Origin of the sequence: Xylophilus sp. GW821-FHT01B05, assembly GCA_038961845.1 — a bacterium.
Classification (GTDB): domain Bacteria; phylum Pseudomonadota; class Gammaproteobacteria; order Burkholderiales; family Burkholderiaceae_C; genus Xylophilus.
In genome coordinates this window covers 2,962,772-3,019,739 of record CP152408.1, presented here as the reverse complement: position 1 = coordinate 3,019,739, position 56,968 = coordinate 2,962,772, and the positions used below count along the sequence as shown (strand labels likewise).

49 protein-coding genes and 2 pseudogenes (2 of these 51 cut by a window edge) are annotated in these 56,968 nt (G+C 63.7%); 29 read left to right on the top strand and 22 right to left on the bottom strand.

Translation table 11 applies throughout. The annotated features are described in order from the left end of the window. The 8 genes from AAFF27_14025 to typA all read left to right on the top strand — a co-directional run. Positions 1-64: the final stretch of a thioredoxin family protein gene (locus AAFF27_14025; GenBank protein XAH21148.1), read on the top strand. The gene continues 314 nt to the left of window position 1, outside the view; 64 of the gene's 378 nt are visible here — the last part of the coding sequence; its start codon lies beyond the left edge, outside the window; the stop codon is at positions 62-64. 144 nt (positions 65-208) lie between these two features. Beyond that, positions 209-790 (top strand): ribosome maturation factor RimP, encoded by a 582-nt coding sequence (gene rimP, locus AAFF27_14020; GenBank protein XAH21147.1) that lies wholly within the window; start codon positions 209-211, stop codon positions 788-790. Between the two features lie 106 nt (positions 791-896). Beyond that, positions 897-2,381: a transcription termination factor NusA gene (gene nusA, locus AAFF27_14015; protein ID XAH21146.1), complete on the top strand. Its 1,485-nt coding sequence runs from the start codon at positions 897-899 to the stop codon at positions 2,379-2,381. A gap of 24 nt (positions 2,382-2,405) precedes the next feature. Then, positions 2,406-5,282, top strand: coding sequence for a translation initiation factor IF-2 (infB, locus tag AAFF27_14010; protein ID XAH21145.1), 2,877 nt, complete (start codon positions 2,406-2,408; stop codon positions 5,280-5,282). Between the two features lie 12 nt (positions 5,283-5,294). Continuing rightward, positions 5,295-5,975 carry a signal peptidase I gene (gene lepB, locus AAFF27_14005; GenBank protein ID XAH21144.1) on the top strand — a complete coding sequence of 227 codons (681 nt, stop codon included), beginning with the start codon at positions 5,295-5,297 and terminating at the stop codon, positions 5,973-5,975. Between the two features lie 7 nt (positions 5,976-5,982). Continuing rightward, on the top strand, positions 5,983-6,354 hold the full coding sequence (gene rbfA / locus AAFF27_14000; protein ID XAH21143.1) for a 30S ribosome-binding factor RbfA: 372 nt from the start codon (positions 5,983-5,985) through the stop codon (positions 6,352-6,354). A 1-nt stretch (position 6,355) separates the two neighbouring features. Further along, on the top strand, positions 6,356-7,354 hold the full coding sequence (gene truB / locus AAFF27_13995; protein XAH21142.1) for a tRNA pseudouridine(55) synthase TruB: 999 nt from the start codon (positions 6,356-6,358) through the stop codon (positions 7,352-7,354). Continuing rightward, positions 7,351-9,177, top strand: a complete 1,827-nt coding sequence (gene typA / locus AAFF27_13990) for a translational GTPase TypA (protein XAH21141.1) — start codon at positions 7,351-7,353, stop codon at positions 9,175-9,177. The genes truB and typA overlap by 4 nt, the downstream gene beginning before the upstream one ends. A gap of 74 nt (positions 9,178-9,251) precedes the next feature. Here the strand turns inward: typA and AAFF27_13985 are convergent, their stop codons facing one another. Continuing rightward, positions 9,252-10,946, bottom strand: a complete 1,695-nt coding sequence (locus tag AAFF27_13985; GenBank protein XAH21140.1) for an ABC transporter ATP-binding protein/permease — start codon at positions 10,944-10,946, stop codon at positions 9,252-9,254. Between the two features lie 75 nt (positions 10,947-11,021). After that, positions 11,022-12,578: a TerC family protein gene (locus AAFF27_13980; GenBank protein XAH21139.1), complete on the bottom strand. Its 1,557-nt coding sequence runs from the start codon at positions 12,576-12,578 to the stop codon at positions 11,022-11,024. Between the two features lie 201 nt (positions 12,579-12,779). Between AAFF27_13980 and AAFF27_13975 the strand changes: the two genes are divergently transcribed. Continuing rightward, on the top strand, positions 12,780-13,685 hold the full coding sequence (locus tag AAFF27_13975; GenBank protein ID XAH21138.1) for a DMT family transporter: 906 nt from the start codon (positions 12,780-12,782) through the stop codon (positions 13,683-13,685). Positions 13,686-13,714: 29 nt separating this feature from the next. Further along, complete coding sequence (locus AAFF27_13970) at positions 13,715-14,791, top strand: enoyl-CoA hydratase/isomerase family protein (GenBank protein XAH21137.1); 1,077 nt, start codon at positions 13,715-13,717, stop codon at positions 14,789-14,791. On the opposite strand, the gene smpB is transcribed toward AAFF27_13970, so the two are convergent. Beyond that, positions 14,792-15,268, bottom strand: a complete 477-nt coding sequence (gene smpB / locus AAFF27_13965) for an SsrA-binding protein SmpB (protein ID XAH21136.1) — start codon at positions 15,266-15,268, stop codon at positions 14,792-14,794. Positions 15,269-15,362: 94 nt separating this feature from the next. Between smpB and AAFF27_13960 the strand changes: the two genes are divergently transcribed. Further along, entirely contained in the window at positions 15,363-15,809 is a 447-nt protein-coding gene (locus AAFF27_13960) for a type II toxin-antitoxin system RatA family toxin (protein ID XAH21135.1), read from the top strand. Continuing rightward, on the top strand, positions 15,796-16,125 hold the full coding sequence (locus AAFF27_13955; protein XAH21134.1) for an RnfH family protein: 330 nt from the start codon (positions 15,796-15,798) through the stop codon (positions 16,123-16,125). The genes AAFF27_13960 and AAFF27_13955 overlap by 14 nt, the downstream gene beginning before the upstream one ends. Positions 16,126-16,131: 6 nt before the next feature. Here AAFF27_13955 and AAFF27_13950 read toward each other — a convergent pair whose 3' ends face one another. After that, complete coding sequence (locus AAFF27_13950; GenBank protein ID XAH21133.1) at positions 16,132-16,641, bottom strand: DUF4124 domain-containing protein; 510 nt, start codon at positions 16,639-16,641, stop codon at positions 16,132-16,134. Positions 16,642-16,717: 76 nt separating this feature from the next. Between AAFF27_13950 and guaB the strand changes: the two genes are divergently transcribed. From guaB to AAFF27_13935, 3 genes and pseudogenes are all read left to right on the top strand, one after another. Beyond that, complete coding sequence (guaB, locus tag AAFF27_13945) at positions 16,718-18,187, top strand: IMP dehydrogenase (protein XAH21132.1); 1,470 nt, start codon at positions 16,718-16,720, stop codon at positions 18,185-18,187. A 104-nt stretch (positions 18,188-18,291) separates the two neighbouring features. Next, on the top strand, positions 18,292-19,905 hold the full coding sequence (gene guaA / locus AAFF27_13940; GenBank protein XAH21131.1) for a glutamine-hydrolyzing GMP synthase: 1,614 nt from the start codon (positions 18,292-18,294) through the stop codon (positions 19,903-19,905). Between the two features lie 493 nt (positions 19,906-20,398). Next, positions 20,399-21,224 (top strand): annotated as a pseudogene (locus tag AAFF27_13935) (DUF932 domain-containing protein). 90 nt (positions 21,225-21,314) lie between these two features. On the opposite strand, the gene AAFF27_13930 reads toward AAFF27_13935, so the two are convergent. From AAFF27_13930 to AAFF27_13900, 7 genes are all read right to left on the bottom strand, one after another. Next, positions 21,315-22,163, bottom strand: a complete 849-nt coding sequence (locus AAFF27_13930) for an SDR family NAD(P)-dependent oxidoreductase (GenBank protein XAH21130.1) — start codon at positions 22,161-22,163, stop codon at positions 21,315-21,317. Positions 22,164-22,228: 65 nt separating this feature from the next. Then, positions 22,229-23,146: an oxidoreductase gene (locus tag AAFF27_13925; GenBank protein XAH21129.1), complete on the bottom strand. Its 918-nt coding sequence runs from the start codon at positions 23,144-23,146 to the stop codon at positions 22,229-22,231. A 155-nt stretch (positions 23,147-23,301) separates the two neighbouring features. Continuing rightward, positions 23,302-24,120: an SDR family oxidoreductase gene (locus AAFF27_13920; GenBank protein ID XAH21128.1), complete on the bottom strand. Its 819-nt coding sequence runs from the start codon at positions 24,118-24,120 to the stop codon at positions 23,302-23,304. Further along, complete coding sequence (locus AAFF27_13915) at positions 24,117-25,184, bottom strand: hypothetical protein (GenBank protein XAH21127.1); 1,068 nt, start codon at positions 25,182-25,184, stop codon at positions 24,117-24,119. The genes AAFF27_13920 and AAFF27_13915 overlap by 4 nt, the downstream gene beginning before the upstream one ends. A gap of 134 nt (positions 25,185-25,318) precedes the next feature. Continuing rightward, the gene (locus AAFF27_13910; GenBank protein XAH21126.1) at positions 25,319-25,888 is read right to left on the bottom strand and encodes a TetR/AcrR family transcriptional regulator; all 570 of its coding nucleotides are present in this window, start codon (positions 25,886-25,888) and stop codon (positions 25,319-25,321) included. A 441-nt stretch (positions 25,889-26,329) separates the two neighbouring features. Continuing rightward, entirely contained in the window at positions 26,330-28,021 is a 1,692-nt protein-coding gene (locus AAFF27_13905; protein ID XAH21125.1) for an AMP-binding protein, read from the bottom strand. Between the two features lie 15 nt (positions 28,022-28,036). Continuing rightward, the gene (locus tag AAFF27_13900; GenBank protein ID XAH21124.1) at positions 28,037-28,627 is read right to left on the bottom strand and encodes a 2-hydroxychromene-2-carboxylate isomerase; all 591 of its coding nucleotides are present in this window, start codon (positions 28,625-28,627) and stop codon (positions 28,037-28,039) included. A 159-nt stretch (positions 28,628-28,786) separates the two neighbouring features. Between AAFF27_13900 and AAFF27_13895 the strand changes: the two genes are divergently transcribed. Both AAFF27_13895 and AAFF27_13890 read left to right on the top strand, forming a co-directional pair. Further along, positions 28,787-29,527, top strand: coding sequence for an SDR family oxidoreductase (locus AAFF27_13895; protein ID XAH21123.1), 741 nt, complete (start codon positions 28,787-28,789; stop codon positions 29,525-29,527). Between the two features lie 7 nt (positions 29,528-29,534). Continuing rightward, positions 29,535-30,521, top strand: a complete 987-nt coding sequence (locus AAFF27_13890) for a nitronate monooxygenase family protein (protein ID XAH21122.1) — start codon at positions 29,535-29,537, stop codon at positions 30,519-30,521. 596 nt (positions 30,522-31,117) lie between these two features. Here the strand turns inward: AAFF27_13890 and AAFF27_13885 are convergent. From AAFF27_13885 to AAFF27_13870, 4 genes are all read right to left on the bottom strand, one after another. Beyond that, positions 31,118-32,743 carry a 3-(methylthio)propionyl-CoA ligase gene (locus AAFF27_13885; GenBank protein XAH21121.1) on the bottom strand — a complete coding sequence of 542 codons (1,626 nt, stop codon included), beginning with the start codon at positions 32,741-32,743 and terminating at the stop codon, positions 31,118-31,120. A gap of 191 nt (positions 32,744-32,934) precedes the next feature. Then, entirely contained in the window at positions 32,935-34,455 is a 1,521-nt protein-coding gene (locus tag AAFF27_13880) for an AMP-binding protein (GenBank protein XAH21120.1), read from the bottom strand. Between the two features lie 10 nt (positions 34,456-34,465). After that, the gene (locus tag AAFF27_13875; protein XAH21119.1) at positions 34,466-36,244 is read right to left on the bottom strand and encodes an acyl-CoA dehydrogenase C-terminal domain-containing protein; all 1,779 of its coding nucleotides are present in this window, start codon (positions 36,242-36,244) and stop codon (positions 34,466-34,468) included. A gap of 16 nt (positions 36,245-36,260) precedes the next feature. Then, on the bottom strand, positions 36,261-37,445 hold the full coding sequence (locus AAFF27_13870) for an acetyl-CoA C-acyltransferase (GenBank protein ID XAH21118.1): 1,185 nt from the start codon (positions 37,443-37,445) through the stop codon (positions 36,261-36,263). Positions 37,446-37,750: 305 nt separating this feature from the next. Between AAFF27_13870 and AAFF27_13865 the strand changes: the two genes are divergently transcribed. After that, positions 37,751-38,341 (top strand): TetR/AcrR family transcriptional regulator, encoded by a 591-nt coding sequence (locus AAFF27_13865; protein XAH21117.1) that lies wholly within the window; start codon positions 37,751-37,753, stop codon positions 38,339-38,341. A 48-nt stretch (positions 38,342-38,389) separates the two neighbouring features. Beyond that, positions 38,390-38,863 carry a MarR family winged helix-turn-helix transcriptional regulator gene (locus AAFF27_13860; protein XAH21116.1) on the top strand — a complete coding sequence of 158 codons (474 nt, stop codon included), beginning with the start codon at positions 38,390-38,392 and terminating at the stop codon, positions 38,861-38,863. Between the two features lie 140 nt (positions 38,864-39,003). Here AAFF27_13860 and AAFF27_13855 read toward each other — a convergent pair whose 3' ends face one another. Next, positions 39,004-39,354, bottom strand: coding sequence for a hypothetical protein (locus tag AAFF27_13855; GenBank protein ID XAH21115.1), 351 nt, complete (start codon positions 39,352-39,354; stop codon positions 39,004-39,006). Positions 39,355-39,651: 297 nt separating this feature from the next. Between AAFF27_13855 and AAFF27_13850 the strand changes: the two are divergent. The 3 genes and pseudogenes from AAFF27_13850 to AAFF27_13840 all read left to right on the top strand — a co-directional run bounded on the left by AAFF27_13850 (position 39,652) and on the right by AAFF27_13840 (position 42,112). After that, positions 39,652-39,811, top strand: a pseudogene (locus AAFF27_13850) (IS5/IS1182 family transposase). Positions 39,812-40,092: 281 nt separating this feature from the next. Continuing rightward, on the top strand, positions 40,093-40,503 hold the full coding sequence (locus tag AAFF27_13845) for a helix-turn-helix domain-containing protein (protein ID XAH21114.1): 411 nt from the start codon (positions 40,093-40,095) through the stop codon (positions 40,501-40,503). A gap of 541 nt (positions 40,504-41,044) precedes the next feature. After that, positions 41,045-42,112 carry an alkene reductase gene (locus AAFF27_13840; GenBank protein XAH21113.1) on the top strand — a complete coding sequence of 356 codons (1,068 nt, stop codon included), beginning with the start codon at positions 41,045-41,047 and terminating at the stop codon, positions 42,110-42,112. Positions 42,113-42,416: 304 nt separating this feature from the next. On the opposite strand, the gene AAFF27_13835 is transcribed toward AAFF27_13840, so the two are convergent. After that, positions 42,417-43,367, bottom strand: a complete 951-nt coding sequence (locus AAFF27_13835) for an IS5 family transposase (GenBank protein ID XAH21112.1) — start codon at positions 43,365-43,367, stop codon at positions 42,417-42,419. A 287-nt stretch (positions 43,368-43,654) separates the two neighbouring features. Between AAFF27_13835 and AAFF27_13830 the strand changes: the two genes are divergently transcribed. Next, positions 43,655-45,082, top strand: coding sequence for an aldehyde dehydrogenase family protein (locus AAFF27_13830; GenBank protein XAH21111.1), 1,428 nt, complete (start codon positions 43,655-43,657; stop codon positions 45,080-45,082). Positions 45,083-45,333: 251 nt separating this feature from the next. Here AAFF27_13830 and AAFF27_13825 read toward each other — a convergent pair whose 3' ends face one another. Beyond that, positions 45,334-45,528: a hypothetical protein gene (locus AAFF27_13825; GenBank protein XAH21110.1), complete on the bottom strand. Its 195-nt coding sequence runs from the start codon at positions 45,526-45,528 to the stop codon at positions 45,334-45,336. A gap of 190 nt (positions 45,529-45,718) precedes the next feature. On the opposite strand from AAFF27_13825, the gene AAFF27_13820 reads away from it, so the two are divergent. From AAFF27_13820 to AAFF27_13805, 4 genes are read left to right on the top strand one after another with little or no spacing between them, the layout of a single operon-like run. Continuing rightward, positions 45,719-46,774, top strand: a complete 1,056-nt coding sequence (locus AAFF27_13820; protein XAH21109.1) for an ABC transporter substrate-binding protein — start codon at positions 45,719-45,721, stop codon at positions 46,772-46,774. A gap of 10 nt (positions 46,775-46,784) precedes the next feature. Beyond that, positions 46,785-47,570: an ABC transporter ATP-binding protein gene (locus AAFF27_13815; GenBank protein ID XAH21108.1), complete on the top strand. Its 786-nt coding sequence runs from the start codon at positions 46,785-46,787 to the stop codon at positions 47,568-47,570. Continuing rightward, a complete protein-coding gene (locus tag AAFF27_13810) occupies positions 47,567-48,376 on the top strand; it encodes an ABC transporter permease (protein ID XAH21107.1) in 810 nt (269 codons plus the stop codon). Before AAFF27_13815 ends, AAFF27_13810 begins: the two co-directional genes overlap by 4 nt. After that, positions 48,373-49,140, top strand: coding sequence for an ABC transporter permease (locus tag AAFF27_13805; GenBank protein ID XAH21106.1), 768 nt, complete (start codon positions 48,373-48,375; stop codon positions 49,138-49,140). Before AAFF27_13810 ends, AAFF27_13805 begins: the two co-directional genes overlap by 4 nt. A gap of 126 nt (positions 49,141-49,266) precedes the next feature. Here AAFF27_13805 and AAFF27_13800 read toward each other — a convergent pair whose 3' ends face one another. The 4 genes from AAFF27_13800 to AAFF27_13785 all read right to left on the bottom strand — a co-directional run bounded on the left by AAFF27_13800 (position 49,267) and on the right by AAFF27_13785 (position 54,988). Further along, positions 49,267-50,073 (bottom strand): oxidoreductase, encoded by an 807-nt coding sequence (locus AAFF27_13800; GenBank protein XAH21105.1) that lies wholly within the window; start codon positions 50,071-50,073, stop codon positions 49,267-49,269. 41 nt (positions 50,074-50,114) lie between these two features. Further along, positions 50,115-53,183, bottom strand: a complete 3,069-nt coding sequence (locus tag AAFF27_13795; protein XAH21104.1) for an efflux RND transporter permease subunit — start codon at positions 53,181-53,183, stop codon at positions 50,115-50,117. After that, positions 53,180-54,292 (bottom strand): efflux RND transporter periplasmic adaptor subunit, encoded by a 1,113-nt coding sequence (locus AAFF27_13790; protein XAH21103.1) that lies wholly within the window; start codon positions 54,290-54,292, stop codon positions 53,180-53,182. The genes AAFF27_13795 and AAFF27_13790 overlap by 4 nt, the downstream gene beginning before the upstream one ends. A gap of 78 nt (positions 54,293-54,370) precedes the next feature. Next, positions 54,371-54,988: a TetR/AcrR family transcriptional regulator gene (locus tag AAFF27_13785; protein ID XAH21102.1), complete on the bottom strand. Its 618-nt coding sequence runs from the start codon at positions 54,986-54,988 to the stop codon at positions 54,371-54,373. Between the two features lie 87 nt (positions 54,989-55,075). Here AAFF27_13785 and AAFF27_13780 point away from each other — a divergent pair, with 87 nt between their 5' ends. Beyond that, positions 55,076-56,536 (top strand): TolC family protein, encoded by a 1,461-nt coding sequence (locus AAFF27_13780; protein XAH26239.1) that lies wholly within the window; start codon positions 55,076-55,078, stop codon positions 56,534-56,536. Between the two features lie 51 nt (positions 56,537-56,587). After that, a protein-coding gene (locus AAFF27_13775) for an ArgE/DapE family deacylase (protein XAH21101.1) crosses the window boundary here: on the top strand, positions 56,588-56,968 show its start. Its footprint extends 957 nt past the window's final position; the window shows 381 of its 1,338 coding nt (coding positions 1-381); the start codon lies at positions 56,588-56,590; its stop codon lies off the right edge, out of view.

Here is a 56,968-nt window from a genome sequence, read left to right as displayed (position 1 = left end):
ATGGATGCGCATACAGGCTGCGATTCCTGCTGCCACCTTGCCAGAAGGGCCGATCGCAGAGTAGAATACGCACTTCACGACCAAACGGGCGGGTACTTACCGCCCGTTTTTTTTGGTCGATCGTTTTTCGATCCGGATACGCTTTGTCGCGCGGTGCATGCAGCGACAGGCCAGCCGGATTTTGCTTTTGGGCGGCAGCAGAATCAACGTGGCATTGCAGCAGATCGTCGAACAAATCGTGAGCGGCTTGGGTTATGACCTTGTGGAGATTGAACGCTCCGCAGGCGGGCTGCTGCGCATCACCATCGATCTGCCATGGACTGCGCCAGTCGAGGGCTCCGCGCCCGAGCAGTTCGTCACGGTGGAGGACTGCGAGAAGGTGACGCGCCAGCTGCAGTTTGCGCTGGAAGTGGACGGCGCCGAATACAAGCGGCTTGAGGTGTCCTCGCCCGGTATCGATCGCCCACTGCGGCATGCGCAGGACTTTGAGCGCTTCGTGGGCGAGGTGATCGACCTGACGCTGAAAGCGCCCATGGGTGCAGCCGCCGCAGGCCAGGTCAGCGCCAATCGCAAGAAGTTTCGTGGCCGGCTCGAGCGCGTTGAAGGCGCGGGCTGGCAGATCGTCTGGAGCGACGAGCCCGAGGCCAAGCCCGGCCAGCGGGTGAGCAGCAAGAGAGTGCCGGCGCCCTTGCAGGCGCTGGGCTTCACGTTGGACGAATTGCGGGAAGCCCGGCTGGCCCCGCTCATCGATTTCAAAGGACGCAAGCCACGCGGCAGTTCGCCAGCGTGAGTACGGATCCTTGCTTGTTTTTAAAATTTCACGCATTAATAAATGCGGCGGGCCGAAGTCCTGGGGACTGGCTGCCGGCGACTGTTCAGGATAGGAGTGTTGTGGCATGAATCGCGAATTGCTGATGCTGGTGGAAGCCATCTCGCGCGAAAAGAACGTGGAGCGTGACGTCGTCTTCGGCGCCGTCGAATCCGCGCTGGCGCAGGCGACCAAGAAGCTCTACCCCGGTGATGTGGACATCCGTGTCGCCATCGATCGGGACAGCGGTGTCTACGAGACCTTCCGCCGTTGGCACGTCGTTCCGGACGAAGCCGGCCTGCAACTGCCGGACCAGGAAATCCTGTTGTTCGAAGCCAAGGAAGACGTGCCCGACATCGAGGTCGACGAGTACATCGAGGAACCGGTGGATTCGGTGCCTATCGGCCGCATTGGCGCCATGGCTGCCAAACAGGTGATCCTGCAGAAGATCCGTGACGCTGAGCGCGAAATGCTGCTCAACGACTTCATGTCGCGCGGCGACAAGATCTTCACCGGCACCGTCAAGCGCATGGACAAGGGCGACATCATTGTCGAGTCCGGCCGCGTCGAAGGCCGCCTGCGCCGCAGCGAGATGATCTCAAAAGAGAACCTGCGCAACGGCGACCGCGTGCGCGCCATGATCATGGAAGTGGACCTGACGCTGCGCGGCGCGCCCATCATCCTGTCGCGTTCGGCACCTGAGTTCATGATCGAGCTGTTCCGCCAGGAAGTGCCCGAGATCGAGCAAGGCCTGCTCGAGATCAAGTCCTGCGCCCGTGATTCCGGCAGCCGCGCCAAGATCGCTGTGCTCTCGCACGACAAGCGTGTCGACCCGATCGGCACCTGCGTCGGCGTGCGTGGTACGCGTGTCAATGCGGTGACCAACGAGCTGGCTGGCGAGCGCGTCGATATCGTGCTCTGGAGCGAAGACCCGGCGCAGTTCGTGATCGGCGCGCTGGCTCCGGCCAATGTCTCTTCCATCGTCGTGGACGAAGAAAAGCACGCCATGGACGTGGTGGTTGACGAGGAAAACCTCGCCATCGCCATTGGCCGCGGCGGTCAGAACGTGCGCCTGGCGTCCGACCTGACTGGCTGGAAGATCAACATCATGGACGCCGCCGAGTCGGCCCAGAAACAGGCGAACGAGGCTGACACCAGCCGCCGCCTGTTCATGGAAAAGCTCGACGTCGACGAAGAGATCGCCGACATCCTGATTGCCGAGGGCTTCAACAGCCTGGAGGAGGTGGCCTACGTGCCGCTGCAAGAGATGCTCGAGATCGAGAGCTTCGATGAAGACACGGTCAATGAACTGCGGACACGCGCCAAGGATGCGCTGCTGACCATGGAAATTGCCCGCGAAGAGAGCGTTGACGGTGTGTCGCAGGATCTGCGTGACATGGCCGGACTGACGCCAGAACTTATCGCCAAGCTGGCTGCTGCGGACGTCCATACCCGTGACGACCTGGCCGATCTGGCGATCGATGAACTCACTGATATCACCGGCCAGTCTGCCGATGAAGCCAAAGAACTGATCTTGAAGGCTCGCGAACACTGGTTCGCGGGTCAAGAGTAAAGATCATGGAGGCCCGTACAGAATATGTCCAGCACCACCGTAGCCGAGTTCGCATCCGAACTCAAGAAGTCCACTGAAACCCTGCTCGACCAGTTGAAGTCCGCCGGCGTGCACAAGTCTGCATCGTCGGACGTGCTCACCGATGGGGACAAGCAGAAGCTTCTGGGGTACCTGCAGGCCAGCCATGGCACTGTTGCCGCCGACCGCCGCAAGATCACGCTGACCAAGAAGTCCACCAGCGAGATCAAGCAGGCCGACGCCAGCGGCAAGGCTCGCACCATCCAGGTGGAGGTGCGCAAGAAGCGCACCTTCATCAAGCGCGATGAATCCGGCGACTCCTCGGGCGACGGCGACGTCGAAACCGCCGTCCTGGAAGATGTGCCGGAACAAGTCCAGTCGCAAGACTCCTCGGATGCCGACCTGCATCGCCGCGAGGAAGAAGCGCGCCGCCAGGCCGACGAAATCCGCAGCGAGGAAACCGAGCTGGCCGAGAAGCGTCGCGAGCGTGAAGCCCGCGAGCGCCGCGAACGCGAAGCCGAAGAGCGCGCTGCTGCCTACGCTGCCCAGGAAGAGGCCAAGAAGGCCCAGGCGTCTGCCGTAAAGGCAGAGGCCACCAAGGAACAAGCCGAAATGGCCGCTGCTCGTGCCCAGGCGCAAGCAGAAGCCCGCGAAAAGGCCGAGGCCGAGTCGCGTGCCCGTGCTGCCGAAGAGGCCGCACGTGCAACCGACCTGGAAACGCGCCGCCGCAAGGCCGAGGCTGAAGCTGCTGCCATTCGCTCGATGATGGCCACGCCCAAGAAGGTGTTGGTCGCCAAGAAGCCCGAAGAGCCGAAGCCGGCTGTCACTGCTGCCAAGCCTGGCGATGCCAAGGCTGGTGTCAAGGGCACGCTGCACAAGCCTGCAGCTGGTACCGGTACGCGTCCTGGTGCGCCTGCCGCGCCGGGTGCTGGCAAGGAAGTCAAGTCCGCCAAGCTGTCCTCCAGCTGGGCCGGCGATCCTGCCAAGAAGAAGGAAATCAAGACCCGCGGCGACAGCTCCGGCGGTGTCGGCCGCAACAACTGGCGCGGAGGCCCGCGTGGCCGCCGTGGCAATGACCGCGGTGGTGACCGTGGCGACTACGGCCAGCAGGTCCAGGTCGAGCAGCGCATCATCGAAGTGCACGTGCCTGAAACCATCACCGTGGCCGAACTGGCGCACAAGATGGCGATCAAGGCGTCCGAGGTCATCAAGGCGCTGATGAAGATGGGCCAAATGGTCACCATCAACCAGCCGCTGGATCAGGACACCGCGATGATCGTGGTGGAAGAACTCGGCCACAAGGCTGTGGTGGCTGCACTGGACGACCCGGAAGCGTTCACGTTCGAAGAAGTGTCCATGCAGGATGCCGAGAGCCTGCCGCGTGCGCCAGTGGTTACCGTCATGGGCCACGTGGACCACGGCAAGACCTCGCTGCTGGATTACATCCGTCGTGCCAAGGTGGCGTCGGGCGAAGCCGGCGGCATCACGCAGCACATCGGTGCCTACCACGTGGAAACCGAGCGTGGCATGGTGTCGTTCCTCGATACCCCGGGTCACGAGGCGTTCACCGCCATGCGTGCCCGTGGTGCCCAGGCAACCGACATCGTGATCCTGGTGGTGGCGGCCGATGACGGCGTCATGCCGCAGACCAAGGAAGCCATCAAGCATGCGAAGGCGGCGGGCGTGCCCATCGTCGTTGCGGTCAACAAGATCGACAAGCCTGATGCCAACCCGGAACGGGTGAAGCAAGAGCTGGTGGTCGAGGAAGTCGTGCCTGAAGAGTACGGCGGCAACTCGCCCTTCGTCAGCGTGTCGGCCAAGACCGGCCAGGGCATCGACGATCTGCTGGAGCAGGTGTTGCTGCAGGCGGAAGTGCTGGAACTCAAGGCGCCGGTGAATGCCGCTGCCAAGGGCCTGGTCATCGAAGCCCAACTGGACAAGGGCCGCGGCCCGGTGGCGACCGTGCTGGTGCAGTCCGGTACGCTCAAGACTGGCGACATCGTGCTGGCAGGTTCTACCTACGGCCGTGTGCGCGCCATGCTGGACGAGAACGGCAAGCCGACCAAGACCGCAGGTCCGTCGATTCCGGTCGAAATCCAGGGCCTGACGGAAGTGCCGCAAGCAGGCGACGAGTTCATGGTGCTGCCCGACGAACGTCGGGCCCGCGAAATCGCGACCTACCGTGCCGGCAAGTTCCGCAATACCAAGCTGGCCAAGATGCAGGCGGCGAAGCTGGAGAACATGTTCTCCGACATCTCCGCAGGCGAAGTCAAGACGCTGCCGATCATCATCAAGGCCGACGTGCAAGGTTCGCAGGAAGCGCTGGGGCAGTCGCTGCTCAAGCTCTCCACCGACGAAGTGCGCGTACAACTGGTGTATGCCGGCGTGGGCGGTATCAGCGAGTCGGACATCAACCTGGCGATTGCCTCCAAGGCTGTCGTGATCGGCTTCAATGTGCGCGCCGACTCCGGTGCACGCAAGGCAGCCGAGAGCAGCGGCGTGGACATCCATTACTACAACATCATTTACGACGCCGTGGATGAGTTGAAGGCGGCGATGTCCGGCATGCTGGCTCCCGAGCAGCGCGAGGAAGTCATCGGCACGGCGGAAATCCGCACGGTGTTCGTGGCCTCCAAGATCGGCACGGTGGCGGGTTCGTACATCACCTCGGGCCATGTCACCCGCAGCGCGCGTTTCCGCCTGCTGCGCGAAAACGTGGTCATCTACACCGGCGAGATCGAGTCGATCAAGCGCTTGAAGGACGATGTGCGCGAAGTCAAGGAAGGCTTCGAGTGCGGTATCAAGCTCAAGAACTACAACGACATCAAGGAAGGCGATCAGCTCGAAGTCTTCGAGATCAAGGAAATCGCGCGTACGCTGTAAATGGAGCGAATGATGGCTTCTATCGCAAAGCTGTGGTGTCAGAACAAAGGCTTCATGCTCTTCGTCGGGCTGATGCTGGTGTTCCGGTCGGCGGTCGCCGACTGGAACTATGTTCCCTCGTCCTCCATGAACCCAACGCTCTTCGCGGGCGACCGGGTCTTGCTGGACAAGCGCGCCTACAGCCTGCGACTGCCATTCACGCTACATGAAATTGCGCGCTGGGATTCCCCGCATGCGGGGGATGTCATCACCTTTGATTCGCCAGAAGATGGCACCAACCTCATCAAGCGCGTGGTCGCTGTTGGTGGCGACACCATCTCGATGTGGAACAACACCCTGACCGTCAACGGCCAGCCTGTGGCCCGCCAGCTGGAACAAGAGGCCCGTCTGGTGCCCTCCGAGTACGGCCTGCTGCAAGAGCAGATTTGGCGCGAGCACCTGGGCGGCAAGGACATCGAGGTTGCGCGCCTGCCCGAGCAGAACCGGCTGACCGCATTTGCCCCGGTGCAGGTGCCGGCCGGCCATGTCATGGTGATGGGTGACAACCGCGACAACAGCCGCGACTCCCGCTACATCGGCTTCATCGACGTGCACCGTGTCACGGGCCGTGCGCTGCGTGTGGTGGCGTCGTTCGACCCAGATCGTTTTTATTTGCCCCGCGCCGACCGCTGGTGGCTACCCCTGCACCTCTGACCCCTACATGCCAAAGAGAAAAGCCGCTGCCCCCAATCGCAGCTTCAAGGTTGCCGACCAGATCCAGCGTGATCTGACGGAGCTGATCGCGCGCGAGTTGAAGGACCCGCGCGTGGGCATGGTCACGATCCAGGCGGTCGAGGTCACGCCCGACTACGCGCATGCCAAGGTGTTTTTCACTGTGCTGGTGGGCAACCCGACGGAGTGCGAAGTGGCGCTGAACCAGGCCGCCGGCTTCCTGCGCAATGGCTTGTTCAAACGCCTGCACATCCATACCGTGCCGACGCTGCACTTTCTGTTCGACCGCACCACCGAGCGTGCGTCGGACATGAATGCGCTCATCGCCCAAGCGGTGGCTTCCCGGGCAAAGGACGACTGACATGCACGCGCCACGCACGAGGGTGCAGCGGCGCCCCGTGCATGGGGTGTTGTTGCTCGACAAGCCGCTGGGTCTCTCCAGTAATGACGCACTGCAGAAGGCCAAATGGCTGCTGCGGGCGGAGAAGGCCGGCCATACCGGCACGCTAGATCCATTGGCCAGCGGTGTGCTGCCTCTGTGTTTTGGCGCAGCCACCAAGTTCAGCCAGTTGCAGCTCGACGCCATCAAGACCTATGCCGCCACGGTGAGGCTTGGGGCGCGTACCACCACGGGTGACGCAGAAGGCGATCTGCTGGACGAGCGGGCGGTGGATGCCGAGTCTGTGCGGGCACAACTGGCGGAGGTGGTGCAGCGCTTTACCGGTCCGATCCAGCAGGTGCCGCCCATGCACAGTGCGCTCAAGAAGGACGGCCGTGCGTTATACGAGTACGCCCGTGAAGGCATTGAAATCGAGCGGGCGCCGCGCGCCGTCGAGATTTATGAGCTAAAAGCGGCTCTAGCCCAGGATGGGCAAGGGCATGTAGCTATAGAAATAATAGTAAAGTGCAGCAAGGGCACTTATATTCGCACGCTGGGTGAAGACATTGGCGAGGCGCTGGGTTGCGGTGGCCATCTGACTGCGCTGCGGCGCATCGCCACCGGCCATTTCGGGCTGGGCCAGGCGGTGACGCTGGCGGCACTGGAGGCCATGGATGAAGCCGGGCGCGAAGCTTGCCTGCTGCCCGTGGCGTCGCTGCTGCCCGATCACACGCGCGTCACGCTGGCGGGCGAGGATGTCACCCGCTTCCTGTCTGGCGTGCGCCGGCGAGGCAGTTGGGCCAACCTGCCGCAGGTGGCCGTATTTGGCGCGCAGCCGCCCGCGCTGCTGGGAACGGCCACTACCCATGGCGGCGAACTGATACCGGGGCGGCTGTTGAGCCCCATCGAAATTCAACAGATTCTGGAAAGTACGCCACACGCCGCGAACACGGCCCAAGGCATCGAGGAAGCAACCGTATGAGCACCAAGCAAATCCGCAACATCGCGATCATCGCCCACGTTGACCATGGCAAGACCACCATGGTTGACCAACTGCTGCGCCAGTCCGGCACCTTCGCCGACCACGAAAAAGTGGTCGACACGGTGATGGACAACAACGCGATTGAAAAAGAACGTGGCATCACGATTCTGGCCAAGAACTGCGCCGTGAGCTGGGAAGGCACCCACATCAACATCGTCGACACCCCTGGTCACGCGGACTTCGGCGGCGAAGTGGAGCGTGCTCTGTCCATGGTGGACAGCGTGGTGCTGCTGATCGATGCGCAAGAGGGCCCCATGCCCCAGACGCGTTTCGTGACCAAGAAAGCGCTGGCCCTGGGCCTGCGCCCCATCCTGGTCGTGAACAAGGTGGACAAGCCCGGCGCCAACCCCGACAAGGTGGTGAACGCCGCGTTCGACCTGTTCGACAAGCTGGGCGCTACCGACGAGCAGCTCGACTTCCCCGTGGTGTATGCCTCGGGCATCAACGGCTGGTCGTCGCTGGAAGAAGGCGCTCCTGGGGAGCAGTGGGGTCCCGACATGTCGGCCCTGTTCAACACCATCTTGAAGCATGTTCCCCCGAACTCGGGTGACCCGGCCGCTCCGCTGCAACTGCAGATCTCGGCGCTGGACTTTTCCAGCTTCGTGGGCCGCATCGGCGTGGGCCGCATCAGCCAGGGCACCATCAAGCCCATGATGGACGTGGTCGTCATGGAAGGCCCGGATGGCAAGGCCGTCAAGGGCCGCGTCAACCAGGTGCTGACCTTCCAGGGCCTGGATCGCATGCAGACGCCACTGGCTGGCCCTGGCGACATCGTGCTGATCAACGGCATTGAAAACATCGGCATCGGCGTGACCGTGACCGACCCTGCCAGCCCCTCGCCGCTGCCCATGCTCAAGGTGGACGAGCCCACGCTGACCATGAACTTCTGCGTGAACACCAGCCCCCTGGCCGGCCGCGAAGGCAAGTTCGTGACCAGCCGCCAGATCTGGGACCGCCTGCAAAAGGAACTGCAGCACAACGTGGCCCTGCGCGTGAAGGAAACCGACGAAGAAGGCATCTTCGAAGTCATGGGCCGCGGCGAGCTGCACCTGACCATCCTGCTGGAAAACATGCGCCGCGAAGGCTATGAGCTGGCAGTGTCCAAGCCGCGCGTGGTCATGAAAGAAGTGAACGGCGAAAAGTACGAGCCTATCGAGCTGGTGACCGCCGACATCGAAGAACTTCACCAGGGCGGCGTGATGCAGGCCCTGGGCGAGCGCAAGGGCGAACTGGTCAACATGGAGCCGGACGGCCGTGGCCGTGTGCGCCTGGAGTACCGCATTCCGGCACGTGGCCTGATCGGTTTCACCAACGAATTCCTGAACCTGACGCGCGGCTCTGGCCTGATCAGCAACATCTTCGACAGCTACGAGCCGCACAAGGGCGACATCGGCGGCCGCAAGAACGGCGTGCTGATCTCGATGGACGCTGGTGAAATCTTCACCTACGCGCTGGGCAAGCTGGATGACCGCGGCCGCATGTTCGTGCGCGCCAACGACCCGGTGTACGAAGGCATGATCGTCGGCATCCACAGCCGGGATAACGATCTGGTCGTGAACGCCACGCGTACCAAGCAGCTGACCAACTTCCGCGTGTCCGGCAAGGAAGACGCGATCAAGATCACGCCGCCGATCGAATGCACGCTGGAATACGGCGTGGAGTTCATCGAGGACGACGAGCTGGTGGAAATCACGCCCAAGTCCATCCGCCTGCGCAAGCGCTACCTGACCGAGAGCGAGCGCAAGCGCGCCGGCCGCGACTAAGCGGTTCGCATCCTTCTCCGAGGCACACGCCAGTGTGCTTCGCCTACGCCCCTGCGTTTACGCCGGGGCGTAGTTCATTGGGGCGTTGCTTTGTCTGTAGGCGCCAGATCCACCGTATGCGGGTGGAAGGCCTGCAGCGCTTCGCGGTGGGCGACGCTGATCAGCGTGACCTCGGGCAGGCGGCCCAGCAGCAGCGTGTAGAGCGTGTGCTCGGCCGCGGGGTCGAGTGCGCTGGTGGCTTCATCCAGCACCAACAGCTCGGGCCGCTGCAACAGCACGCGGGCGAAGGCCAGGCGCTGCTGCTCGCCGGGCGAGAGCCGGTTGCTCCAATGCGCTTCCTCGTCCAGCGAGCCGCTAAGGGACGCAAGGCCGACGGCGCTCAGCACCTCTTCATAAGCGGCATCGTCATGGTCGGCTGTGGCGCCGGGGTAGGCGAGGGCGGAGCGCAGGCTGCCCAGTGGCAGGTAGCTGCGCTGCGGCACGAACAGCACGTGCGCCGACGGCCGCACGATGGTGCCGCTGCCAAAGTGCCACAGCCCCGACAGCGCCCGCAGCAGCGTGCTCTTGCCCGCGCCCGAGGGCCCGCGCACCAGCCAGTGCTCACCGCGTGCAATGCGCAGGTCCGGCACCCGCGCCAAGGGCTGGCCATTGGGCAGCGTGAGCTGCAGCCCGCGTGTTTCCACCACGCCGCCATCGTCAAGGTGCAGCTCGATGGCGCCAGCCTCGGCCGGCGGGGCGTCCAGCAGGTCGCGGAACTCGCGCAGCCGGTTGACGGTGGCGCGCCATTCGGCCAGCGTGGCATAGCTGTTGATGAACCAGGACATGGAGTCGCTCACCGTGCCAAAGGCGCGGCCGACCTGCATCAGCACGCCAAAGGTGAAGGCGCCGGCAAAGTAGCGCGGTGCCGCGAGTGCGATGGGCAGCACCACGGCGATCTGGCCGTAGAGTGAATTCACCAGCGTCAGCCGCTTGGTGTAGCGCATCACCAGTTGCCAGTTGTCGCGGATGTGCCCGAACAGGGTCGTCGCATGCGCGGCTTCGGCGCGTGCGCCGTCGTAGAGCGCAATCGATTCGGCGTTCTCCCGCAGGCGTACCAGGCCAAAGCGGAAGTTGGCCTCGACCCGTTGCTGCTGGTAGTTGACGCGGACCAGTGGATGGCCAAATTTCTGCATGAAAAAGGAGCCCAGCAGCGCATAGGCGGCCGCAGCCCAGACCATGTAGCCCGGGATGCTGATGGCGTGCCCGCCGACGTGGGCCAGCAGCGGCCCCGCCAGCGACCAGAGGATGACGATGAAGGAAACCAGCGTGACCAGTGTGGAGAGCAGGTCCAGCGACAGCGCCAGGGTGGTGGTGGCCAGCGCCTGCAGGTCATCGGAGATCCGCTGGTCGGGGTTGTCGGCCAGGCGGTCGCGCTCGATGCGGTAGAAGGCGTGGCCGTCGAGCCAGCGGCGCAGGTAGTCTGTGGTGAGCCAGCGGCGCCAGCGAAAGCCCAGCATCTGCTTGAAGTACAGCGAGTACACGGCCAGCACGATGTAGGTCAGTGCCAGGCCGGTGAAGGTCAGCAGCAGCGGCCCGAAATGCGCCGTGTCCTTGCTCTCCAGTGCGTTGTAGAACTGGGCGCTCCAGCTGTTGATGCGCACGTCTATGTAGACGATGGCCATGTTCATGGCCACGATCAGGGCAAGCAGGCCGCGCGCCGGCCAGCGCTCTTGCGAGGCCCAGAAGGGGCGGATCAGCGACCAGGCAGAGCTTTTCTTGGTGAGGGTCACAGGGCACTCCAGAAGGCGTGAAACGGATGTTTCCGCAATGTCCTTGGGAGTGTGCCCGCCGCCGGGGCCTGAAACTTAGGCAGGACTTAGCGTTGGGGCGTCGTCATTGTTCAGCCGCCGCACATCCACGCGGGCGATGCGCCGGCCGTCCATCGCCAGCACCTCGAAGCGCAGGCCGCAGTCTTCCACCACCTGGCCCGCCGTAGGCAGCCGGCCCAGGCGCACCAGCAGGAAGCCGGCCAGGGTGTTGTAGTCGTCCGCGTCGCTGACCAGGGTGTCGACTTCGGTCGCCCGCTCCAGGGCGTGCAGGCCGGCCAGGCCGTCCACGATCCAGTGGCCGCCGCCCTGTGGCTCGATCTCTGGGCGCTCGCCTTCGTCGGGGAACTCACCGGCAATCGCCTCCAGCACGTCGATGGGCGTGACCAGGCCAAGGATGGTGCCGTACTCGTCGCTGGCCAGCGCGATCTGCCCGCGTGAATGGCGCAGCATCTCGATCAGTCGGATCACGCCAATGGAGGCCGGCACGATCAAGGGCTTGCGTACGCTGCCCGCCTCGTCGATGTGGCCGAGCGTGAGCAGGTCGGCCAGCAGATCGCGGGCACGGGCCACGCCCAGCAATTGGTCCAGGTTGCCGCGCGCGACCGGGAACAGGCCATGCGCCGCATCGATCAACTGGGCGCGCAAGACCTCGGGGCTGTCGTTCAGGTTGATCCACTGGATGTCGGCACGCGGCGTCATGATCGAGTGGATGGAGCGCTCGGCCAGCGACAGCACGCTGCTGACCATGTTGCGCTCTTCGGCGCCAAAGGTGGGGGCCGCGACCGGCGCTGCAGCCTCGTCCGCAGCCGGGCCGTGCCGGCCACCGAGCATGCGCAGGATCGAGTCGGCGGTGCGCTCGCGCAGCGGTATGCGCGACTGCTGGCGCACCAGGTTGCGGCGCGCCCACTGGTTGAAGAACTCGATCATGATCGAGAAGCCAATGGCCGCGTACAGGTAGCCCTTGGGCAGGTGAAAGCCCAGGCCCTCGGCCACCAGGCTCAGGCCGATCATCAGCAGAAAGCTCAGGCACAGCACGACCACGGTCGGGTGCGCGTTGACGAAGCGCGTCAGCGGCTTGGAGGCCAGCAGCATCACGCCCATGGCGATCACCACCGCGGCCATCATCACGCCCAGGTGGTCGACCATGCCGACGGCGGTGATCACCGAGTCGAGCGAGAACACCGCATCCAGCAGCACGATCTGGGTCACCACCACGCCAAAGGCGGCGTAGCCGCGGCGCGTGTCGGCGCTGTGCTCCAGGCCTTCAAGCCGCTCGTGCAGCTCGCTGGTGGCCTTGAACAGCAGGAACAGGCCACCGGCCAGCAGGATCAGGTCGCGCCCCGAGAAGGCCAGGCGCCAGACCGAGAACAGCGGCGTGGTCAGCGTCACCAGCCAGGAAATCACCGACAGCAGCGCCAGCCGCATCACCAGCGCCAGCGACAGGCCGACCAGGCGGGCCCGGTCGCGTTGGTGCGGCGGCAGCTTGTCGGCCAGGATGGCGATGAACACCAGGTTGTCGATGCCGAGAACGATCTCCAGCACGATCAGCGTGGCCAGGCCGATCCAGATCGACGGGTCGCTCAGCCACTCCATGGCAGGCTCCCCAGTGGGCGGGCCACGAAGGTGAAGGGGCGGCGGTGGCAGGGCACCGCGAGATGCGAAACAGGGGCGGGGGGAGGTTGCATAAGCCAGGGCATCTTACTGAATGGCGCGCCCTGTCCCGCGAGTGGCGCAGCGCCCGCGCGGCGGCAGGCGGCTCATGCAAAATGCGCTTACAACTTCGAGGCATCTTCTATGTCGCGCGCGCCGGGCCTGTCCTTGTCCCTGAATCCTTTTTCGCACAGCCAGGCGGTGCTGGCCATGGTGGGCGTGACGGCCATGTGGTCGATTGCCGGCGTTGTCACGCGCCAGCTGGAGCATGCCCGCAGCTTCGAGGTCACCTTCTGGCGCAGCCTGTTCACGGCCTTGGCGCTGGCGGTTTTTTTGCTGCCTGGGCGCAGCTCCGGCATGGCCTCGCGCATCCGGGCGGGCGGCATGTCGCTGTGGATCTCCGGGTTTTGCTGGAGCGTGATGTTCACCGCCTTCATGGTGGCGCTGACCTTGACCAGCGTGGCCAATGTGCTGGTGGTCATGGCGGCCGGGCCGCTGGTGACGGCCCTGGTCGCGCGTGTCACGGTGGGCCAGCGCCTGGCGCGCCGCACCTGGTGGGCGATTGCCGTGGCCGGCCTTGGCATTGCCTGGATGTACGGCCCGCAACTGGCCAGCGGCAACTGGACGGGCTCGCTGGTGGCCATGTGCGTGCCGCTGGCCGCCGGCGTGAACTGGACCGTGGTCCACCGCAGCCAAGGCAGCGGCCATGAGGTGGACCTGATGCCGGCGGTGCTGGTGGGCGCGGTGCTGTCCACGCTGGCCACCTTGCCGCTGGCCCTGCCTTTTTCTGCAACGCCGCACGACATCGGCTGGCTGGCCTTGCTGGGCCTGGTGCAGCTCGCCGTGCCCTGCCTGCTGGCTGTGCGTTGCGCACGCGTGCTGCACGCCCCGGAGATCGCCCTGCTGGCGCTGCTGGAGGTGATCTTCGGCATCGCCCTGGCCTGGCTGATAGTGGGCGAGGAGCCCGGCACGACCGTGCTGGCCGGCGGCGCGCTGGTCATTGGCGCGCTGCTGGCCAACGAACTGCCACGGCTGCGCCGGCCGGGCTGACCAACCAAAACCAAGGAGCACAAGGACCCATGAGCGAAATTCTTCTCGAAACCCGCGGCAATGCCGGCTTCATCACGCTGAACCGTCCCAAGGCGCTGAACGCGCTGTCTTTGGGCATGGTGCGGGAGCTGACGCAGGCACTGCTGGCCTGGCGCGACGACCCGGCGATCCAGCTGGTCGCCGTGCGCGGCATGGGCAAGGAAGGCCCGTTTGGCGCCTTCTGCGCGGGTGGCGACATCCGCTTCATCCACCGGGTTGGCAGCGAGGGCGATGCGGATCTTGAGGCCTTCTTCACCGAGGAATACCAGCTCAACCACCTGATCCACAGCTACCCCAAGCCCTACATCGCCTTCATGGACGGCATCGTCATGGGCGGCGGCATGGGCATCAGCCAGGGCGCCAGCCTGCGCCTGGTGACTGAGCGCACGAAGATGGCCATGCCCGAGACCGCCATTGGCCTGTTCCCGGACGTGGGCGGCGGCTATTTCCTGAGCCGTTGTCCGGGCCATGCCGGCGAATGGCTGGCGCTGACCGGTGAAACCATAGGCGCGGACGAGGCCATTGCGCTGGGCTTGGCCGACCACTTGCTGCCGTCCGCCGAGCAGCAGGCGCTGTGGGAGTCGCTGGGCGCCACGCCCTTTGCCTCGGCGCAAGAGTTCAAAGAATGGATTTCTTCAAAAAAGATAGCTACTAGCCCAGGTCCCGCCTGGGCTAGGGGCACTTTTGACCAATATTTTGCAGAATCCAGCGTGCCCGCCATCCTGGCCGCGCTGGAGGCCGCCGGCACCGACGACACCCGAGCCACAGCCGCCACGCTGCGCAAGCGCTCGCCGCTGATGCTGCACGTGGTGCTGGAGCAGGTGCGCCGCGCCCGCGCCATGGACCTGGCCGCGGACTTGCGCATGGAGCGCGACCTGGTCTATCACTGCTTCCACCTGCGGCCCGGCCGCAGCGAGACGCTGGAGGGCATACGCGCGCTGGCGGTCGACAAGGACCATGCGCCGCGCTGGGACCCGCCGCGCATCGAAGACGTCACGCCCGAGATGGTGGCGCCGTTCTTCCAAAGCCCCTGGGCGCCGCAGGAGCACCCGCTGCACGCGCTGTGATCAGCGGTTGTGGACCTTCATGGCGCGTTCGACTTCGCGCTTGCCTTCGCGGTCCTTGATGGTGTCGCGCTTGTCGTGCTCGGCCTTGCCCTTGGCCAGCGCGATCTCGCACTTCACCTTGCCCGCCTTCCAGTGCAGGTTGAGCGGCACCAGGGTGTAGCCCTTTTGCTCGATCTTGCCGATCAGGCGCTTGATCTGCTCCTTGTGCAGCAGCAGCTTCTTGGTACGCACCGAGTCCGGGTTGACGTGGGTTGATGCCGACTTGAGCGGGTTGATCTGGCAGCCGATCACGAACAGCTCGCCCTCGCGGATCACCACATAGCCGTCAGTCAGCTGCACCTTGCCTTCGCGCAGCGCCTTCACCTCCCAGCCCTGCAGCACCATGCCCGCCTCATAGCGTTCTTCGAAGAAATAGTTGTACGCGGCCTTCTTGTTGTCGGCGATGCGGGTGGAGGGTTCGGTGGTTTTCTTGGACATGGGATTCAGATAAGGCCGCGGCGGCAGGATGGAAGCCCTCCCTACAATGGGCTGCAGAAGGCGTGCAACAAAGGCGCCGAAAGCTATCGATTCTATGAAAACCGTCCACAAGTCCGTCCTGATCTGGTACAGCGCCGAGGAAATGTTCCAGTTGGTGACCGACGTCGCCCAGTATCCGCAGTTTCTGCCTTGGTGCGACCGCACTGCCGTGCTGTCGCAAGACGCCGAGGGCATGACCGCGCAAGTCGGCATCGCCTTCAGCGGCCTGCACCAGACCTTCACCACCCGCAACACCCACGTGCCGGGGCGCGAGGTCCGCATGGAATTGGTAGACGGCCCCTTCTCCAAGCTGGAAGGCGTCTGGAGCTTCACACCGGTGGGCGAGGGCGGGCAACGCGCTTGCCGGGTCGAATTCGACCTGACCTATGGCTTCTCCAGCACCGCGCTGTCGATGCTGGTCGGCCCGGTGTTCGACCGCATCGCGGGCAGCATGGTCGATGCCTTCGTGGCCCGCGCCGAGAAGGTGTATGGCAATAGCTGAGCCCTTGCAGATAACCGTGGCCATCGCCCAGCCTGACGCCACGGTGCGGGAACTGGCGCTGCAACTGCCGGCCGGCAGCACGTTGGGCCAGGCCTTGCTGGCTGCGGGGCTGTCAGTGGATGAGGCGACCGACGCCGGCATCTGGGGCCGGGCACGCCCGCTGGACGCGCCCTTGCGCGATGGCGATCGGGCCGAGCTGTACCGGCCGCTGCGCGTGGACCCAAAGGTCGCCCGGCGCGAACGCTTCCGCCAGCAAGGAGCCCGCACCACAGGCCTGTTCGCGCGCCAGCGCGAGGGCAGCAAGTCGGGCTACTGAGCTATTTCAGCGGCAGTCGCTGGCGATCACCGACTCCACGCGCTGCTGCTCTGCAGCGCGGGCGTCGTCATCCAGCACCGTTGCCTGGCCTTGGGCGTCCATGCGCACCAGGCCCAGCCCGGCGTTCATGGTGCTCTGCGACTGGCGCGCGCGCAGGCAGTTGTCGGCACGGGTCTGCGCCACCCGGTCTTCCTCGGCCTTGCGTTTGGCGGCCTCGGCCGCATCCGCCTGCTGCTTGCGGGCTTCCAGCTCCGTGTCCTTGCCCGTCGGCTTGGCCGGCGCCGCTGCTGTCGCAGCGGCCAAGGGGGGCACTGCCACTGCGGCTGCGCCGGGACGCTTCAGCACGCGCTGCTCCGGCACGTCTACCGGCGGCGGACGGTCGCTAAACACCTTGCGGCCATCCTTGTCCATCCATTGCCATTGGGCAAAAGCGGTCAGGGGCAGGGTGACGAGCGCGATGGCGGCAAGAGCTGAAAGACGGGCGACATTCATGGCGGCCCAGTGTAGCGGCGCCATGCAGGCGTTTCCAGCCAGCCTGCGGCGGGCAAAGCCTTGCTGGACGCGGGTACAATCCTTTTTTTGGAGCTTTCACATGCGCCTTCTTGGAAAAGCGCTCACCTTCGACGATGTGTTGTTGGTGCCAGCGTTCTCCCAGGTCCTGCCCAAGGACACGTCCCTCGCGACCCGCCTCTCCCGCAACATCACCTTGAATCTGCCGCTTGTGTCCGCCGCCATGGACACCGTGACAGAAGCCCGCTTGGCAATCGCCATTGCGCAAGAAGGTGGTATCGGTATCGTCCACAAGAACCTCACCGCGCAAGAGCAGGCCGCCCAGGTGGCCAAGGTCAAGCGCTATGAGTCCGGCGTGCTGCGCGACCCTGTCGTCATCACACCGACGCACACCGTGTTCCAGGTGCTGCAGATGCAAGAGCAGCTTGGCATCTCTGGCTTCCCGGTGGTCGATGGCGGCCGTGTGGTGGGCATCGTCACCGGGCGCGATCTGCGCTTCGAGACCCGCTATGACGTGCAAGTCAGCGAGATCATGACCCCGCGCGACAAGCTGATCACCGTGCCCGAAGGCGCGACGGCAGCCGAAGCCAAGGCGCTGCTCAACAAGCACAAGCTTGAGCGCCTGCTGATCGTGGGCGACAAAGACCAGTTGCGTGGCCTGATCACCGTCAAGGACATCACCAAGCAGACCAGCTTCCCCAACGCCGCGCGCGATGCGCAAGGCCGTCTGCGCGTAGGCGCAGCGGTTGGCGTGGGCGAGGGCACCGAGGAGCGGGTTGAAGCTCTGGTCAAGGCCGGTGTGGACGCCATCGTCGTCGACACCGCCCACGGCCACAGCAAGGGCGTGATCGACCGCGTGCGCTGGGTCAAGCAAAACTACCCGCAGATCGATGTGATCGGCGGCAACATCGCCACCGGCGCGGCTGCGCTGGCGCTGGTAGAGGCGGGCGCTGATGCGGTCAAGGTCGGTATCGGCCCGGGCTCCATCTGCACTACCCGCATCGTGGCGGGCGTGGGCGTGCCGCAAATCATGGCCATCGACAGCGTGGCCACCGCGCTCAAGGGCACGGGTGTACCGCTGATCGCCGATGGCGGTATCCGCTACTCTGGCGACATCGCCAAGGCGCTGGCCGCAGGTGCCAGCACCGTAATGATGGGCGGCATGTTCGCCGGTACTGAAGAGGCGCCGGGCGAGATCGTGCTGTTCCAGGGCCGTAGCTACAAGAGCTACCGCGGCATGGGCAGCATCGGCGCCATGCAGCAAGGCAGTGCCGACCGCTACTTCCAGGAATCGACCACGGGCAACCCCAATGCTGACAAGCTGGTGCCTGAAGGTATCGAAGGCCGGGTGCCGTACAAGGGCTCGATGGTGTCCATCGTGTTCCAGATGGCCGGCGGCGTGCGCGCAGCCATGGGCTACTGCGGTTGCGCCACCATCCAGGACATGAACGACAAGGCCGAGTTCGTCGAGATCACCGCGGCCGGCATCCGCGAAAGCCACGTGCACGACGTGCAGATCACCAAGGAAGCGCCGAACTACCGCGCCGAATAGCCCGCACGCTGAAGCTCCGCAGGGCCGACACATCACACGGTGTGCCGGCCCCGCTGCTTTCCAGCTCCGCCCCGCCCCTATCTACCGTATCGCCCAGGCCCGTCATGCAACACCAGAAAATCCTCATCCTCGACTTCGGCTCGCAGGTGACCCAGCTCATCGCCCGCCGCGTGCGCGAGGCGCATGTGTTCTGCGAAGTCCACCCCTGCGACGTCACCGACGAGTGGGTGCGCGAGTACGCAGCCGATGGGCAGTTGAAGGGCGTGATCCTCTCCGGCAGCCATGCCAGCGTCTACGAAGACAGCACCGACAAGGCGCCGCAGGCAGTGTTTGAGTTGGGCGTGCCGGTGCTGGGCATCTGCTACGGCATGCAGGCCATGGCGCACCAGTTGGGTGGCAAGGTCGAAGGCGGCCACAAGCGCGAGTTCGGCTTTGCCGAAGTCCGCGCGCATGGCCACACCAGGCTGTTGCAAGACATCCAGGATTTCGCCACCGCCGAAGGGCACGGCATGCTCAACGTCTGGATGAGCCACGGCGACAAGGTTACCGAGCTGCCTCCGGGCTTCAAGCTCATGGCCAGCACGCCGAGTTGCCCGATCGCCGGCATGGCCGACGAAGCACGTAGCTTCTACGCCGTGCAGTTCCACCCCGAGGTCACCCACACCACCCAAGGCGGGGCGCTGCTGCACCGTTTCGTGCTGGACATCTGCGGCACCCAGGCCGACTGGATCATGGGCGACTACATCGAAGAAGCCGTGGCGCATATCCGTGCGCAGGTGGGCGATGAAGAAGTCATTCTTGGCTTGTCGGGCGGTGTCGATTCATCCGTGGCCGCCGCGCTGATCCACCGCGCCATTGGCGACCAACTGACCTGTGTGTTCGTCGATCATGGCCTGTTGCGCCTGAACGAGGGCGACATGGTGATGGACATGTTCGTTGGCAAGCTGCACGCGAAGGTAATCCGTGCTGATGCCAGCGAGTTGTTCCTCGGCAAGCTGGCAGGCGTGACCGACCCGGAAGCCAAGCGCAAGATCATCGGCGGCGAGTTCGTCACGGTGTTCAAGCAAGAGGCTGCCAAGCTCAAGGGCGAGGGTGCCAAGGGCGCCAAGTGGCTGGCCCAGGGCACGATCTACCCAGACGTGATCGAGTCCGGCGGCGCCAAGAGCAAGAAGGCCGTCACCATCAAGAGCCACCACAACGTCGGCGGCCTGCCCGAACAACTGGGCCTGAAGCTGCTGGAGCCGCTGCGCGAGCTGTTCAAGGATGAAGTGCGCGAACTGGGCGTGGCCCTGGGCCTGCCGCCCGAGATGGTCTACCGCCACCCCTTCCCCGGCCCCGGCCTGGGCGTGCGCATCCTGGGCGAGGTGAAGAAAGAGTACGCCGACCTGCTGCGCGCAGCTGACGCCATCTTCATCGAAGAGCTGCGCAACTTCCGCGACGAGCCGACCGGCAAGACCTGGTACGAACTCACCAGTCAGGCTTTCACCGTATTCCTTCCGGTGAAGAGCGTAGGCGTGATGGGCGACGGCCGCACCTACGACTACGTCGTCGCCCTGCGTGCCGTCCAGACCAGCGACTTCATGACCGCCGACTGGGCCGAGCTGCCCTACGCGCTGCTCAAGAAGGTGTCGGGCCGGATCATCAATGAAGTGCGTGGCATCAACCGTGTGACCTACGACGTGTCGAGCAAGCCGCCTGCGACGATTGAGTGGGAATAGTAAATCGGAAAAACCTGTGCGTCTCCGCTTCGCGGGATCGCGCTGCGCCAGGTTCGCTCTTCGCTCATCCCTGACGGGACTGGCATTCGCCAGCCTTCCATATCGCTGACGCCTTCGGCCCGGCCCCTCGAGCCGGGCCTGCGCGCTCCGCTTGCGTGGGGTTCGCGCCAACCGCGGCCGGTTGCCTGTCCAGCCGCCTTTCCTGACTCCATCACCTTGTCCGCGACTGTAGCCTGCGGCCGTGCGCCGTCAAGGCGCGCAGGGCCGTGTCCTCGGCTGCGCCTGCGGGCCGCACCAACCCTGCGCTTGCCTCCTTGACGGCCCCCGGCCGCGCACTCCTGACCGTCGCGGGCGATGAACTCAGGAAAGACGGTGGCAACGAGGCCGGCCCAGGTCTCCGCGCCGACCCCACCGGAGAAGCCGAAAGGCGGGCTCCGAATCTAGGAGTCCGGTGGTGACTTTTTCGACAGCAACCCTTGTCAGGAGAACGACCATGCAACTTGCTTCCCGCTTCGCATCCCGCTCCCCGGTGCTGCGCTCGGAAACATCCCTTGTCGGATGACCAAATCCGCGCTGTAGCCCCGTCCATCTTCGCGGACGCCCCGCACGAAAGCCGCTCGGAACGGTACAGCTACATCCCCACCGCCACCGTGCTGCGCGAGCTTCGCAGCGAAGGCTTCGAGCCTTTCATGGTGACGCAGACCCGCGTGCGGCAGGACGACCGCCGCGACTACACCAAGCACCTGGTCCGGCTACGCCACGCCAGCCAGATCAACGGCCGCGAGGCCAACGAAATCATCCTGCTGAACTCCCATGACGGGACAAGCAGCTATCAGATGCTCGCCGGCATGTTCCGGTTCGTTTGCAAGAACGGGCTGGTATGCGGTGACACCGTGGCCGACGTGCGCGTGCCGCACAAGGGCGACGTAGCCGGACACGTCATCGAAGGCGCTTACGAAGTCTTGCACGGCTTCGACCGGGCGCAGGAATCCCGCGATGCCATGCAGGCCGTCACGCTGGACAGCGGCGAGGCCGAGGTGTTCGCCCGCGCCGCGCTGGCGTTGAAGTACGACGCCCCCGACAAGCCTGCACCCGTCACCGAAACGCAGGTGCTCGCGCCGCGCCGTCTCGACGACGACCGCCGCGACCTGTGGAGCGTGTTCAACCGCACGCAGGAAAACCTCTTGCGCGGCTTGCACGGTCGCAGCGCCAACGGTCGCCGCCAGACCACCCGCCCCGTGCAGGGCATCGACCAAGACCTGCGCCTGAACCGCGCCTTGTGGCTGCTGGCCGATGGCCTGCGCCAGTTGAAAGCTTGAACCCCACAGCGGACGGGGGCACGCAGCAGCCCCTGGATCCCTCGGGCAAGCCCTGTAGCGGAGCGTTGTCGCTCCGCGCCCCCCTTCTTATCAAAGGTCGAGGGCTTGTTTCCTGGGCTGGCCTTGCGCTGCATTGGAGGCATCCTCCCAGGACTCCCAAACGGCCAGACGCTCAGCATAGGCGGCGCGCGCCACCGGCAGCCCTTCGGTACCAAGGAAGAAGCGCAGCGGCGGCTGGTCGGAATCCACGACCTTGAACAGGGACGCCGAGGTCGCGGCAGGATCGCCGAAATTCGTGGTTGCGCCGCCGGCGAACACCTGTGCTCGCGTCTCGGCATAGGCGTCAATGCCCGTGGCGATCTTCAGCGAGGATTGGCCCGAAAAGTCTGTCGCGTACGGGCCGGGCTCCAGGAGCGTGACCTTGATGCCGAACTGCGCGACTTCCTTCGAAAGGCTCTCGTGGAGAGCTTCGAACGCCCACTTGGAGGCGTGATAGAAGCCGGTGATCGGGCCGGCATAGACCCCCGCGATGCTCGAGACGCCGATGATATGGCCGCTGCCTTGGGCGCGCAGAAGCGGAAGGGCTGCCTGGATAACGGTAAGAGGGCCGAAAACATTGGTGTCGAACTCGGCGCGAACCTCGGCCTCGCTCGCTTCCTCGATCGCGCCGACGAGCGCATAGCCGGCATTGTTCAAGACGATATCCAAACGGCCGAAATGCGCGTGCGCCGTCGCGACGACGTCGGCAACCTGATCGCGGTTGGTCACGTCCAGTACCAAAGGCAGGACGGCGTCACCGAACCCATCGGCAAGGGGCGCGATGTCGGCCAGCGATCGCGCTGTTGCGACAACCTTGTCACCTCGCTTAAGCGCGTCTTCTGCCCAGATGCGGCCAAAACCGCGTGAAGCACCCGTAATAAACCAGATTTTTTCAGACATATGATCAATTTTTCTATTTGAAGAGCGGGTGGTAGTTGCGGCGCGACACCGCACCGTGTTTGAAATCAGGCCGCCGGGAGGCCGGGATCGATTCCCGTCATCGTCACCGAGACATCCCACAGCCGCTTCGCGAGTGCTGGATCTTCGGCACGCGGCGCGCGCTTTGCTTCGCCGGCTACGCCGCGGATTCCGGCAAAGCCGGTGGGACCGTAATAGCCTCCGGGCTTCACCTTGCCGGTCGCAGCCAGAAGTGCCGGCCACGCGCCTTTGTCGGCGCTATTGAACAACAGGCCGAAGATTGGGCCCACGATCTGGATCAGCCCCATGTGACGTAAAAGACTTGTGGCGGCGACTCCAGGATGAACGCCGATTGCTGTGACGGGCGACTTCGCCGCGCGCAGGCGACGATCCAGTTCGAAGAAGAACAGTGCGTTCGCCAGCTTGCTGCCGCCGTAGCGTTCGTTCTTGATGTAGCTCTTGTCGGCGTTGAGGTCGTCCCAGTCGATCTTGGCCCTCAGATGCGCGACGCTCGAGGTCACTACTACCCGCGTTCCCGGCGTCTCCGCCAGCTTAGGCAGGAGCAGCGAGGTGAGCGCGAACACGCCGAGATGATTGACGCCGAACTGCGCTTCGAACCCCTGCTTCGTGCGCGTCAGCGGCGGGTTCATGATCCCGGCATTGTTGATGAGCGCATCGATCCGTGGCTCCTTCGCGGCGATCTCGGCTGCGGTGCGAACGCTGTCGAGGTCACCGAGGTCCAGCGGCAACCAGACGAGATCGGCATTCGGCGCGATCCGCTTGATCCGCGCGATGGCATCCTGCGCCCTGGTCTGCTCACGGCAGCCAAGCAGGACGCGCGCGCGCCTGGCGGCAAGCACCCGCGCGATTTCAAAACCCACGCCGGCGTTGGCGCCAGTGACGATGAAGCTTTTTCCCGCCTGTTCGGGGACGTCGGCTTCGGTGAAGCCCTTGCTCTTGGACATTTTCGATCCTTATCGTTGTGTGTGACCGGCCGGGTGGACGGTCACGGTCTGCTGGCTCAGCTGCTTGCCGCCGGCGCGCTGGGCAGCTCGCGTGCTGGTGAGCACGCTGCGCAGCTTGGCGGCCTGCTGGTCGATGGCCTGTGGCCAGGCGTTTCCTACTTGCCTTCCGCGGCCTTGGAGACGTGCGCCCACTGGGCCCACTCGGCCAGGCGCTGCTGGTAGACCTGTGGTGCCATCAGCGTCGGCCCCTCCCCGAAGAACACGCGCAGCGGCGGCTTCTCAGCGTCCACGACCGTGAGGATCGCGGACCCGAAGCCGACCGGCTGCGGAAGTACAACCTGTGCCCGCCGCGCGGCCATGTTCTCGTGCAGCGCCGCGTACGCGGGGTGCGCGGCGGCGACGATGGCAGATGCACCGGACCAGTCGGTGGCGAAGCCACCGGGTTCGACCAGGGTGACCTTGATGCCGAAGCCAGCGACTTCCTGGGAGAGCGCGTCCGTCATCCCTTCCAGTGCCCACTTCGACGCGTGGTAGGCGCCGAGGGTCGGGAACGCGACGATGCCGCCCATGGTCGAGATCTGGATGATGTGGCCCGCGCCCTGCTCGCGCAGGATCGGGAGGACCGCCTGCGTGACATGGAAAACGCCGAATAGGTTCGTCTCCATCTGGTCGCGCAGCTGCTGTTCGGTAATCTCCTCGACCGTTCCGAAGAGCCCGTAGCCTGCGTTGTTGACGACGACGTCGATCCGCCCGAACGTCTCGTGCGCGGACTTCACGGCGGCGAACACCTGGTCGCGGTTGGTGACGTCGAGTTTGATCGGGAGGACGGCGTCACCATACTGCTCGACCAGGTCACTCAGAGTGTCCGTGTTGCGGGCGGTCGCTGCGACTTTATCGCCACGCTCGAGGGCGGCGAGGGCGAACTCGCGGCCAAAGCCCTTCGATGTGCCAGTGATAAACCATACTTTGCTCATGATGTGATCCTCCTATTGGTATGGACGGCCGAAGTCGCTTTCTCTGCTGCTTGCTCTTGGTGCGCCGGGGTGTCAGCGAGGATGGCGCGGAGCTTGGCAGCCTGCTGGTCGATGGCCTGTGGGCCGTTGCCGGTGAGCAGCCGCACGGACGACTCGTAGGCCAGTAGCGGGGCAGCCATGTTCAGGGAGGTCGCGAGTTTGAAGCCGGCTTCCTTGATGGCCTTGTCGACGAAGTAGGAGAGTCGTGTCTTCTTCCCTGGGACGCGTGGGTAGAGGAACCGCAGCGCGAACAACTCGCCGATCGTGGGAACGGTCGAGATGGTGGCGGCGAGGAACGGGTTGTCGCTGACGAGGTAGGGGTGGCCCTGAGCATCGATACGATGACGAGTGGAGGTCACCGCCACGGGCGCGTGGCAGATCAGCGAGATGAGGACGCCGTTCTCCCGGGCTACGTGAAGGGCTTCGCCGAGCCACGGGTTGTCACGGAAGTCGACCATGGGGGCGTGGCCGCCGGGGGTGTGGATGAAGTCGAAGTCGGTGAAAGTGAACGGATCGGCCGGGTCGCGGTGACGCAGGACGAGGTCCTGCAGCGAGTGGAAGGCGCCCTCGGGCAGCTTGTCCAGGCGGCAGATCAGTTCGGCGCGGTACACGGCGAGCTCGGGTTCGCTGTTGGGCAATAGCTCGGAGACCGTGATCCGGCCGATGTGCCGCTCCAGCAACTGGATTTCCTGCTCGCGGCGGGCGACCAGCTCGGGGTGGCGCAGCCGGAAGCGGTTGACGTCGAACGAGCGGCGGCGCTGCTGCATGCGCAGGGGAACGGTAACAATCCCGGTCTTCTCGATGGCCTGCATGGACAGGGCCATGCCATTGATGTCGAGTTGGGGGGCGTTGCTGTCGGGGGTGGCGAAGGTGAACTCGTAGTCGTTCTCGAACTCCTTGAGCACTTGAGCCATCTCGACCAGGAAGAACCCGGTCGAGATCGACTTGACGTCGGCCGGTTCGGCCAGCGGCAGCTGTCGGGCGGACGAGATGATGATCAATGCGCGGCGCTTGGTGGTGGGCATAACTTGTTCCTTTCAGTGCTTCGGCGGGGCGAGGATCAGGCTCCGAACGTCGGCCTCTGTAATCCGGCGGATGACATGATGTTCTCCTGAATGCGTGAGCACATGCTCATTTGAGTGGTAAAAAAGAGAAAGCCTCAGGCCTTGATCCCCCGCCAGAACAGGTCGAAGCCCGCTTCCTTGTACTGCTTGTGGTTCTTCGGATTCGCAGCCGTCGCCTCGATCGCGATATCCGCGAGGCCCATCAGGACATGGTCAATGTAGAAAGGGGCGCGCTTGGGGTCAGCATGGCCGGCCAGGCTTCTTTCGATCACTGTGCGGATCTCGCCGAACAAGGCATTGCAGCGCTGGGTTGTTTGCGCGCTGATGCGGTCCGACACCTTGAGCTGCCGCATGGCCTTGCGCTGAACAGGATTCGCTTTGCCCCAGTCGACCAGACACTCCCACACGCGCTGAACGCGCTCGCGAGGGCCCTTGGTTGCCCCGTAGGAAACGAGCAGCGCCTGCGCCAGCTCGGTCTCGATATCAACCAGGAGCTCGTTCAGCAGATCGTCCTTGGTCGCGAAGTAGGTGAACAGCGTGCCCTCGGCGACACCGGCTGCAGCGGCAATCTTCGCCGTGGGTGCGCCGGTGCCCAAGCTCGAGACGAGTTCGGCGGCGGCGGCCAGGATCGCTTCGCGTTTTTCTTCGCTGAGGGGGCGGGCCATGAGGTATTAATGTCTGAGCACTTGCTCATGAATGTACTCCAGCCAGGACCGCAGGTCAAGGCATAACCACTCAAGGTCCGTCGGCGCGTTGTGCGGAGGAGCCCATTCGGCTCTACGCTCCGTGGTCTCCGTCACTATCAAGCCGCGTCCGCGCTGCCTCCATCGCGAGGCGGTTGCGTTGCGCTCAGCTCGCGAGAGTCCCCCTCGGGCCTTAGCTCGACCAGGCGAACGTCGGTTCTGTAGCTGCCCACTGCGGCAAGGCCAAAGACTGCTTCGAGTCGAAAGTTCGCGTTCGCTCGGCGATCAACCTTGACCGGCGCACTGATCATGATCGGCCGGAGTGAGTTGACGTCCTTCGGGGACTCCAGCTATCGGAAACGCGGCCACATCGGTCCACCACGCCAGTCAAAAAAAGCCGCGTAGACACGTCGATTCAGCGACTCATCCGGCAACTTCAGCTTTGGGTGCCGAGTTCGTGGCGCCGCTGGAAATTGGCCTCAGTTCTTTGCGCAGAATTTTCCCCACTGCTGACTTGGGCAGCGACTCGAGGAACGTGATGTGGCGAGGCACCTTGTATGCGGCAAGGAGCTTGCGGCAATGCGCTTCCAACTCTTCCGCCCTCAGCCCAGGTGCACGGCGGACGACGAAGAGATGAGGGGCCTCTGCCGAGCGCTCGTCGGGCACCCCGACGCATGCGCATTCGAGTACGTCCGGGTGCATGGCGACCACGCCTTCGATTTCGTTCGGGTAGACATTGAAGCCAGAGACCAGGATCATGTCCTTCTTCCTGTCGACGATGTACATCAAACCTTGTGCATCCATGGTGACGATGTCCCCAGTGCGGAACCAGCCATCCGGCGTGAAAGACCTGCGCGTTTCGTCTCCGCGGTTCCAGTAACCCGCGAAAACCTGCGGCCCCTTGATCAGCAACTCACCAGGCGTGCCGAGCGGCACCGGTTCGCCCGTCTCGTCGACGATGAGAACGTCGGTCGACGGCACAGGCGCACCGATGGTGCCGTTGCGCCCCGGCGCATTGAAGGTAACGCTGGGCGACGTTTCGGTAAGCCCATAGGCCTCGGTGATGGGTGGGCCGCCGGCCGCAACCCACTTGGCTGCAACGGCTGTCTGGATCGAGGCGCCGGCGCCGATGACCACGTTGCAACGGGAGAAGTCGATGCCGGACAGCTTGGGCAACGTCACCAAGGCATTGAACATCGTGTTGACGCCTATCAGCATGTCGAAGGGCGCCCGCTCGAGTTCGGCGCAAAGCGCCTGGGCGTCGCGCGGGTTGACCACCAAGCGGTTGTGAGCGCCGCTGGCAAGGGCCGTCAAAGCCATTCCGAGCGGAAAGATGTGATACAGCGGCAACGGCGTTACGATCTGAAAGTTGTCGATGTCAAGTGCCAACCCCAGCCATGACCGCATCTGCAGCGAGCTGGCAAGCACGTTACGGTGTGTCAGGCAAGCGCCCTTGGAAACACCTGTCGTGCCGCCGGTGTACTGCAGAAAAGCCAGGTCGGAGGGGCGCACGTGCTCGCTGGTGAATTCGGCGTCTGGTAGCGCGGCGGTCGCCTCGCGCAAACCGACGACGCGAGGCCCATCGTTCGCAGCTTGCGCATCTGCATTGCCGCCCGTCGCGAACAATGCTTGCTTCACCTGTTGCATCGGCACGGTCATGACATACCGAAGCTGTGTCTGACCGAGGACCTCGGTGACCACACCCATGAATGGCTCGGCAGTCACCAGGGCGGACGCCCCCGAATCGGCCAGTTGGTACGCCAGCTCGCGTGCCGTGTAGAGCGGGTTCATGGTCACCCCTACCATGCCCGCGCGCAGGATGGCGGCCAAAGCCACGGGGTAGACGAGGTTGTTGTGTAGCAGAAGGGCGACCCTGTCACCGCGCTTGAGCCCGGCCGCTTGCAAGGACCGTGCGAGCAGCGCCGACGCATGCTCGACTTGCGCGAAGGTCAGCGATTCTCCGGCGCAGGTGACGGCCGTCCTGGCACTGTGTTTCGTGAATGCGCGTTCGAGCAAGGTGACGAGGGTTTCACTGTCGTCCAGGACGATCTCGCGGGGAAGTCCTGCGGGGTAGGAGGCATGCCAGGGCCGGTGTTCCATGAGTTTTTCCTTCATGCGGTTGGCGGCGGCTCAGGACAGGGCTTCGCGAACGAAGTCCATCCGGTCCTGGCCGAAAAACATCTGGTCGCCGACGAAGAGCGTGGGCGCGCCGAACACACCGCGCTCGACGGCTTCTTGAGTGGTTGCCTTCAGTGCCGCCTTGATTTCGGCATCCTGCGTCAGGCGATCGATCTCCGCGGGGTCAAACCCACCTTCGGTCAGGATGCGGGCCGTGAGTTGCGCATCGTTCAGGTTGAGCGCATCGATCCAGAGCGCCTTGAACACGCAGCCCAGCAATTGCTGTAGTTGCTCGGGGTGCCGCAGTTGAATGCCGGTGACAGCACGCATGAGGAACAGCGTGATGACCGGGAAGTGCGGATTGCCCTGGAAGGGCACGCCATAGCGGCGCGCATGGCGCTCGTAGTCCATCTGCGTATAGCGTCCCTTGACGGGGATGGTGGCCGGAGAGGCGTTGCCGGTGGCCTGGTAGACGCCGCCGAGCAGCATCGGCCGGTATACGAGGTCCGCGCCGTGGCTGGCGCACAGCGCGGGCAGCTGCGTCCACGCCAGGTAGGAAGACGGGCTGCCGACATCGAAGAAAAAATCAACTGACTTGCGCATTCAGAGCTCCTTTAAGTAAACGAACGTTTGATTAATGGAAGCTATGTGATTAATGCACCAGCGTCAACGGGGTTTCACTGGACTTCTTTCTTGATTGACAAACGTAGGTTCACCAACTAACGTGCGATAACTTAACGGGCGTTTTTTAAAGGAGACCGTATGGACCAAACTGCCAACCCTCGCGGTGTGGCTCTCGTCGTTGGCGCGGGTGACGCAACGGGCAGCGCAATCGGCGCGCGCTTTGCCCGCGAGGGCTATGTCGCATGCCTGACACGGCGATCGGCCGACAAACTCGAGCCTGCCGTTGAGCGCATCCGCAAGGCTGGCGGCCAGGCGTTCGGCTATGGCAGCGATGCGCGCAAGGAGGACGACGTGGTCGCCCTGATCGACCAGATCGAGAAGGAGCGTGGCCCCATCGAGGTGATGGCGTTCAACATCGGCGCCAACGTGCCCAGCAGCATCTTGGAGGAGACGGGGCGCAAGTACATGAAGATCTGGGAGATGGCCGCTTTCAGCGCATTCCTGAATGCGCGCGAGGTCGCGCGCAGGATGGTCGCGCGGGGGCGTGGCACGATTCTCTTCACCGGCGCTACGGCGGGAACTCGCGGCGCGGCGAATTTCGCGGCCTTTGCCGGCGCCAAGCATTCCCTGCGCGCACTGGCCCAGAGCATGGCACGCGAGCTCGGCCCGCGCGGCATCCACGTGGCGCACATCGTGGTCGACGGCGCCATCGACACGGAGTTCATCCGCAGCAACTTCCCCGAGCGCTATGCGCTCAAGGAGCAGGACGGCATCCTGAACCCCGAGCACATCGCGGAAAACTACTGGTACCTGCACACCCAGCCTCGAGACGCCTGGACCTTCGAGATGGACCTCCGCCCCTACATGGAAACCTGGTGAAAGACACATGAAAACACGCATCACTGAACTCTTCGGCATCCGCCACCCGATCATTCAGGGCGGCATGCACTACGTCGGCTTCGCGGAGCTGGCCGCCGCCGTATCCAATGCCGGCGGGCTCGGGCTCATCACCGGGCTGACGCAGAGGACGCCCGAACTGCTGGCCAAGGAAATCGCCCGCTGCCGCGAGATGACGGACCAACCCTTCGGCGTGAACCTCACGTTCCTGCCGACCCTGTCTTCGCCGCCATACCCCGAGTACATCGCTGCGATTGCGGAGGGCGGCGTTCGCATCGTCGAGACCGCGGGGCGCAGTCCCGAGGCCTACATGCCCGCGCTCAAGAAGGCCGGCATCAAGGTCATCCACAAGTGCACCTCCGTGCGACACGCGCTCAAGGCCGAAGCGATCGGCTGCGACGCCGTGAGCGTGGACGGTTTCGAGTGCGGCGGCCACCCGGGCGAGGACGACCTGCCGAACATGATCCTGCTGCCGCGCGCGGCCGAGGAGCTGAAGATCCCGTTCGTCGCCTCCGGTGGCATGGCCGATGCGCGCAGCCTGGTGGCGGCGCTGGCGCTGGGCGCGGAGGGCATGAACATGGGCACGCGCTTCGTGGCCACGCAGGAAGCGCCGATCCACCAGAACGTGAAGGACGCCATCGTGGCGGCCACCGAGCTCGATACGCGGCTCGTAATGCGCGGCCTGCGCAACACCGAACGCGTGCTGACCAATTCATCTGTGGAGCAGTTGATCAGGATCGAGAAGGAAAAGGGCGCCGACCTCAAGTTCGAAGACATCATCGATCAAGTGGCCGGGGTCTACCCGCGCGTGATGCTCGAAGGCGAAATGGATGCGGGCGCCTGGAGCTGCGGCATGGTGGTCGGCCTGATCCGCGATATTCCGACGGTGCAGGAGCTGATCGATCGCATCATGGGTGAAGCGGAGCGATTGATCACAGAGCGGCTCACCAGATTCCTTCGCCCCGTTGCGGCTTAGTATGCGGACATCGGCCGGCTCCCATTGCCAAGGGCGCCGGCCTGCCGCATTTGCCTAGCGACTTTGGCAACTTCGGTGCATTCGAATGAGATACTCCCATCCGATCTTTGTAATCGGTGCTGCAGGTCAACGATGCGCCCAACCGCCTTCACGGACGCGTGTTTCTGGCGGTTTGCCATTCCGACGATCACCACCCAGAACGCACTGATGCTGCCGTTCGAAGAACGGTAAGACATCGCCGATCGCGGCCGGTGACGTGGCGCGGTGCGTGACCGAGGTCTTGTCGAACCCGGAATCCCACATTGGAAAGGTCTACGCACTTACTGGCCCGCCTTCAAGGAGCCTTCGCGAGATCGCCGAAGACTACGCCAGAGTCCTGGGGCGTCCGATCACCTACATAGACATTCCACTGGAACCGTGGGTGGAGCGGATTCGGTCCATGGGCGCCTCTGCGTATTTGGTCGAGCACTTGCTTCGGTGGAGGACTTCGTGCGAAAGCACAAGAGCGATTTCATGAAGGCCCCCGAACAGTAGCGGCGAGTGAGATTGAAGGCCCTACTGCGGGGTGGCGCAGGGCCTTCACCACTTCCGACGCATCAGGCAGTCGGCAGAACATAGTCCTTCAGCATCTCTCGCAGCTTTGTCTTGAGGATCTTCCCAGTTGCTCCCAGTGGGATTGTGTCGACGAACACCACGTCATCCGGAACCTGCCATTTCTCAGTCGTGCCTTTGTACAACTGCAGCAACTCCTCGCGCGTGACGTCCGATCGGGGCCGTCTCACCACAACGATGATTGGGCGCTCGTCCCATTTTGGGTGGGGCACTCCGACGCAGGCAACCATTTGGACGTCGGGGTGAGACATGGCGATGTTCTCCACCGCGATGGAACTGATCCATTCGCCACCAGACTTGATGATGTCCTTGGTTCGGTCGGTAATTTGCATGAAGCCATCTGGATCGATTGTTGCGACGTCTCCAGTGCGAAACCAGTCGCCATCTAGCGGACTGCTACCCTCACCCTTGAAATATTCGCGCAGGACCCAGTAGCCCTTGACCTGAAGGTCGCCGAACGTCCGACCGTCCCAAGGAACTTCCTCGCCGGCCGGCCCGACGATGCGCATGTCGATACCAAATCCTACCCGGCCTTGTTTCAAGCGCAGGGTGCGCTGCTCTTCGAGAGTAAGTTTCGAATGCTTAGACTTGGGTGCATAGGCTGTTCCCAGGGGGCTGGTTTCTGTCATGCCCCAGACCTGCATGACTTCCGCGCCTCGTTCTTCGAAGCCCTTGATCATGCCGGAATTCACCGCCGCGCCACCGACCATGAGCTTGCGCAGAGTTGAGAAGCTCAGGTCCTCCGATTGCACGTGTGCGAGGAGCATTTGCCAGACGGTAGGCACTCCAGCCGCGCAAGTAACGCCTTCACTTTCGATGAGTTCGTAGATCGATTTTCCATCCATGGCTGGACCGGGAAATACGAGCTTGCACCCGGTGAGCATCGCCGAGTATGGAATTCCCCAGGCGTTGACATGAAACATCGGGACTACGGGTAGGACGGCGCCACTCGCAGACAGATTCATGCCGTCGGGCAGTGGTATCGCGAACGCGTGCAAAAGCGTGGACCGGTGACTGTAGAGCACGCCTTTGGGGTTGCCGGTCGTTCCGCTCGTGTAGCACATGCTGGATGCCGTGTTCTCGTCGAACGTCGGCCACTGATACTCGTTCGAATGCTCATTGATCCAATCCTCATAGCTGATGAGGTTTGGGATGCCGGTATCGCTTGGAAGCCGATCGGCATCGCACAACGCGACGTACTTCCTGATGGTCTTGCAATCGGCATGAACAGCTTGTATGAGCGGCAAGAAAGTCAGATCGAAGCACAGCACCTGATCCTCCGCATGATTGGCAATCCATGCAACCTGATTTGGCGGTAGGCGCGGATTGATCGTGTGCAGTACGCGGCCCGATCCCGATACACCGATGTACAGTTCCAGGTGGCGATAGCCGTTCCACGCCAGAGTTGCAACGCGATCCGAAAACTTCAGGTCCATTGAGTCAAGTGCCTGTGCCAGTTGCCTGGAACGCCGTGCCACGTCGCGCCAAGTGCACTTGTGAATATCGCCTTCTACTCGGCGAGAGACGATCTCGCTGTCGCCGTGATGCCGTTCGGCGGACAAAATGAGCGACGAGATCAGCAGTGGATGCGTTTGCATCAGTCCCAGCATGGTTGTCTCCTAAATTGTTCTGAATTGCCGACCGTTCATGAAGAGCCTTCTTTTCGACGCGATAGAACTTGTTCGAAAATACTCTTCATCGCCAGGCACGGCGGTTGGCGTTGTCCTCAGTGCTCCTTGAAAACCGGCAACGCTGATTCGCTCGGAAAATCAAATGTCGATCTCTGAGTTCACAATGGACCTCAGGTCAAATAACGATCGCGCAACAGTTTTTTGTACAACTTGCCGGTCGCATGGCGAGGAAAATCGAACTCGAAATCGATGCTCCTCGGCACCTTGATCGGCCCCAGTAATTCGAGGCAGCGGGCCTTCAGCGCATCGGCGATCGCCGGGGCCGCGAAGTCCGGATGCGCCGGCTGGATGACTGCCTTGACCTCTTCGCCGTACTCGTCGTTCGGCACCCCGAAGACCGCGACATCGGCAACACGGGGATCCTGCAGCAGCACCTCCTCGATCTCTTGCGGGTAGATGTTGACGCCGCCCGAGATGATGACGAAGTCCTTGCGGTCCGTCAGGTAGAGGTAGCCTTCGCGATCGAGATGGCCGATGTCGCCGAAGGAGCGCCAGCCCTGCGGACTCGTCGCCGCGTGGGTCTTGGCGGGGTCGTTCCAGTACTCGAATTGCGCATCGCTCTCGAAGTAGACGTTCCCGGTTTCGCCCGGCGACAGTTCGCGGCCGGCGTCATCCAGGATGTGGAGGATGCCGTCGGTTGCGCGCCCGACCGAGCCCTTGTGATTGAGCCATTCGCGCGAGGTAATGGCCGTGGCGCCGATGCCTTCGGTGCCCGAGTAATACTCATGCAGGACCGGACCCCACCAGTCGATCATCGCCTGCTTGACGTGGACCGGGCAGGGCGCCGCGCCGTGCACGGCATGGGCCATGGGGGCGGTGCTGTAGCGGGTGCGTACCTCCGCTTCGAGGCGCAGCAGGCGGTGGAACATGGTCGGCACCCAGAGCGAATGGGTGCATCCGAACTGTGCGATGGCGGCGAGCGCGCGCTCGGCATCGAACTTCGCCATCACGATGCTGGTCGCGCCTGCATGGATGGCCGCCGAGAGGAACCGGTTGGGCGCACTGTGATACAGCGGCGACGTCGACAGGTAGACCGAGGAGGCGTCGAGTGCGAACGATCGCGCCACCGCGGTGTTGCGGTTGTCGACTGCATCGAAGGCGCCCTCGAAGGGCGGCTTGCGCACACCCTTGGGACGGCCGGTCGTGCCCGACGAATACAACATCTCGCGTCCTGGTGCGAGCACGGGCGGCAGTCCGTTCGGCGCCGCCAGAAAACGCGTTTCCCAGGATTCGAGGGTCGGATCCGCAAAGCCGATGCCGATGCGCCGTGCACCACCGAGGTCCAGCGACGAAGCCGCCTCGGCGTTCATGCAGGCCGACGACACGACGGCGACCGATGCACCAGAGTCCTTGACGATGTACTCGAAGTCCGCGGCCGACAGCCGCGTCGAAGCGAGCACGTAGTACAGCCCGATGCGCTGCGCGCCGAGCGCGAGAAAGAGCAGGTCGGGCGAGTTCTCGATGCACAGGACGATGCAGTCGTTGCGCTCCAGGCCGAGCCGCAGCAAGGCGTTGGCCGCGCGGTTCGCTTCGCGCTCGAGCTGCGAAAAGCTGAACGCCTCGCTGGATTCGAGAAAGTGCACCGCCACCTTGCCGGGCGTGGCGGCTGCGAAGCGGCTCAGGTGGTACATGCCGCCCCTGTCAGAACAGCTCGACGGTCGGCTCCATCAATGCCGACGAACCAGCCCTGATCTCGCCGCAAAGGCCCGACGCCTGCGGCAGCAGTCGCTGGAAGTAGAAGCGGGCCGTGGCAATCTTCGATGCATAAATTGGGTCGGTCGATTCCGCATTCCTGAACGCCACCTCGGCCATCCGCGCCCAGGTCCAGGCGAGGGCCAGGTGCCCGACCAGCCGCAGGTAGGGCGCGGCCGCGGCGCCTGCGGCATGCGGGTCGTGCGCCGACGTGGCCACCAGCTCGCCGGTGAGCTGCCTGATGTCGGCGACTAGCGCGGCGAGCGGCTCCGCGAACTCACGCATCGCCTCGCGCGGGCTGCAGGTTTCGGCGAACGTGCCGGCCATGTCCAGGAAGGTGCCCATCTGCCGCCCCTGGTCGACCAACACCTTGCGACCGAGCAGGTCCATGGCCTGCACGCCGTTCGTGCCCTCATACAAGCCCACGATGCGTACGTCGCGCAGGTGCTGCTCCACGCCATTTTCGCGGATGTAGCCGTGCCCGCCGAACACCTGCATGGCGAGCAGTGTGCATTCCACCGCAAGGTCGCTGGACATTGCTTTCACGAGCGGGGTCAAAAGGCCCAGCAGTTCGGCCGTCTCGTTGCGCTTGGCCGGGTCGGGATGAAGACGCTGCAGATCGCTTAGTTGCGCGGTCCAAAGCGCCAATGCACGCGCGCCTTCGATGTTCGCCTTCTGCGTGAGCAGCATGCGGCGCACGTCGGCGTGCTCGATGATCGGGTCCGCCGCTTCGCCGGACAATCTGGCCCCGCTGGCGCGGCCCTGCAGGCGTTCCTTCGCGTAGTCCAGGGCCTTTTGGTAGGCCGCTTCCATCAGGCCGATCGCGATCATGCCGACCAGCACACGCATGTGGTTCATCTGCACGAACATGCCCGCCAGCCCCTTGTTGGGCGCGCCCAGCAGCCAGCCGGTCGCACCGTCGAAATTGATGGTGCAGGTCGAGTTGCCGTGGATGCCCAGCTTGTGCTCGATGGAGCCGCAGACCACCGCATTGCGCGCGCCGGCGGCGCCGTTCGCATCGGGCAGGAACTTGGGAACGATGAAAAGCGAGATGCCCTTGACGCCGGGCGGCGCGTCGGCCATGCGCGCGAGCACCAAGTGCATGATGTTCCCGGTCAGGTCCTGCTCGCCGCCCGAGATGAAGATCTTGCTGCCGGTAATGCTGTAGCTGCCGTCGGCCTGCGCCACGGCGCGCGTGCGCATCAGGCCCAGGTCGGTGCCGGCATTGGGCTCGGTCAGGCACATGGTGCCGGCCCACTCGCCCGAAGCGATCTTCGGGAGGTAGAGCGCTTTTTGTTCTTCCGATCCGTTGGCTGCCACGTTGACGTACGTGGCATGCGACATACCGGGGTAAGACGACCACGCCATGTTGGCACCGCCGAAGACTTCGTAGACCGCGTTGGCCACGACGGAAGGAAAGCCTTGGCCGCCGAACTCGGGGCTGCACGCCAGGCCGGCCCAGCCGTTCTTGGTGAACTCGTCGTACGCCTTCTTGAAGCCGGGCGGGGTCTGCACCATGCCGGGCGAGGGCATGCTGCACCCGTGCTCGTCGCCGGCCGCGTTGAGCGGCGCAATCACCTCGGATGCGAACTGGCCGGCGGCGGTGAGCACCTGGTCGATGGTTTCGGCGTCGGGCTCCGGCTGGCCGCAGGCCTCCAGCATGGCCGGTACCTGGAGCAGCTCGTGCAATACGAATTGAATGTCCCGCATGGGGGCCTGATAGGTCACCGTGATGCTCCTTGTCTCAAGCTACTTCAAACAGGCCCGCGGCACCCATGCCGCCGCCGATGCACATCGTCACGACGACGAAGCGCGCGCCGCGCCGCTTGCCTTCGATCAGCGCATGTCCCACCAGCCGCGAGCCGGTCATGCCGTAGGGGTGGCCGATCGTGATGCCGCCACCGTTGACGTTCAGCTTCTCCGGATCGATGCCGAGGCGGTCGCGCGAGTACAGCACCTGGCAAGCAAAGGCCTCGTTCAGTTCCCAGAGGCCGATGTCGCTCACCTTGAGCCCGTGGGTCTTCAGCAGCTTGGGCACTGCCAGGACCGGGCCGATGCCCATTTCTTCCGGTGCGAGCCCGGCCACCGCGATGCCGCGGTACGTGCCCAGCGCCTTGAGCCCGCGGCGCTCGGCGACCGCGCGCTCCACCAGCACGCAGGCCGATGCGCCATCCGACAGCTGGCTTGAATTGCCCGCGGTGATGACGCCGCCTTCGATCACCGGCTTGAGACTAGCAAGGCCTTCGAGCGTGGTGTCGGGGCGGTTGCCTTCATCGCGGTCCAGCGTGACGTCGCGGTAGCTGATCGCACCCGTCTGCTTGTCGGCAACAGCCATGCGCGCCGTGATCGGCACGATCTCGTCATCGAACAGATGGCGCTCCTGCGCCAGCGCGGTGCGGCGCTGCGCTTCTGCGGAATAGGTGTCCTGCGCCTCGCGCGAAATGCCGTACTTCTTTGCGACGATCTCGGCCGTGTGGAGCATCGGGATGTAGGCGTGCTGCACCCGTGCGACGAGCAGGGGGTCGGCCTCTTCACCCACCCACTTGACGAACGGGTTTTGCACGGCGGAGATGTTCTCCTGGCCCCCGCCCACGGTCACGTCCATGCCGTCGACGATGATCTGCTTGGCCGCCGTCGCGATGGCCATCAGTCCCGAGGCGCATTGCCGGTCCATGGTCTGGCCCGGCACCGACTGCGGCAGTCCCGCCGCGAGCGCCGCAAGGCGTCCGATGTTCATGCCCGCGGTGCCGGCGGCCATCGCGCTGCCGATGACCACATCCTCCACCTCGCCGGGATCGACGCCCGCCCGCTGCACGGCGTGCTGGATCGCATGGCCCATCAGCGTGGGCGACTTGATGTTGTTCAACGCGCCGCGAAACGCGCGGCCGATGCCCGTGCGTGCGGTGGAAACGACGACGGCTTCTCTCATGGTTCAGACTCCAGGGGGTTCGTTAAAAAGGTTGGCGTAGCGGCTCGCCACAACCCTGCGGTTTACCTTGCACGATCAACTGGGTCAGTTGAGTCATCGGATGATCCGCTTGATTTTGAATAACGATCGTTTGGTAAACGTTGGTGAACTATAGATTTGCAATGACGGCAACGTCAACACGCTGGAGAGGGTTTGCAGCAGGGAGAAACCCTCACCCAGGCGTCGATGGACTGATAAAAGTGAGATCGTTTACCAAACGATCGGAATGCTATGATGCGTGCCTCCACGTTCTGTAGAGGCCATTCATGCGCTATCCGGCAAACCACAAAGAGGAAACCCGCAAGAAACTGCTCGCGAATGCCCGTGCCATCACCAAGAAGGGCGGCTTCGGTACTACCGGAGTCGATGAACTGATGGCGAGCATTGGCCTGAGCGGGGGGGCCTTTTACGGCCATTTCCCTTCCAAGGAGGCACTGTTCGCCGAGCTCCTCGAGCACGAGATCTCGAATAGCACCGACATGTTGGCCGGGGACCGCGATTCGCCGCCCGACCATGTCGCCAAGCGCCTGCGCAGCTACCTGAGTTCGTACCATGCGCTGCACCCCGAAACCGGGTGCGTCCTGCCGGCCCTCGGACCCGAGATCGCTCGGGGAGGACCCGAAGTGCGTGCGGCCGTCGAGGAGGGGCTGAAGCGCCTGCAGAAGAGTTGGAGCTCGCGCATCGGCGATCCGGACGCGGCCTGGGCGCTGCTGGCTCAGTGTGTCGGCGCGCTGGTCCTGTCCCGTGCCGTCGAGTCCGAGCGCACCCGCAAGGAGATCCTGGCCTCCAGCCGCCGCTTCATTGACCAGACGCACGCATTGGACGAGACCCCCGCAAAGCCGTCCAAAGCATCCTGACAGCCGACGCCGATGTTGTCTCGGCGCGCCACTCCTGCAAATGCGCTGATGCAAACGCTTTCTGCACCGCAGGTAAGCGCGGTGGCTGCTGCGGGCCTTCAGCGGTCAGCCTGTACCGACACAAAGGCGCACCAGTTCGCTCGCCTGATCAGGCAGCACTATGACGCGGAGCTCAGCAAGGTTGGTCTCAGAATCACGCAGTACCGGCTGTTGACGGAAATCCTGGCACATGGCCCGGTGCGCCCCTGCGATCTGGCGGAGACGATGTCGCTCTCTCCATCAACGCTGACACGCACTCTCAAGCCCCTCATCTCGCTAGGTTGGGTGGGTCTTGGACCGGGTACTGACGGGCGCACTCGGAGCGTGCGTATCACCGCCGCAGGCCGCGGCAAGTGTGCCGAGGGCATGCCTCACTGGAGCGTGGCTCAAGCCAAAGTGCACCAGTTGATTGGGAGCCGAAATGCCAGCGCATTGCATGCGCTCATCGGGGAGTGCTTGGTGCGCATTTCAGCAGTGGAATGAATGACATCAAGCCATGTTCCGGGTTTGCGACGTGGGGAGAAGGGGATGGCGAGGGTGCGCTTGATTTGACCACTGAAGAAGGTTTCGGCCACTATTTGAAAGCGGCCGACTAGCGCTCTGTGATCAGCGTCGCCGTTGCCTTAGACGAGCGCAATCAGGTCGAACTCGCTGCGTTCCATGCGCTCGACCAATCGCTGGACGCTCGCCGCTTTCGATCCCTTGCCGGCAAAGGCGTTCAGGACGTTGCTGTCCAGGCCGGCAGAGCCCACGCTGATTGGGGTCGCGCTGGTCAGCTTCTTGACCCAGCCCGCGCAGTTCAGGCCGCTTTTGCCGCCGAGCTCCGGAAATTCCGGCTCCCAGAAACGCCGCCGCGAGCAATGCAGCACGTCCACGCCAGCTTCCACGAGCGGCCGCAGCCAATTCGTCATTTCCTTGCAGGTGAGAGCGAGATGCACGGTGAGATCCTGCTGCTTCCACTGGCTGACGCGCATGATGATCGGAGGGCCAGGACCCAAACTGATGACACTGGCCACGCTGGGACTGCGACCCTCGCTGCACGCAGTAGCGCGCAAGATGGCCGAGCGCCTATGGCCGCGCTGTACGCCAAGGTCAAGCGCACAGAGCCAGCTGCAGTGCGGGGCAGCGCCGAGCGGCTGGCGCCGTTAGCCGCGTGCCTGGCCGGGCGCGAGTGAGCCTGCCGGGCTGGCAACTGCGGTGTTTGACGGCACCCCCCAGCCTGCCAGTGCAAAACGGCTCGCCCCCCTGCACGGCTTTCGCGGCGCAGCGGCCAGTGGAGATGCCTGCCCAGTGAGTGGCCCAAGTGGCAGACGGTATATGCCTACTTTGCCAAGTGGAAAAAACCTGACGAGCACGGTATCAGCGTGCTGGAGCAGGCTTAAAAATCAGATTGGCGCGGCCCGTATGAAACTGGGGCGCAACGCTTGCAGCGCGCGACACGGATTATCCCAACATCGCGCTCCGCTCACCGGTTCGACATCGGGCAGAGCCCGAAATACCCTCAGGAACGAACAGACGCGTCATCGGCGCTATCGCGATTCGGGTTGTCAACTCAAATGACCGGATGGCGAAGGGACGAAACAAGCGGCTTGTATTGAGAGAGGGATGAATAGGCATTCGGTAGTGTCTGATGGACATTCTAGGTATATCTAGTAAACTTGACGTCAATCAGGCGCCCTGGGGCTGCCTAGGTACTTAAGAAGGAAAACGCCATGCTTGAAATCGAACCGCTCTGCTTCTCGTCCGACTGCCCAAGCCGGGCCTTGTTCGACCAGATCGCTGATAAGTGGTCGATGATGGTGCTGGCAGTGCTCGATGACGGTCCGCAACGCTTCAACGCGATTCGTCGTCGCCTGCAAGGCGTCACCCAAAAAGCGCTCACCCAATGCCTGCGACGGCTCGAGCGCAACGGCCTGGTATCGAGAGAGGTTATCTCGCTTTCGCCGGTCGCGGTGCAGTATCAAATCACGCCGCTGGGCCGCACATTGCAACAACCTTTTCGTGCGCTGCACGAATGGACGCTCGTGAAGCTGCCGGAGGTCGATGCTGCCCGGCAGACGTTCGATGCCGCTGCAAGCGAAGCGACAAGTCCGCAGGGAAGGCTGATCCACTCGATTGCATAAACGTGCCGTCGGCCGATCGTGCATTGGTAGTCCGATGTCTGAGGGCCAAACGACGGATGCCTATGGAGCGGCGTCACCTGGTACGCAGATGGAAACTTTTCGTCCGGGGCGGTAGGCGGGCTGGCGCCTTTCGTACGCGGGCAGTCAACCTCGATGCCTACTTCGACCAGATCTGCACTTTGATTGCTCAGGCTCGTTCGACTAGGGGCGCAGAGTGCCGCTGCTGCTCTTACGCGCGAGGCCACGATCAACGGCTCGACAGCCCATGCGCCGAGGACTTTTCCCTGGCAGTAGGTTTCCTAAAACCTACTAGGGCGACAAAAAGTGCCTAATAGACACTAGGTTTATTTTATATACCATCAGGACGGTCCTCACTCTTTGAGGCGCGCGGTCCAAGCCGCAACCGTCGTTCGTCACTCCTGCCAGCAAATTGCAACCCGCCGATCGTTCGTCCGATGGGAAGCCCTTCGTTGGTCAAGCCGCGACTGACTAATCGTCGAGCGCGGGCGGACATTCAATAAAATTCAGTATCTGAGAAAATATGGAAAACCTAGAGCTGTTAAACCTCTTGAGCAATAAAGAGCTCACCTTCAAGAATCGGATATTCATGGCGCCAATGACCCGAGGTCGATCCAAGGATCAGGTGGCCAACGAACTAACTGCAACGTATTACGCGCAGCGCGCATCGGCGGGTCTTATTTTCACGGAAGGCACCCAGATCAGCGCCCAGGCGGTCGGGTGGACGAATACCCCAGGAATCCATACTCCCGAGCAAATTGCGGGGTGGAAGAAGGTAACCCAGGCTGTTCATGAAGCTGGCGGCCTCATTTTCGCCCAGCTCTGGCATACCGGGAGAGCATCTCACCCCGACTTTCATGGTGGAGAACTACCGGTTGCGCCATCGGCAGTCCCTTTCAATAGCCAGGCGTTCACGCCGGAAGGTATCAAGCCCTCCGTGACCCCACGCGAGCTGACTCTTGATGAAATCAAGTCCACTATCGCAGACTATGAAAAGGCTGCGCAGGCTGCAAAAGATGCGGGTTTTGATGGCGTCGAGGTTCACGGTGCCAATGGTTACCTGCCTGCGCAGTTTCTGGAAGACGGTTCAAACAAGCGAACCGACGAATATGGTGGCACGGTTGAGAAGCGGGCGCGGTTTCTGCTTGAGGCCACTGATGCTGCGATAAAGGTCTTTGGATCGGCCCGTGTCTCGGTCAGGCTGTCGCCGCGCATTCCGTACAATGACATGGGCGACTCCAATCTCGAGCAGACCTACATGTACGCGGTGGAAGCGCTGGAAAAGAAAAACGTTGGCATTCTGCATTTCATGGAATCGGCGATCCTGCCGGAAGGCGCTAAACCTCTTGCGCCCGGGGCTCGCAAGCGATTCTCAGGGATTTTCGTGTTGAATGTCGGCTATGACCGGAAGTCTGCGGAACAGGTGCTGCAGACCGGCTTGGCCGATGCAGTCACATTTGGCACGCTGTTTATCAGTAATCCTGACCTGCCCGAACGCTTCCGCCAGGACGCTCCGCTGGCAACTCCGGATGCTTCTACGTACTACAGCGGTGCCGAAGAAGGCTATACAGACTACCCGCCGTTGGCCTAGTCCATCGTAATTGAAGCGGAATTGCGTGAAGTTCTGGTCTTGAACTGAATCGCCTCGCTTCGTCATGCGCCGTGCCCGGTGGGCACGGCGTTTTTATTTGGATGGATTTCGGCGCCGCGCGGCTTGACCTAAGGATGTCCTGCAAAACACGATTTGCAATGTGGCATCCCCTACGCGTGATCTCAATCGTGGATTCCAGGGGCGCATGCCCCTCTCAGAAGGGTCTGCCGCCTGCTTTCCGGTGCGTTCAGGGCCTTTTTGACCCTCCCCCGCGCCACACAGGCGCACCGATCCCCTCAATCCTTCACCCCATCAGCCGGTAGCGCGCCATCCACAGGTTGGACAGGGCGAACAGCGTGTGCAACTGCTGCGTGTTTTTCTTCAGCCCCCGGTAGCGCACCTTGGTGTAGGCGAACTGGCGCTTGATGACCCGGAACGGGTGTTCCACCTTGGCGCGGATGCCGGCCTTGAGCTTTTCGAGCTGGTGGACCAGTACATCGGATACCTTGTCTTTGCTCAGCTTCTTGCGCTTGCCTGGCTTCATGGCGATGTGCCAGGTGACGCTGTCCTTGGCATCCGGGCGCTTGCCGATCCCCTGGTAGCCAGCGTCCCCGAAGGCGTCTGTTTCCTGTCCGTGCAGCAGGCTGTTGCCTTCGGTGACGTCGCCCACGTGGCCGGAGCTGCCGCGCACGGTGTGGACCAGGCCAGAGTCTGCATCTACCCCGATGTGGGCCTTCATACCGAAGTGCCACTGATTTCCCTTCTTGCTCGAGTGCATCTCGGGGTCGCGTGCTTTGTCTTTGTTCTTGGTGGAGCTGGGGGCTGGGATCAGCGTGGCGTCGACGGCCGTGCCTTCCTTGAGCAACAGGCCTTTGCTCTCCAGCAGGGTGTTGACGGTGATCAGGATCTGTTCGGCCAGCTTGTGGCGCTCCAGCCGGTGGCGAAAGCGCAGGATGGTGCTTTCATCGGGCAGGCGACCATGGGCGTCCAGGCCCGCGAACTCTCGGTACAGGGGGATATCGAAGAGGGCCTCTTCCATCGCCTGGTCCGACAGGCTGAACCATTGCTGGATGAAGTGCAGCCGCAGCATGGTCTCCAAGGCAAAGGGCGGGCGGCCTGTGCGTCCTTCGCTGTAGTACGGGGCGATGAGATCGACCAAGGACGCCCACGGCACCACCTGGTCCATCTCCTGCAGGAACACCTGCTTGCGGGTCTTCTTCGTGCTCAGGTTCAGGTCCAGGCCGGCTTGCTTCATGGGCGCCGAGCATGCCTGAACAAACGGGCGCATCCAGATGCGCGGGGGAGTTTTGCAGGATGTCCCTAACGGCCAGTCAGGCACTGCGCCACGCAACACCGGCTGGCGGCCTTCCAGACCCAACGCGACCTGTTCGGGAATGGATGACATGCCCTGGACGATCACCCGGACGACGCTGCGCGCATGCCCAGTATCCCTTGGCCTACCAGCGCTACCGAAAGTGCCTGATTGACGCCAGGTGTAAAAAATATACTAATGATTCCCTCAACTAATGATGGAGTTTTTTCATGCGCAGCAATCTTCAGTTTTATATCGGTGGATCCTGGGTACAGCCCGCTAGCGACACCGTGCTCGACGTCATCAACCCTGCGGACGAGTCCGTGGTCGGGAAGGTCGCGCTAGGCGACGCCAGCGATGTCGACAAGGCCGTATCTGCCGCGCGCCAGGCGTTTGAGACTTATTCTTCAACGTCCGTCGAGGAGCGCATCGCGCTTTTCGATCGGATCATCGCAGCCTATGAGAAGCGAGCAGGCGACCTCGCTACCGCGGTGACGGACGAAATGGGCGCACCGCAATGGATGTCTGAGCAATTGCAGGTGACCGTTGGCCTTGCCCACTTCCAGATCGCACGTGCATCCCTGACGACCTATCGTTTCGATGAGCCTTTGGGCACAAGCGAAGTCGTGCGCGAAGCGGTCGGCGTATGCGCCCTGATCACACCGTGGAACTGGCCGTTGATGTTGATTGCCGCCAAGGTAGCCCCTGCGTTGGCCGCTGGATGCACCATGGTGTTGAAGCCCTCCGAGATCGCGCCCTTCTCAGGCACGATCATCGCCGAGATCCTGCACGACGCCGGGGTACCCAAAGGGGTGTTTAATCTTGTTCATGGCAACGGCCCGGTCGTCGGCAATGCACTCACGAGCCATCCCGACGTCGACCTCGTGTCCTTTACTGGCTCGACGGCCGCAGGGATCCAGGTCGCACGTAGCGCCGCCGGCACTGTCAAGCGGGTGCATCAGGAACTGGGCGGCAAATCGCCCAACATCATCCTGCGCAGCGCCGATCTTGCATCGGCTGTCGAGGGCGGTGTGGCGCAGATCATGCTCAACAGTGGTCAGTCCTGCAACGCGCCATCGCGGATGCTGGTTCACGTCGATCAGGTCGCAGAAGCGATTGGCTATGCTCGCGCGGCCGCCGAAACTTGGTCCGTTGGACATCCTTCATCCAATGCGAAGATGGGGCCGGTGGCCTCCGAGGCGCAGTGGAACAAGATCCAGGGTCTGATCCAGACCGGCCTTGATGAGGGGGCCACGCTCGTGGCCGGCGGACTTGGCCGCCCGGAGGGGCTCGAGACCGGTTTCTACGTCCGACCGACGGTCTTCGCCGATGTGCGCAACGACATGACCATCGCACGCGAGGAAATCTTCGGCCCAGTGTTGGTCATCATTGCCTATTCCGACGAAGAGGAAGCCGTGAAGATCGCCAACGACACGACCTACGGACTTGCCGCCTATGTACAGGGCGAGCGGGGCGAGGCCGAAGCGACGGCGCGACGCCTGCGTGCCGGTCAGGTGCTGTTGAATAATGCAAATTTGGATCTGGCCGCGCCTTTCGGCGGATACAAGCAGTCAGGCAATGGTCGAGAATGGGGGCCGATGGCCATTGGTGATTTCCTGGAGATTAAGGCCATCATCGGTTTCCGCGAGGCGGCCTGAGATCTGACCTCCGCTTGGGGTAGGTGCAGCCCGGGGCCGGTGATTTGGCCCCGGGCGGCACTCTGCAAGGAATGGTCCGTCTGGCAGATGTCACCGCTGCTGAAACGCCACGATGTTCTCGCTCAACCATGCACCGACCGATCGCGGTGCCTTGCCAGTCAGGTCGGTAAAAGTCGCAGGACATCTGCCACCAGCTCGCTGACTCCTGAGCCGATCAATACCTCGCGGTGATCGTCAGGGGTTCGATTCTGTTAAACGATCGTTTTTCCAAGAAGCCGCGAGAGCTCGTCAGCAAGCTCCGTCATGCTCATCGTCGCCGGACCAGTCAGATGGTTGGCGCGCCGGGAGCCCGTATGGGCAGCATCGAGTAGTGCAATGTGCGCCGCTTCGGCGACATCACGCGTGTCGATCAACCCATACCGATCACAACCTAGTTCGTTAACCATGCGGGTTTAGGCGGCGTGTTGATGATGGAGTGAGGAGCTTCAGCACCGCGGGCTGTAGTGGGGCGCCCATCGCCCGTGGTGACGATCAGGTCGATTCGGTAAAGTAGTCGATGCCATGCAGCCGCTTGTGCCGGCCGCGTTGCATCCTGGTGCCACACCCCCACTACTTCGTTTCGAAAGGTCGCTCCCCATGAAGCATCTTCTACTCGCCGCGTTGGCGGCTGTCTGTGCGCTGGGGGGCACGGTGGCACAGGCTCAGACCAAGGTGCGTCTGGGCTTTCCGGCACCCTGGGGCGTGACGCCGCTGGCCTACGGCGTGCAGTTGGGCTTCTTCAAGGAGGAGGGGCTCGCGCCAGAATTCGTATCCGTCCAGGGCTCCAGCGTTCTCATTCCCCAGGTGGCCAACAAGTCCATCGACTATGGCTTTGCCAACCCGGATCTGCCCGTCATTGCGCTGGAGAAAGCCGAGGCCTATCCGGTTCGCTTTGTCTACAACTACTACAGCAGCCAGCCCTTTGAGTTTGTGGTGCCGGCGGCCAGCCCGATCCAGTCGCTGGCCGATCTCAAGGGCAAGAAGCTGGGGGTCGGCTCGCTCGGGTTCGGCAATATCCCGATGAGCCGGGTGATGCTCAAGGACGCGGGGCTGACCTGGATGCAGGATGTGCAGGTGGTTCCGGTGGGGCTGGGCCCGGCGGCCTGGAGCCGGTTCAAGTCGGGGGATGTCGATGCCCTGAACCTGTTCGCCCAGCAGCACGAGCTGATGATCCAGTCGGGTATTCCCATCCGCCGGCTGCCGCTGCCGGAGAAATTTCGCACGCTCTTTGCCAACGGCATCATCACCCACCAGGACACGATCCAGTCTTCGCCAAGGCAGGTCGAATCCCTTGGGCGAGCAGTCGCCAAGTCGTTCTACGCCTGCGCTCAGAACGCGCCAGCCTGCGCCAAGGCCGCATGGGCGCTGAACCTTGTGCCCAGGCCAGCACCTGAGAAAGAGGTGGACTGGATCACGCAGAACGTAGCCGTCGTCAAGTCAGACATGGCCACGGCGGTGGGTGGGCAGAAGAACGACCGCTGGGGTGAATACGATCCGGCCGCCTGGCACCGCCTGCTGCAGTTCATGAAGGAGGGCGGGCAGATTCAGCGCGATGATCTGCCGCTGGAGCAGCTCTATACCTCCCGCTTCGTTGATGCCTACAACACCTGGGACAGGGCCGCGGTGAAGGCCAAGGCGCTGGCACAGCAGTGAGCTTGGCATCATGAGGGCTGGCCCAGTGGAGCAAGGGCTGGTGGTGGACCGCGTTGACCTGGTCTACGCGACAAGCCGCGGCGCATTGACGGCACTGCAGGACCTGAGCCTTTCGGTTGGCCCGCAGGAGTTCGTGTCGGTGCTGGGGCCTTCGGGCTGTGGCAAGTCGAGCCTGCTCAAGCTGGCCTCGGGCCTGCTGGCGCCCACGGCAGGGCATGTCCGGCTCTCGGGGGTGCCTGTGCTCAAGCCTCGTTCTGACGTGGGCATCGTCTTCCAGCAAGCCACGCTGCTGCCCTGGAAGACGGTGCTGGACAACGTGCTGGTGCCGATACGGGCCATGAAGCTGCCGGTGCCTGCCTACCGGCAGCGGGCCGAGGAACTGCTGGCCTTGGCGGGGCTTGCCAAGTTCATGCACCACTATCCGCGCGAGCTGTCCGGCGGAATGCAGCAGCGGGTGGCCCTGGCGCGCGGGCTGATTCACGACCCCAAGCTGCTGCTGATGGATGAGCCTTTCTCCGCGCTGGATGCGATGACGCGCGAATACATGATGGACGAGCTGCAGCGCATCTGGCTGGAAACCCGCAAGGCGGTGCTGTTCATCACGCACTCGATTCCAGAGGCGGTGTATTTGTCCGACCGGATCATCGTCATGAGCGGCCGCCCGGGCCGCGTGGTGGAGCAGATAGACGTGGGCATGGCGCGGCCCCGTACCCAGGCAGACCTGGGCAGCCCGCGCTTCATCGACCTGTGCAAACACCTGCGCGATCGCTTCCGGGCTGCCGGGATGCAGGCATGACACCGGGCATGCGCCAGGCGTACTGGCGCGATGCGCTGCCGCCGCTTGCAAGCACTGCCGGCCTGCTGCTGCTCTGGTCGGTCGTTGTGCGGGTTGCCGGGCTGCCATCGCACCTGCTGCCGTCGCCGGAGTCGGTGCTGGCGCGCCTGTGGCGCGGGCTGGTGGCTAGCGGCGACATGTGGCCCCATCTGTGGAGCACCTTGGCCTCGGCGCTGATGGGCTATGGCGTGGGGTGCATGGGAGGGCTGACACTGGCCATCCTGCTGGCCGAGTTCCGGGTGCTGGAGCGAACGCTCCATGCCCTGGTGCTGGCGCTGCAGTCGGTGCCCAAGGTGGCGCTTGCGCCGCTCGTGCTGCTGTGGGCGGGTTTTGGCACCCGCAGCGTGGTGTTGCTGGTGGCCTTGATCTGCTTCTTCCCGGTGTTTGCCAATGCCTTCATCGGCCTGAAGGCCGTGAGTGGCGATCTGCGCGGCTTGTTCGCCGTGGTGCATGCGGGGCGGCTGCACCGCTTGCGGCACCTGGACCTGCCTGCTGCGGCCGGGCCTATTCTCACCGGTCTGCAGACGGCGGTGGGTTTTGCCTTGATCGGCTGCGTGGTGACGGAATTCCTGCTGGGCACGCAAGGCCTGGGCTTTCTCATAGAGAACAGCGCCAACAGCCTGGATACCGCCACCGCCGTGGCGGCCATGGTGGCGCTTGGCGTCATGGGCGCAGCGCTGGCCATGCTGGTGCGCCAGTTGCGCCGGCGCTGGATCTTCTGGGACCGCGGCGATGCCGCACAGACGCAAGAGGGGCCGGCGGCATGAAGTGGCGCCAGCGCTTCGACGCCTTGTTGCCCGTCCTGGGCATTGCCGGCTTCATTGCTGCATGGGCGGTGCTTGTGCGGCTGGGCCAGATCGATGCGTCTGTCCTGCCCGGGCCGCTTGATGTGCTGCGGGCGCTGCATGTGGGGCTTTTCCAGGGGGCGCTTTGGGGCGACGCGCTCTTCACCTTGGCGGCATCGCTGGCCGGCTTGGCCATAGGCTGCGGCCTGGGTTTGGCGGGCGGTATCTGGATTGGCGACAGCGCAACGGCGCACCGCTTCCTGTACCCGGTGGCCATGGGCGTGCAGGCGATGCCCATGGTGGCGCTGGCGCCGCTGCTGATAGCGATCTTCGGGCTGGGGGCCGAGTCGAAGATCGCGATGGTGGCCATCAGTTGCACGGCGCCGGTATTCGTCGGCACGGTGGCGGGCATGGGGGCGGCCAACCCTGATCTGCTGAGCCTCTATCGTGTCTGCGGCGCAGGGCGCTGGCGAACGCTGGTCGACGTCAAGCTGCCGGGGGCGCTGGACTACATCTTCGGCGGCCTGCAGGTCGCGGTGGCGCTGGCCTTTGTCAGCTGCGTCGTGGCGGAATTCATCGCATCGGAGCGCGGCCTGGGCCACCTGATCAAGTCGCTGTCCAGCCAGCTGGACATGTCCGCGATGTTTGCCGCCATCGCCATGCTGGCCATCATGGGCGGGGGCTGTGGCGCACTGTTGCGCGTGCTGCATCGGCGCGTCGTGCATTGGGCGCAGCCCCACGACTGAGCATGTAGGTGCTCAGTCGCCAATCTTGCGCACCCGCTTCCATTCGGATCTTTCAAAGACCTTGAAAGAGATGGCACTCAGAGCCGATGTCTCTGAGTTGGCCGACTACTTGGGAGAGGAATGGACTCAGGCCAGCCCAAATGTTTTTCTCAGGCCTTTCTCGACCGGGCCGGCAGGCATGAAGCGGCGCAGTTTGGCCAAAAGAGAGGCCTCTCCTTTGGGCGTACGGCGCATCTTCCAGGCTCCCAAAGCGGCATCCACAATCGTGTCGGCTACGCCATCGGGCTCAGGTGCCTTTTGGACGTTTTTCTGGATAGCCTGGGAGACGACACCGAACTCCCGGCTGTAGTCGGGGATTTTGGAAGCTGTTTGCGGCGCATTGAGGTCCAGGTTGGTCTTGGTAAACGATGGCTCGACAAGTGCTACGCGGACTCCGAATTGGCGCACTTCGTGATCCAGGGTCTCGGAAAGGCCTTCGACGGCATGCTTGGATGCCGAATAGAGCGCCATGTACGGCGCAGGCAAAAAGCCCAGCACAGAACTGATATTGACAATGCGGCCAGAACGTTGCTTGCGCATGTGTGGCAACACCGCTTGGATCGTGCGCAAGAGGCCGAAGAGGTTGGCATCGAATAGCGTCCGGGCTTCGGTCATGGACGTTTCTTCCGCCGCGCCGATTAAGGTCACGCCCGCACTGTTGACCAGTACATCGATGCGCTTGGCTTGGGCAATGATGCTTTCGATTCCACGTTGAACAGATTCTTCGTCGCGGATATCCATCTCGACGAGTGCAACACCGGGTATTGCCTGCGCCTTGTCCTTGTTGCGCACGGTGCCGAACACCTGGCACCCTCGCTTGGAAAATTTCAGTGCGGTGGCACGCCCGATGCCCGATGACACGCCAGTAATGACGACAACTTTAGAGTTCGACATGGCAGTTCTTTTTTGTGTGTTGAATTGGCAAGAAGGGACGATCAGCTTTGCGAATGAATTGGCCTGATCTTGAACCAGATCGAATACATGGCGGGCAAGAAGACGAGCGTCAGAACCGTTCCAGCGAGGGTGCCGCCGATCAGGGTGTAGGCCAGCGTTCCCCAAAACACCGAGTGGGTGAGCGGGATGAAGGCCAGGATCGCGGCCAGGGCGGTCAGGATGACCGGGCGGGCGCGTTGCACCGTGGCTTCGACCACCGCGTGGAACGGGTCGAGTCCTTCCTGTTCGTTGTGATGGATCTGCCCGATCAGGATCAGCGTGTTGCGCATCAGGATGCCTGACAGCGCGATCAGGCCGACCAGCGCATTGATGCCGAAGGGCTGCTGGAACAGCAGCAGGGTCGGCGCGACGCCGATCAAGCCCAGCGGACTGGTGGCGAACACCATGACCATTGCCGCGATCGAGCGCACCTGCAAAATGATGATGAGCAGCGTGAGCGCGATCATGATCGGGAACAGGGGCAGCATTGCCGTGGTGGCCTTGCCGGCTTCCTCGATCGAGCCGGCCTGTTCGATCCGGTAGCCCGAAGGAAGCTTCTCGATGATCGGCTGCAGCTGCTTCAGGACCGCGTTGGAAACGTCCGGCGGTTGCAGCTCTTCGGCGATGTCGCCGCGGACCGTGATGGTTGGCGTGCGGTCGCGGCGGCGCAGGATGGGATCTTCCATGCGCACGTCGACGGTGCCCACCTGGGACAGCGGGATGCGTTGTCCAGCCGATCCGACCAGCGTGAAGCCGGCGATCTTCGCGGGATCTAGGCGGATGTTGCCGGCGGCGCGGCCCACCACCTGCACCGAGCGGATGTCCTCCCGGACCTCCGTCAGCGGCGCCCCGCTCAGCAGGAATTGCAGCTGCTGCGCCACGGCGTTGGAGGTCAGGCCCACGGCCTGCAAGCGGTTCTGGTCGAGTGTGAAGTGCAGGGTGGGTACGCGCGGGCCCCAGTCCGTGTTGACGGTACGCATCATCGGGCTGGCGCGCATGACGTTTCCGACCTCGTCGGCGATCGCGCGCAGCTTGTCCGGGTCCGGCCCCATGACGCGGTAGGCCACGGGGAAGGGCGAGGGAGGCCCGAACACAATCTGGGTGACGCGCACCTGCGCCTCGGGCGCCAGCCCGTCGGCCACCGCCTGGCGCAACCGGAACTTGAGGGTTTCCCGCTCCTTGTCGTCGCCCGCCAGCACCACGATCTTGGCGAACGAGGGATCGGGCAGTTCAGGCGACATCGCCAGGAAGAAACGCGGCGCGCCCTGGCCGATGTAGGCGGTCACGATCCGGGCTTCCTCCTGCTTGGCCAGCCAGGCCTCGACCTTGGCTGCCGCGGCGCTGGTCTGCTCGATCGAGGTGCCATACGGCATCTGCACCTCGACCAGAACCTCCGGCCGGTCGGAGGTCGGAAAGAACTGCTTCTTGACCAGTCCCATGCCGACGACGGACAGCACGAACGCGCCGATCACCGCGCCGGCCACCAGCCACTTGCGCGCGATGACACGGCCCAGCACCTGCCGGAAACGGTTGTAGCGCGGGGTGTTGTAGATCGCTTCGTGCCCGCCTTCGATCTTCTTGATGTCCGGCAACAGCTTCACGCCCAGGTAGGGCGTGAACGCCACCGCCACCACCCAGGAGGCGATCAGGGCGATACCGACGATCCAGAACATGTTGCTGGTGTATTCACCCGCGGTGGAACGCGCGAATCCGTTGGGCATGAAGCCGATGGCCGTGACCAGCGTGCCGGAAAGCATGGGGGCCGCCGTGTGGCTCCAGGCATAGGCCGATGCGGCAACGCGGTCGTAGCCTTCCTCCATCTTCACGACCATCATCTCGATGGCGATGATGGCGTCGTCCACCAGCAGGCCCAGCGCCAGGATCAGCGAGCCAAGCGTGATGCGGTCGAAGTTCTTGCCGCTGGCGACCATGACGACGAACACGGCCGCCAGCGTCAGCGGCACGGCTGCCGCGACCACGATGCCGACGCGCCAGCCCATGCTGACAAAGCACACCACCATCACGACGAGCAGGGCGACAAAGAACTTGACCATGAACTCGTCGACCGCCGAGCCGATGTTGACAGCCTGATCGGTCACCTTGCTCAGGCTCATGCCCAGTGGCAGCTCCGTGTTGATCTTGGTGACTTCCGCCGTCAGCGCCTTGCCCAGGTCGAGCCCATTCCAGTCGTCGCGCATCACGATGCCCAGCAACAGCGCCGGCTCTCCGTTGTTGCGCACCAGGAAGGTGGCTGGGTCTTCGTAGCCGCGCTCGACGTTCGCCACGTCCGACAACTTCAGCGTCCGCCCCTGCGCCATGATGGGCATCTGCCGGATCTTCTCCAGGCTGTCGAACGCACCATCGACACGAACGAAGACCTGCGGCCCCTGGGTCTCGATGGAACCAGCAGGCGTCAGCACGTTCTGCGCATTGAGCGCGGTGAAGATGTCCTGCGGCGTGACCCCCAGCGTGGCCAGGCGGTCATGCGAGAAGGAAACGAAGATGCGTTCGGGCTGCTCGCCGATGATGTTGACTTTCTTCACCCCCGGCACGTGCAGCAGTTGCTGGCGCAGCGATTCCGCATCGCGCGCCAGCAGGCGCTGCGGCTCGCCCTTGGCCTTGAGGGCAAAGAGCGCGAACGTCACGTCCGCGTACTCGTCGTTGAGCATGGGGCCGATGACGCCGGCGGGCAGTTTCTTGGCCTCGTCACCGAGTTTCTTGCGGGCCTGATAGAACTCATCCTGGACTTCCGAAGGCGGCGTGTCGTCGCGCAGGGAAATCATCGAAAAAGCCAGGCCGGGGCGCGTGTAAGTATCTGTGCGGTCGTACCAGCGCAGTTCCTGCAGGCGCTTTTCCAGCGGTTCGGCGACCTGGTCCTGCATCTCCTGCGCGGTGGCGCCCGGCCAAGCGGTGACGACCGTCATTTGCTTGATCGTGAATGGCGGGTCTTCCGCCCGGCCCAGCTTGAAGAACGCGATGAGCCCTGCCACTGAAATCAGAAAGATCAGAAACAGCGTGATGGAACGCTCGCGTACGGCCAGTGCCGATAGATTGAAACGGCTTTCGCTCACGGGTGAGCCCCCGCCGCCTTGGCGCTGACGGCCGGGCCTGCGACCCTGACCTGCTCGCCTTCGCGCAATAGATGCGCGCCGAGTGCAACGATCCGTTCGTCTAGCTTGAGTGGCCCGGAGACCCGTGCACTGTCACTGTCCAGAAGCTCGACCGTCACGGCACGCCAGGACACCTTGGCTGGTTCACCGGCGATGACCCATACGCCCGGCCCCTTGCCAGCGTCAAACAGCGCGCCGATCGGCACTTGCATGCCGCCTTGCGTGGGTTGCCCGCTTTGCAGTTGAAGCGTTACCGTTGAGCCCAGGGGCGCGTTGGCCAGTTCTCCTTCCAGGACGTATCGTGCGTCGTAGGTGCGGGTCAGCCGGTCCGCACTGGCCGAGAGCTGCCGAAGCCTGGCGGGGGCGCTCGTGCCGTCCTTGCCGAAAGGCGTGGCCAGGGCAACGGATCCGATCGCAGGGCGCAGGGTTTCCGGCAACTGGATCGCCGCCTCGCGGTTGCCGGCGTGGGCCAGGCGCACCACAGTCTGCCCCGCGCTCACCACCTGGCCGGGTTCGGCCAGGGTTTCCGTGACGACACCGGCGCCATCGGCAAGCAATTCCGTGTAGCGGCTCGCGTTGCGGGCGACATCGGCTTGCGCTTGGGCTGCGCTGAGCTGCGCCTTGGCGGCATCCGCCGCCGCCTTGACCTGGTCATAGGCCGATGACGAGATGGCGCCCGTGCCACGGAGGTCGCGGTATCGGGCTTCGTCTTCTGATGTTTGCAGCGCCCGCGCCTGCGCGGCAGACACGGCTTGCTCTTGTGCGACGGCTGCAAGCTTTAGATCGACCGCATCGATGCGCATGAGCGGCTGGCCCTTCTTCACGGCCTGCCCCGCATCTACCAGCCGTTCAAGAACCTTGCCAGAGACGCGAAACCCCAGGTCGCTCTGAACCCGGGCAGCCACGGTTCCTGTGAATGAGCGAGAGGTGGGCGCCGCGCCACTGACGGTGACGGCTCGCACCAAGGGGGGCTCGGTGCGAGAGTCGACTGAAGCACCTTTGCCGCACGCGGCCAAGGCAAGTGGCAGTGCACAAATGACTGCGGAGATAGCGAAGCGGCGCCGGAGCATGAACGTCCCATCGACAAATAAAGAGGACCTTTATTTTGGGACATGTGACCAATTTAGTCAATGGTCACTGTTTTATTTCTACGGCGATAAGCTTCGGAGCACCAGTCCAGACAGGTGAGATGGCGCCTCTTCGGCCTCATCAATGCTGTGTTGCAGGAGCAGGGGGTGGATGTAGGGTCGCATGACGAGGTAGATCGACGTCGCGGTCTCGTCCAGGGGGGTCTTGCGCTCGAAGTCGCCGGCTTGGCGGCCTTCCTGCAAGACCTCGCGCAGCAGCTTCTGGATGGCTTGCTCGTACCCAATGGCGGCCTGCCAGCGCTCGGTCGCGGCCGAGGCAGCGATCTCGTGGAGCTTGCGGTTCTGGGTGAACAGGCGAAGGCTGGCCTCGGTCGCCACCTTGAACATGCGCCGAAGCTTTTCCGGGGGGGCGGCGGCTTCGGCAATGGCCGTGCGGATCTCGTCCTCGATCTCGCGCAGGCAGGCGGCGCAAATCATTTCCCCGATGGCCTGCTTCGACTCGAAGAACTTGTAGATGTAGGCCTTGGAAAACCCGATGGCGCCGGCCAGGTCGGACACGGTGGTTTTCTCGTAGCCGTAGCGGCTGAAATGTTCGGTGGCTGCAAGCACGATTTGATCTCGCACCTCGTGGTCGGCCGGGCCGCGGGCTGTGGCGGGGTGGGTGGATGTTTTCTGCATGGACGCCAGCTTACGCGACTCCTGGCGTTTGGACAAATGGTGACTATTTGGTATTATGGTCACAACGACCACCCACGGACCAATTCCATGTTGTCTCAATCGATCTACGCCACGCTTCTTGCTGCAGCCCTCTCCACGGGGTGCGCCGTCGGCCCCGAATACGTGCGGCCTGCTGCGCCTCTGCCGGAGCACTTCCAGAGCCGGCCCGCAGCCGAACACGGCACCGCGATAGCAGATGCCGACCTTGTCGCCTGGTGGGCGGGGTTTGGCGATCCGCAACTGGCAAGGTGGGTGACGCTGGCACTTGAGCAGAACCTGGATCTGGCTCAAGCGTCAGCTCGCGTCGCGCAAGCGCGGGCGGGCCTGGGATCGGCCCAGGCCGCGCTAATGCCTTCGGGCCTTGTCAGCGGCCAGGCGTCCAGGGCTTACCAATCTGTCGAAACGCCGCTCGGCCAGGTCCTGAATTCGCAGCCCGGCTTCGACCGCAACGGCAGCGCTTACGAGGCAAATTTCGGTGCCAGCTGGGAGCTGGACATCTTTGGTGGTTTGCGGCGCGGCCGGGAAGCAGCATTGGCCGACTACCAGGCGTCCGAGGCTGGCGCCGTGGCCACACGGCTGGCGGTGGCGGCACAGACCGCCGACATCTACATCAATATTCGTGGCCTGCAGACCCGGTTGGACATTGTCCAGAAGCAGGTGCAAACGCAGCAGGAACTGCTTGCGACCATCAAGCTTCTGTATGGCAAAGGCTTGGCCGCTGAGCTCCAGGTGAGCCAGGCAGAAGGCGCGCTTGCCCAGACCCGCGCACAGGTGCCCGTTTTGCTGACGGCGCTGGACTCGACCATGAATGCACTGGACGTGATGCTGGGCTCGCCCCCCGGAACGCACCAGGCGGAATTGGCACAGGCGCGTGCGATTCCCTTGGCGCCCAAGATCGGGGTGACCGGTTCGCCGGGCGAATTGCTCACGCGCAGGCCCGATCTCATCGTGGCGGAGCGCCGCCTTGCGGCGTCGAACGCGCGCATTGGTGCTGCGATGGCCGAGTACTACCCCAAGCTCTCCCTGAATGGTCTGATTGGCAGCGCGACATCGGTGTCTGCTGGCAACCTGTTTACCAGCGGCGCCAGCCAGGCGGCTGGCGTGCTGGGCCTTCGCTGGCGGCTGTTTGATTTCGGCCGCATTGACGCGCAGATCGCGCAGGCCAAGGGCCAGGAGGCTGAGATGCTGGCGGCGTACCGGCTTGCCGTGCTGCGGGCGACCGAGGATGTGGAAAACGCCTTGTCAGCGCTGGCGCGGCGCGACGAGCAGGCCGCTGTGCTCGGCCAGGGCGTGGATTCGCTCGGCCGTGCACGCGCGGCTTCATTCGCGGGTTATCAGAAGGGTGTGCTGAGCCTGATCGAGGTACTGCAGGCCGACGAGAACTTGCTCCGCGCATCGGATGCGCGGGCGCAGGCCCAGACCGAATCGGCACGCGCTGCGGTGGCTGCGTTCCGGGCACTTGGCGGCGGCTGGACGCCCCATGATTTCAAAGCGGTGGCAGCCAACTAGCAAGAGCATGGGCTATTGCCGGGGATGAGGGCGACGGGGGCGGGATGCAGAATGAAGCATCCCGACCCCGCCGGCGCTTGTGCCGACCACCTCATGCAACCGACCTCCAGCATCTCCACCACAGAAGCGCAGATCGCCGCCGCGGCGCACGCCACGCGCAGCGAGGCCATCGCCATGCTCAGCACCCTGGTGTCCCACGGCTCGCTGCTGGGGCATGAGCAGGGCGCGCAGGACTACATGGCCGATGTGTTCTCGGGTCTGGGCCTGCGGGTGGACCAGTTCCAGATAGACGAAGAGCGCATCAAGCAGCACCCGGCCTATTCGCCCTCCATCGTGTCCTACGAAGGCCGCACCAATGTCGTCGGCATCCACCAGCCGCGTGGCCCGGTCAAGGGCAAGTCGCTGATCTTCAACGGGCACATCGACGTGGTG

Excerpts from the sequence above, each read along its gene's own strand:
- AAFF27_13900 (XAH21124.1), bottom strand. The coding sequence starts at position 28,627 with ATGCGCAAGTCAGTTGATTTTTTCTTCGATGTCGGCAGCCCGTCTTCC.
- AAFF27_13905 (XAH21125.1), bottom strand. The coding sequence starts at position 28,021 with ATGAAGGAAAAACTCATGGAACACCGGCCCTGGCATGCCTCCTACCCC.
- AAFF27_13830 (XAH21111.1), top strand. The coding sequence starts at position 43,655 with ATGCGCAGCAATCTTCAGTTTTATATCGGTGGATCCTGGGTACAGCCC.
- lepB (XAH21144.1), top strand. The coding sequence starts at position 5,295 with ATGGCTTCTATCGCAAAGCTGTGGTGTCAGAACAAAGGCTTCATGCTC.
- AAFF27_13910 (XAH21126.1), bottom strand. The coding sequence starts at position 25,888 with ATGGCCCGCCCCCTCAGCGAAGAAAAACGCGAAGCGATCCTGGCCGCC.
- AAFF27_13895 (XAH21123.1), top strand. The coding sequence starts at position 28,787 with ATGGACCAAACTGCCAACCCTCGCGGTGTGGCTCTCGTCGTTGGCGCG.
- AAFF27_13790 (XAH21103.1), bottom strand. The coding sequence starts at position 54,292 with ATGCTCCGGCGCCGCTTCGCTATCTCCGCAGTCATTTGTGCACTGCCA.
- AAFF27_13870 (XAH21118.1), bottom strand. The coding sequence starts at position 37,445 with ATGAGAGAAGCCGTCGTCGTTTCCACCGCACGCACGGGCATCGGCCGC.
- AAFF27_13885 (XAH21121.1), bottom strand. The coding sequence starts at position 32,743 with ATGCTGGGACTGATGCAAACGCATCCACTGCTGATCTCGTCGCTCATT.
- nusA (XAH21146.1), top strand. The coding sequence starts at position 897 with ATGAATCGCGAATTGCTGATGCTGGTGGAAGCCATCTCGCGCGAAAAG.
- AAFF27_13800 (XAH21105.1), bottom strand. The coding sequence starts at position 50,073 with ATGTCGAACTCTAAAGTTGTCGTCATTACTGGCGTGTCATCGGGCATC.
- AAFF27_13840 (XAH21113.1), top strand. The coding sequence starts at position 41,045 with ATGGAAAACCTAGAGCTGTTAAACCTCTTGAGCAATAAAGAGCTCACC.
- AAFF27_13820 (XAH21109.1), top strand. The coding sequence starts at position 45,719 with ATGAAGCATCTTCTACTCGCCGCGTTGGCGGCTGTCTGTGCGCTGGGG.
- AAFF27_13950 (XAH21133.1), bottom strand. The coding sequence starts at position 16,641 with ATGGCGCCGCTACACTGGGCCGCCATGAATGTCGCCCGTCTTTCAGCT.
- AAFF27_13835 (XAH21112.1), bottom strand. The coding sequence starts at position 43,367 with ATGAAGCAAGCCGGCCTGGACCTGAACCTGAGCACGAAGAAGACCCGC.
- AAFF27_13960 (XAH21135.1), top strand. The coding sequence starts at position 15,363 with ATGAAAACCGTCCACAAGTCCGTCCTGATCTGGTACAGCGCCGAGGAA.
- AAFF27_13810 (XAH21107.1), top strand. The coding sequence starts at position 47,567 with ATGACACCGGGCATGCGCCAGGCGTACTGGCGCGATGCGCTGCCGCCG.
- AAFF27_13815 (XAH21108.1), top strand. The coding sequence starts at position 46,785 with ATGAGGGCTGGCCCAGTGGAGCAAGGGCTGGTGGTGGACCGCGTTGAC.
- AAFF27_13805 (XAH21106.1), top strand. The coding sequence starts at position 48,373 with ATGAAGTGGCGCCAGCGCTTCGACGCCTTGTTGCCCGTCCTGGGCATT.
- AAFF27_13785 (XAH21102.1), bottom strand. The coding sequence starts at position 54,988 with ATGCAGAAAACATCCACCCACCCCGCCACAGCCCGCGGCCCGGCCGAC.
- smpB (XAH21136.1), bottom strand. The coding sequence starts at position 15,268 with ATGTCCAAGAAAACCACCGAACCCTCCACCCGCATCGCCGACAACAAG.
- AAFF27_13980 (XAH21139.1), bottom strand. The coding sequence starts at position 12,578 with ATGGAGTGGCTGAGCGACCCGTCGATCTGGATCGGCCTGGCCACGCTG.
- AAFF27_13970 (XAH21137.1), top strand. The coding sequence starts at position 13,715 with ATGAGCGAAATTCTTCTCGAAACCCGCGGCAATGCCGGCTTCATCACG.
- AAFF27_13845 (XAH21114.1), top strand. The coding sequence starts at position 40,093 with ATGCTTGAAATCGAACCGCTCTGCTTCTCGTCCGACTGCCCAAGCCGG.
- infB (XAH21145.1), top strand. The coding sequence starts at position 2,406 with ATGTCCAGCACCACCGTAGCCGAGTTCGCATCCGAACTCAAGAAGTCC.
- AAFF27_13915 (XAH21127.1), bottom strand. The coding sequence starts at position 25,184 with ATGCCCACCACCAAGCGCCGCGCATTGATCATCATCTCGTCCGCCCGA.
- AAFF27_13880 (XAH21120.1), bottom strand. The coding sequence starts at position 34,455 with ATGTACCACCTGAGCCGCTTCGCAGCCGCCACGCCCGGCAAGGTGGCG.
- AAFF27_13890 (XAH21122.1), top strand. The coding sequence starts at position 29,535 with ATGAAAACACGCATCACTGAACTCTTCGGCATCCGCCACCCGATCATT.
- truB (XAH21142.1), top strand. The coding sequence starts at position 6,356 with ATGCACGCGCCACGCACGAGGGTGCAGCGGCGCCCCGTGCATGGGGTG.
- AAFF27_13780 (XAH26239.1), top strand. The coding sequence starts at position 55,076 with ATGTTGTCTCAATCGATCTACGCCACGCTTCTTGCTGCAGCCCTCTCC.
- AAFF27_13955 (XAH21134.1), top strand. The coding sequence starts at position 15,796 with ATGGCAATAGCTGAGCCCTTGCAGATAACCGTGGCCATCGCCCAGCCT.
- AAFF27_13920 (XAH21128.1), bottom strand. The coding sequence starts at position 24,120 with ATGAGCAAAGTATGGTTTATCACTGGCACATCGAAGGGCTTTGGCCGC.
- AAFF27_13855 (XAH21115.1), bottom strand. The coding sequence starts at position 39,354 with ATGCGCGTCAGCCAGTGGAAGCAGCAGGATCTCACCGTGCATCTCGCT.
- AAFF27_13865 (XAH21117.1), top strand. The coding sequence starts at position 37,751 with ATGCGCTATCCGGCAAACCACAAAGAGGAAACCCGCAAGAAACTGCTC.
- AAFF27_13930 (XAH21130.1), bottom strand. The coding sequence starts at position 22,163 with ATGTCTGAAAAAATCTGGTTTATTACGGGTGCTTCACGCGGTTTTGGC.
- guaA (XAH21131.1), top strand. The coding sequence starts at position 18,292 with ATGCAACACCAGAAAATCCTCATCCTCGACTTCGGCTCGCAGGTGACC.
- typA (XAH21141.1), top strand. The coding sequence starts at position 7,351 with ATGAGCACCAAGCAAATCCGCAACATCGCGATCATCGCCCACGTTGAC.
- AAFF27_13925 (XAH21129.1), bottom strand. The coding sequence starts at position 23,146 with ATGTCCAAGAGCAAGGGCTTCACCGAAGCCGACGTCCCCGAACAGGCG.
- rbfA (XAH21143.1), top strand. The coding sequence starts at position 5,983 with ATGCCAAAGAGAAAAGCCGCTGCCCCCAATCGCAGCTTCAAGGTTGCC.
- AAFF27_13975 (XAH21138.1), top strand. The coding sequence starts at position 12,780 with ATGTCGCGCGCGCCGGGCCTGTCCTTGTCCCTGAATCCTTTTTCGCAC.
- guaB (XAH21132.1), top strand. The coding sequence starts at position 16,718 with ATGCGCCTTCTTGGAAAAGCGCTCACCTTCGACGATGTGTTGTTGGTG.
- AAFF27_13825 (XAH21110.1), bottom strand. The coding sequence starts at position 45,528 with ATGGTTAACGAACTAGGTTGTGATCGGTATGGGTTGATCGACACGCGT.
- AAFF27_13860 (XAH21116.1), top strand. The coding sequence starts at position 38,390 with ATGCAAACGCTTTCTGCACCGCAGGTAAGCGCGGTGGCTGCTGCGGGC.